This window comes from Chitinophaga sp. 10T418 (assembly GCF_056394125.1).
This window is the reverse complement of the sequence record NZ_JBFTHG010000016.1, coordinates 1-57671: the sequence shown is the minus strand read 5'-3', so window position 1 is coordinate 57671 and position 57671 is coordinate 1. Positions and strand designations below refer to the sequence as shown.

General features: G+C 43.7%; 51 protein-coding genes and 1 tRNA gene (1 of these 52 running past the window's edge). 33 read left to right on the top strand and 19 right to left on the bottom strand.

The window, feature by feature from the left end; all coding sequences use genetic code 11:
• The 3 genes from AC1DCV_RS31930 to AC1DCV_RS31920 all read right to left on the bottom strand — a co-directional run.
• Nucleotides 1–370, bottom strand: partial view of a metallophosphoesterase family protein gene (locus AC1DCV_RS31930; RefSeq protein ID WP_477026980.1) — the beginning only. Its footprint begins 536 nt before the window's first position; only the first 370 of its 906 coding nucleotides appear in the window; the start codon lies at nt 368–370; its stop codon lies off the left edge, out of view.
• A 146-nt stretch (nt 371–516) separates the two neighbouring features.
• Nucleotides 517–1272 carry a hypothetical protein gene (locus AC1DCV_RS31925; RefSeq protein WP_477026979.1) on the bottom strand — a complete coding sequence of 252 codons (756 nt, stop codon included), beginning with the start codon at nt 1270–1272 and terminating at the stop codon, nt 517–519.
• Between the two features lie 12 nt (nt 1273–1284).
• Complete coding sequence (locus AC1DCV_RS31920; protein WP_477026978.1) at nt 1285–1467, bottom strand: hypothetical protein; 183 nt, start codon at nt 1465–1467, stop codon at nt 1285–1287.
• Between the two features lie 330 nt (nt 1468–1797).
• Here AC1DCV_RS31920 and AC1DCV_RS31915 point away from each other — a divergent pair, with 330 nt between their 5' ends.
• Nucleotides 1798–1989: a cold-shock protein gene (locus AC1DCV_RS31915; RefSeq protein WP_133809298.1), complete on the top strand. Its 192-nt coding sequence runs from the start codon at nt 1798–1800 to the stop codon at nt 1987–1989.
• A 116-nt stretch (nt 1990–2105) separates the two neighbouring features.
• Here AC1DCV_RS31915 and AC1DCV_RS31910 read toward each other — a convergent pair whose 3' ends face one another.
• The 4 genes from AC1DCV_RS31910 to AC1DCV_RS31895 all read right to left on the bottom strand — a co-directional run bounded on the left by AC1DCV_RS31910 (nt 2106) and on the right by AC1DCV_RS31895 (nt 8530).
• Nucleotides 2106–2882 (bottom strand): hypothetical protein, encoded by a 777-nt coding sequence (locus AC1DCV_RS31910; RefSeq protein ID WP_477026977.1) that lies wholly within the window; start codon nt 2880–2882, stop codon nt 2106–2108.
• 182 nt (nt 2883–3064) lie between these two features.
• Nucleotides 3065–3715, bottom strand: coding sequence for an immunoglobulin-like domain-containing protein (locus AC1DCV_RS31905; RefSeq protein ID WP_477026976.1), 651 nt, complete (start codon nt 3713–3715; stop codon nt 3065–3067).
• Between the two features lie 71 nt (nt 3716–3786).
• Nucleotides 3787–5241 (bottom strand): SusD/RagB family nutrient-binding outer membrane lipoprotein, encoded by a 1455-nt coding sequence (locus AC1DCV_RS31900; protein ID WP_477026975.1) that lies wholly within the window; start codon nt 5239–5241, stop codon nt 3787–3789.
• A gap of 28 nt (nt 5242–5269) precedes the next feature.
• On the bottom strand, nt 5270–8530 hold the full coding sequence (locus AC1DCV_RS31895; RefSeq protein WP_477026974.1) for a SusC/RagA family TonB-linked outer membrane protein: 3261 nt from the start codon (nt 8528–8530) through the stop codon (nt 5270–5272).
• A gap of 1154 nt (nt 8531–9684) precedes the next feature.
• On the opposite strand from AC1DCV_RS31895, the gene AC1DCV_RS31890 reads away from it, so the two are divergent.
• Nucleotides 9685–10641 carry an ADP-ribosylglycohydrolase family protein gene (locus tag AC1DCV_RS31890; protein ID WP_477026973.1) on the top strand — a complete coding sequence of 319 codons (957 nt, stop codon included), beginning with the start codon at nt 9685–9687 and terminating at the stop codon, nt 10639–10641.
• Here the strand turns inward: AC1DCV_RS31890 and AC1DCV_RS31885 are convergent.
• On the bottom strand, nt 10604–11491 hold the full coding sequence (locus tag AC1DCV_RS31885) for an archaemetzincin (protein ID WP_477026972.1): 888 nt from the start codon (nt 11489–11491) through the stop codon (nt 10604–10606). The two genes, AC1DCV_RS31890 and AC1DCV_RS31885, sit on opposite strands and share 38 nt — an antisense overlap.
• A 182-nt stretch (nt 11492–11673) precedes the next feature.
• On the opposite strand from AC1DCV_RS31885, the gene AC1DCV_RS31880 reads away from it, so the two are divergent.
• The 7 genes from AC1DCV_RS31880 (at nt 11674) to AC1DCV_RS31850 (ending at nt 21845) form a co-directional block, all read left to right on the top strand.
• On the top strand, nt 11674–12231 hold the full coding sequence (locus tag AC1DCV_RS31880; RefSeq protein WP_477026971.1) for an RNA polymerase sigma factor: 558 nt from the start codon (nt 11674–11676) through the stop codon (nt 12229–12231).
• A 137-nt stretch (nt 12232–12368) separates the two neighbouring features.
• The gene (locus tag AC1DCV_RS31875) at nt 12369–13334 is read left to right on the top strand and encodes a FecR family protein (protein WP_477026970.1); all 966 of its coding nucleotides are present in this window, start codon (nt 12369–12371) and stop codon (nt 13332–13334) included.
• Between the two features lie 50 nt (nt 13335–13384).
• Complete coding sequence (locus AC1DCV_RS31870) at nt 13385–16888, top strand: SusC/RagA family TonB-linked outer membrane protein (protein ID WP_477026969.1); 3504 nt, start codon at nt 13385–13387, stop codon at nt 16886–16888.
• A 16-nt stretch (nt 16889–16904) separates the two neighbouring features.
• The gene (locus tag AC1DCV_RS31865; RefSeq protein ID WP_477026968.1) at nt 16905–18305 is read left to right on the top strand and encodes a RagB/SusD family nutrient uptake outer membrane protein; all 1401 of its coding nucleotides are present in this window, start codon (nt 16905–16907) and stop codon (nt 18303–18305) included.
• A gap of 11 nt (nt 18306–18316) precedes the next feature.
• Nucleotides 18317–19063, top strand: coding sequence for a DUF4843 domain-containing protein (locus AC1DCV_RS31860; protein ID WP_477026967.1), 747 nt, complete (start codon nt 18317–18319; stop codon nt 19061–19063).
• Between the two features lie 42 nt (nt 19064–19105).
• Entirely contained in the window at nt 19106–20554 is a 1449-nt protein-coding gene (locus AC1DCV_RS31855; RefSeq protein WP_477026966.1) for a PKD-like family lipoprotein, read from the top strand.
• A gap of 97 nt (nt 20555–20651) precedes the next feature.
• Nucleotides 20652–21845 carry a redoxin family protein gene (locus tag AC1DCV_RS31850; protein WP_477026965.1) on the top strand — a complete coding sequence of 398 codons (1194 nt, stop codon included), beginning with the start codon at nt 20652–20654 and terminating at the stop codon, nt 21843–21845.
• Nucleotides 21846–21953: 108 nt separating this feature from the next.
• On the opposite strand, the gene AC1DCV_RS31845 is transcribed toward AC1DCV_RS31850, so the two are convergent.
• Both AC1DCV_RS31845 and AC1DCV_RS31840 read right to left on the bottom strand, forming a co-directional pair.
• Nucleotides 21954–22907 carry an MvdC/MvdD family ATP grasp protein gene (locus tag AC1DCV_RS31845; RefSeq protein ID WP_477026964.1) on the bottom strand — a complete coding sequence of 318 codons (954 nt, stop codon included), beginning with the start codon at nt 22905–22907 and terminating at the stop codon, nt 21954–21956.
• Nucleotides 22908–22946: 39 nt separating this feature from the next.
• Nucleotides 22947–23147: a hypothetical protein gene (locus AC1DCV_RS31840; protein ID WP_477026963.1), complete on the bottom strand. Its 201-nt coding sequence runs from the start codon at nt 23145–23147 to the stop codon at nt 22947–22949.
• A gap of 268 nt (nt 23148–23415) precedes the next feature.
• Between AC1DCV_RS31840 and AC1DCV_RS31835 the strand changes: the two genes are divergently transcribed.
• The 5 genes from AC1DCV_RS31835 (at nt 23416) to AC1DCV_RS31815 (ending at nt 27810) form a co-directional block, all read left to right on the top strand.
• Nucleotides 23416–24489, top strand: a complete 1074-nt coding sequence (locus tag AC1DCV_RS31835) for a heparin lyase I family protein (protein WP_477026962.1) — start codon at nt 23416–23418, stop codon at nt 24487–24489.
• A 138-nt stretch (nt 24490–24627) separates the two neighbouring features.
• The gene (locus AC1DCV_RS31830; RefSeq protein ID WP_477026961.1) at nt 24628–25233 is read left to right on the top strand and encodes a Crp/Fnr family transcriptional regulator; all 606 of its coding nucleotides are present in this window, start codon (nt 24628–24630) and stop codon (nt 25231–25233) included.
• A gap of 396 nt (nt 25234–25629) precedes the next feature.
• On the top strand, nt 25630–26040 hold the full coding sequence (locus AC1DCV_RS31825) for a YybH family protein (RefSeq protein WP_477026960.1): 411 nt from the start codon (nt 25630–25632) through the stop codon (nt 26038–26040).
• Nucleotides 26041–26620: 580 nt separating this feature from the next.
• Complete coding sequence (locus AC1DCV_RS31820; RefSeq protein ID WP_477026959.1) at nt 26621–27184, top strand: Crp/Fnr family transcriptional regulator; 564 nt, start codon at nt 26621–26623, stop codon at nt 27182–27184.
• Nucleotides 27185–27252: 68 nt separating this feature from the next.
• On the top strand, nt 27253–27810 hold the full coding sequence (locus AC1DCV_RS31815; RefSeq protein ID WP_477026958.1) for a YceI family protein: 558 nt from the start codon (nt 27253–27255) through the stop codon (nt 27808–27810).
• 226 nt (nt 27811–28036) lie between these two features.
• On the opposite strand, the gene AC1DCV_RS31810 is transcribed toward AC1DCV_RS31815, so the two are convergent.
• Nucleotides 28037–28110: transfer RNA gene (locus AC1DCV_RS31810), tRNA-Asp, on the bottom strand.
• 519 nt (nt 28111–28629) lie between these two features.
• Here AC1DCV_RS31810 and AC1DCV_RS31805 point away from each other — a divergent pair.
• Nucleotides 28630–29472, top strand: coding sequence for a rhomboid family intramembrane serine protease (locus tag AC1DCV_RS31805; protein WP_477026957.1), 843 nt, complete (start codon nt 28630–28632; stop codon nt 29470–29472).
• A gap of 70 nt (nt 29473–29542) precedes the next feature.
• Here the strand turns inward: AC1DCV_RS31805 and AC1DCV_RS31800 are convergent, their stop codons facing one another.
• A complete protein-coding gene (locus AC1DCV_RS31800; RefSeq protein WP_477026956.1) occupies nt 29543–30370 on the bottom strand; it encodes a hypothetical protein in 828 nt (275 codons plus the stop codon).
• Nucleotides 30371–30405: 35 nt separating this feature from the next.
• The gene (locus tag AC1DCV_RS31795; protein ID WP_477026955.1) at nt 30406–30570 is read right to left on the bottom strand and encodes a hypothetical protein; all 165 of its coding nucleotides are present in this window, start codon (nt 30568–30570) and stop codon (nt 30406–30408) included.
• 354 nt (nt 30571–30924) lie between these two features.
• Between AC1DCV_RS31795 and AC1DCV_RS31790 the strand changes: the two genes are divergently transcribed.
• From AC1DCV_RS31790 to AC1DCV_RS31765, 6 genes are all read left to right on the top strand, one after another.
• A complete protein-coding gene (locus AC1DCV_RS31790) occupies nt 30925–31947 on the top strand; it encodes an alpha/beta hydrolase family protein (protein WP_477026954.1) in 1023 nt (340 codons plus the stop codon).
• 80 nt (nt 31948–32027) lie between these two features.
• Nucleotides 32028–32615, top strand: a complete 588-nt coding sequence (locus AC1DCV_RS31785; protein WP_477026953.1) for an RNA polymerase sigma factor — start codon at nt 32028–32030, stop codon at nt 32613–32615.
• A gap of 83 nt (nt 32616–32698) precedes the next feature.
• Nucleotides 32699–33877 carry a FecR family protein gene (locus tag AC1DCV_RS31780; protein ID WP_477026952.1) on the top strand — a complete coding sequence of 393 codons (1179 nt, stop codon included), beginning with the start codon at nt 32699–32701 and terminating at the stop codon, nt 33875–33877.
• Between the two features lie 327 nt (nt 33878–34204).
• Nucleotides 34205–37666: a SusC/RagA family TonB-linked outer membrane protein gene (locus AC1DCV_RS31775; protein ID WP_477026951.1), complete on the top strand. Its 3462-nt coding sequence runs from the start codon at nt 34205–34207 to the stop codon at nt 37664–37666.
• An 18-nt stretch (nt 37667–37684) separates the two neighbouring features.
• Nucleotides 37685–39199: a RagB/SusD family nutrient uptake outer membrane protein gene (locus tag AC1DCV_RS31770; RefSeq protein ID WP_477026950.1), complete on the top strand. Its 1515-nt coding sequence runs from the start codon at nt 37685–37687 to the stop codon at nt 39197–39199.
• A gap of 17 nt (nt 39200–39216) precedes the next feature.
• Complete coding sequence (locus AC1DCV_RS31765; protein WP_477026949.1) at nt 39217–40350, top strand: redoxin domain-containing protein; 1134 nt, start codon at nt 39217–39219, stop codon at nt 40348–40350.
• 88 nt (nt 40351–40438) lie between these two features.
• Here the strand turns inward: AC1DCV_RS31765 and AC1DCV_RS31760 are convergent, their stop codons facing one another.
• A complete protein-coding gene (locus tag AC1DCV_RS31760) occupies nt 40439–41413 on the bottom strand; it encodes an NADP-dependent oxidoreductase (RefSeq protein ID WP_477026948.1) in 975 nt (324 codons plus the stop codon).
• A gap of 128 nt (nt 41414–41541) precedes the next feature.
• Here AC1DCV_RS31760 and AC1DCV_RS31755 point away from each other — a divergent pair, with 128 nt between their 5' ends.
• Nucleotides 41542–42393, top strand: a complete 852-nt coding sequence (locus AC1DCV_RS31755; RefSeq protein ID WP_477026947.1) for an AraC family transcriptional regulator — start codon at nt 41542–41544, stop codon at nt 42391–42393.
• A gap of 39 nt (nt 42394–42432) precedes the next feature.
• A complete protein-coding gene (locus tag AC1DCV_RS31750; RefSeq protein ID WP_477026946.1) occupies nt 42433–43023 on the top strand; it encodes a hypothetical protein in 591 nt (196 codons plus the stop codon).
• A gap of 7 nt (nt 43024–43030) precedes the next feature.
• On the opposite strand, the gene AC1DCV_RS31745 is transcribed toward AC1DCV_RS31750, so the two are convergent.
• Nucleotides 43031–43228, bottom strand: coding sequence for a KTSC domain-containing protein (locus tag AC1DCV_RS31745; protein WP_477026945.1), 198 nt, complete (start codon nt 43226–43228; stop codon nt 43031–43033).
• A 246-nt stretch (nt 43229–43474) separates the two neighbouring features.
• Between AC1DCV_RS31745 and AC1DCV_RS31740 the strand changes: the two genes are divergently transcribed.
• Complete coding sequence (locus AC1DCV_RS31740) at nt 43475–44086, top strand: DedA family protein (RefSeq protein WP_477026944.1); 612 nt, start codon at nt 43475–43477, stop codon at nt 44084–44086.
• Nucleotides 44087–44088: 2 nt separating this feature from the next.
• Here AC1DCV_RS31740 and AC1DCV_RS31735 read toward each other — a convergent pair whose 3' ends face one another.
• The gene (locus tag AC1DCV_RS31735; RefSeq protein WP_477026943.1) at nt 44089–46470 is read right to left on the bottom strand and encodes an ABC transporter permease; all 2382 of its coding nucleotides are present in this window, start codon (nt 46468–46470) and stop codon (nt 44089–44091) included.
• Between the two features lie 195 nt (nt 46471–46665).
• Here AC1DCV_RS31735 and AC1DCV_RS31730 point away from each other — a divergent pair, with 195 nt between their 5' ends.
• The 7 genes from AC1DCV_RS31730 to AC1DCV_RS31700 all read left to right on the top strand — a co-directional run bounded on the left by AC1DCV_RS31730 (nt 46666) and on the right by AC1DCV_RS31700 (nt 52411).
• Entirely contained in the window at nt 46666–48159 is a 1494-nt protein-coding gene (locus AC1DCV_RS31730; RefSeq protein ID WP_477026942.1) for a glycoside hydrolase family 32 protein, read from the top strand.
• 25 nt (nt 48160–48184) lie between these two features.
• Nucleotides 48185–48568, top strand: a complete 384-nt coding sequence (locus AC1DCV_RS31725) for a DoxX-like family protein (RefSeq protein ID WP_477026941.1) — start codon at nt 48185–48187, stop codon at nt 48566–48568.
• A complete protein-coding gene (locus AC1DCV_RS31720) occupies nt 48568–49308 on the top strand; it encodes a DUF2071 domain-containing protein (RefSeq protein WP_477026940.1) in 741 nt (246 codons plus the stop codon). Before AC1DCV_RS31725 ends, AC1DCV_RS31720 begins: the two co-directional genes overlap by 1 nt.
• On the top strand, nt 49296–50045 hold the full coding sequence (locus AC1DCV_RS31715; RefSeq protein WP_477026939.1) for a methyltransferase: 750 nt from the start codon (nt 49296–49298) through the stop codon (nt 50043–50045). Before AC1DCV_RS31720 ends, AC1DCV_RS31715 begins: the two co-directional genes overlap by 13 nt.
• Nucleotides 50029–50424 carry a hypothetical protein gene (locus AC1DCV_RS31710; protein ID WP_477026938.1) on the top strand — a complete coding sequence of 132 codons (396 nt, stop codon included), beginning with the start codon at nt 50029–50031 and terminating at the stop codon, nt 50422–50424. Before AC1DCV_RS31715 ends, AC1DCV_RS31710 begins: the two co-directional genes overlap by 17 nt.
• A 302-nt stretch (nt 50425–50726) precedes the next feature.
• Nucleotides 50727–51521: a DUF7003 family protein gene (locus AC1DCV_RS31705; RefSeq protein WP_477026937.1), complete on the top strand. Its 795-nt coding sequence runs from the start codon at nt 50727–50729 to the stop codon at nt 51519–51521.
• Between the two features lie 98 nt (nt 51522–51619).
• Nucleotides 51620–52411, top strand: coding sequence for a carbon-nitrogen hydrolase family protein (locus tag AC1DCV_RS31700; RefSeq protein ID WP_477026936.1), 792 nt, complete (start codon nt 51620–51622; stop codon nt 52409–52411).
• A gap of 105 nt (nt 52412–52516) precedes the next feature.
• Here AC1DCV_RS31700 and AC1DCV_RS31695 read toward each other — a convergent pair whose 3' ends face one another.
• Together AC1DCV_RS31695 and AC1DCV_RS31690 are read right to left on the bottom strand one after the other, a co-directional pair.
• The gene (locus AC1DCV_RS31695) at nt 52517–52981 is read right to left on the bottom strand and encodes a pyrophosphohydrolase domain-containing protein (protein WP_477026935.1); all 465 of its coding nucleotides are present in this window, start codon (nt 52979–52981) and stop codon (nt 52517–52519) included.
• Nucleotides 52982–53033: 52 nt separating this feature from the next.
• Nucleotides 53034–53348, bottom strand: a complete 315-nt coding sequence (locus tag AC1DCV_RS31690) for a winged helix-turn-helix transcriptional regulator (protein WP_477026934.1) — start codon at nt 53346–53348, stop codon at nt 53034–53036.
• Nucleotides 53349–53499: 151 nt separating this feature from the next.
• Between AC1DCV_RS31690 and AC1DCV_RS31685 the strand changes: the two genes are divergently transcribed.
• Together AC1DCV_RS31685 and AC1DCV_RS31680 are read left to right on the top strand one after the other, a co-directional pair.
• Nucleotides 53500–54336: an MBL fold metallo-hydrolase gene (locus tag AC1DCV_RS31685; protein WP_477026933.1), complete on the top strand. Its 837-nt coding sequence runs from the start codon at nt 53500–53502 to the stop codon at nt 54334–54336.
• Nucleotides 54326–55006, top strand: a complete 681-nt coding sequence (locus AC1DCV_RS31680; protein WP_477027038.1) for an NADPH-dependent F420 reductase — start codon at nt 54326–54328, stop codon at nt 55004–55006. The genes AC1DCV_RS31685 and AC1DCV_RS31680 overlap by 11 nt, the downstream gene beginning before the upstream one ends.
• Nucleotides 55007–55226: 220 nt before the next feature.
• Here the strand turns inward: AC1DCV_RS31680 and AC1DCV_RS31675 are convergent, their stop codons facing one another.
• Entirely contained in the window at nt 55227–56834 is a 1608-nt protein-coding gene (locus AC1DCV_RS31675; RefSeq protein WP_477026932.1) for an Ig-like domain-containing protein, read from the bottom strand.
• Nucleotides 56835–57671 lie beyond the last annotated feature (837 nt).

The window sequence follows — 57671 nt, the reverse complement described above, 5'->3', positions numbered from 1 at the left end:
TTTTGTTCTGCTCCTGCCACCAGATATCATGGTTGCCGAGTACATAATGTACCGGCAAACTGCATTCTGCAGTCATTACCGAATGCAGCAGTTGCCATTGGTTGCGGATGGTGGTTAGTTCTTCCTTGTTCATATCAAACACAATGTCGCCGCCATTCAGCATGAAATCTACTTTGGGTGTTTGTTGCTGTACATGGTGCAGGCAATCACGCAGATGCCTGGGTGCATCGAAATCATTTTTTAAGTGAATATCCGTCAGGTGCGCTATTCTTAACGCGGGTGTTTCTTTAGAAAGCAGCCGTGAATAGGGAAGGGCTGGCGCCAGTAACAGGCCTCCCATTTTCTTTAGCAGAGATCTTCTTTGCATCATGTATGGATCCGATTAGCATTAAAAAAGCAGGCAGCTCGTTACAACTGCCTGCAAGAAAATAATTTATCAGTTAACCGTGCTGGTTATGTCAGCAAAGTTAGAAATATGTGGAAACCGAGTATATTATGATCCTGTTAAAAAACTGTTTACTCCTTTATGGAAGCCTGCGTGATGGCTTCCTGTTTTGATTTATAGATGTAGGCGGCTATTGTAGCTGCCACCAATGTTTCCACGAGCATATAGGCCAGTTGTATGGCTATTTGCTGTGGCCGGAAGAAGATAAAACCGGATACATCTGACAGGCGCTTGTAATATTGTATAAAAAAGAAGAGGTTGCCTAAAACGTTTCCGAAGAAATAGGAAGCGGCGACAAATATAATGGCGCTCCTGAAAATTTCATTTTTCTGGATAGATGCTTTGATACGCTCTAAATACAGGAAGGTAATGTAGGCCATCACCGATATAGAAATCACGACGCCTACTGCCGGTATAATTATTCTTACTGCAGGCTGATCATAACTCACGATGTCGTTTTGTAGCAGCATGGTGAATATCTGCGAATTCAGGTCGCCCAGAAATACTACCACCAGGACTGTTTTAGCGATATAGAGGATCTTTAGATTATTTCCCTCTGCCGAATTAGACCGGTATTGTAGTAGCAAAAAAAATAGTAGCAGGATAGGATAAAAGAAGTAATTGGGAATCCCTTCTGTCTCAAACTTACCACTATATGCAATGCATTGGTCCAGTAAAAGCCACAAGCCGCCGCATATCCAGGCGATTACTTCGTGCACTTTACTTTTGGTATAGAAAACAATAATGGAAAATATAAGCCCTGCTAATAGCACCAATAGGATAGCAAAGCCAATAATTAAGAAAAGGGAAAGGTAACCGGAATACATATTTTATATGGTTTAACGATGAATGAAGTCCGCCGCATATTCCACCCATGGTGTTGAACACATGACATTTATCGACATAGATACAATAAAAATAGATGTTGAGTCCATTTTTTCGCCAAAAAGGCGGGCAATTTCCGGTTTTTGTTCTTCGTCCAACAAGGGCAAAACGCCTGATTTCGACTGTTTTTGTGACAACGGCGTTATATTTATAATACTAATATTAATATTTTGTAATGTATGAAGTGGAATGTCTTTTTTAGTATGTAACTATTTGATTATGAGTGTATTTTTAATATAAATGCTAACAGATCCTCCTGACGTCGGGTTGCAGCGGATATACAGAAGGGAAATGACCTGAAAGACAGCGCTAGCCTGTATATAATGGGGAGTATTGCGTTGTGGTAACCATAAAAGATTAAAAGGAAGCGAGAAGAGCAGTATAAAATAAATTTCGGGATATTTAAAACTATTTAGGTTGTTAAACTATATAAGTGTACCTTGGGCGTAATTAATAAATAAAATATAATGCAACAAGGTACAGTTAAATTTTTCAATGAATCCAAAGGATTCGGTTTCATTACTCCATCTAATGGTGGTCCAGACATCTTCGTTCACATATCCGGTATCACTGGTGAGCTGCGTGAAAATGACAGTGTAACGTATGATGTAGAAAATGGTAAAAAAGGATTAAATGCAGTTAACGTAAAAGTTATCTAATTTTATATATCTTACTCATTGAAAAAAAGTATGCTGAAAAGCATACTTTTTTTTTGTGCTTTTTTTGAGAAGCACGTGGCCGGTTTTTTCCTGCTCTTTATAACTAAAGCTGGCTACTACAGTTTATGCGGCATTGCATTTAATAAGATACACTCCCGTTGATGTCCTTTAAAATGAAGGCTGTCTGCCAACAAGGTGACTGTTCTGGTAACCAGCAATTCATCACTGATAACCACTCCATTCTTAAAAGTGGTGTAGCCGGTCCAGTGCGCAGGGCCAGGTACAACATCCACTTTCAGTTTTTTAGCCTCTTTTTTCATGGTAATAGAGAGCTGTTTCAGGTCGTTGTCGAAGAAACCTTCACTATTTCCTTCCCGCTGTAACGTAACGGTTTGATGGCGTTCATCCAGTGCGATCACTTTTATCACCTGGGTACCAGATCCACCCAGTTCCCATGGCCGGGAAATGGTATGCTGCCAGGAATCGCCTTCGTGCAGTGATGCATGGATAGGTCCCCATATCAATTCGCTGTAGAGTAAGCCACTGGCGCTGGTGTTCACGAATGACCTGCCATCGTAACTGTTGGTGCCATTAAGCCCGATAATAGCCACGGCTTTACTTTCCGGCTGGCCATCATAGAGGTCTGTTTCGTTAAATACAGGGTTTGATCCGTCATTGTTGACTACTTCGTACCTGCTGCTGCCACTCACCCTGTATACAACAGGCAAAAAATCATCTCCCGTATAAGCTATTGTTCTTGAATATACATTTGCCAGGGTATCTCCTTTCATTAATTTTAATGTAAAATAGCCAGGGGATGGAGTCTGCTGGGCCTGACCGTTATAGGCAAGCCCCATTAATAGTAGTAGAGGGAAAAGATGTATGTGCTTCATAAAAATGATTTAACTCATGGAAGGTGGGGGTAAAAATGGGTTAGAGAAAATCATTTAAATGGATAGTGGGATATTTTCAATTATAGCACTGCCCCATTCAACCACCATTTGGAAGGGGCCATAAAAAGAAGAAGCTGTCTCATTTTGAGACAGCTTCTTCTTTTTATCAGATGTAGTGATGACTATTGTTTTACGAAGGTACGTACCGATGTACCGAAGTTTCCATTAATGACCACATATTTAAGTGTTACACTGGAACCTGAACGAATGATGACAGGATTTGACAGCGATAACCCTCCAAGTGGAGTGCTTTGCTGTGGTCCCTCAAAGGTATTCACATCTGTAAATCCGATATAATACGGAAAAACAAAAGCTGCCGGAGCACCTGCCACGCCGCCCACATTATCAATGGTATATAGCCCTGTACCAGCCTTTACAACATGCACAGCTTCACCATTGCTACTACGTACGTAGGTGCCACTGATATCATCACTGGCAGGAACCGTGGTAACCAGTACCAGTCTCGCAGCGCTTGTCCGATAGCCCCACAGATTTTTTGTGAGAAAATTAACCACATAGAAACCTGCATTAGCCGCGTCCACATTGTTGGATATCGGTGTGAGCTGAGTGGTGGTATTAGTGAGACTATCGAATCCGGTAGCGCCAGCATCCGTATAAGTACCACCAACACTTAAAGTAACCACAGGTGCGCCTTTCAGTGTTAGTTTAGGATAAACCGGTGTCACCATTTTCGTGTACACATTTTCCGATTTTTTCGTGCAGGCGGTGAACAGCAAGGTGCCTGCAAGGAAGATATATAATAACGCTTTCATGCCAAACAATTAATAGTTAAAAGAATGTTGAGGATGAAAAGCCAGTGGTATTATCACCAACGGCTTACTCCTTAATTTGCCCACCAAACTTTGTCGTATACCAGGTGATTGGTTTTAGGGGCATTAGGGTTCCTGGTCAACTCCGAAGAGGGGTACAGGAATATGCCCGGCCACCTGCCAGCACCGATAATAGACGCTTTTGAAATAGTAAAGAAGGAAGGATATCCCGTTCTTCTCCATTCTGTCCAGGCTTCTATTGTTTGGTTACCATTCATGGCTGCCCATTTTTGTGTAATAATGGCCTTTATCTGCGTTTCCAGGGGCGTTCCGGTGGGATATGCAATCGCTGTTTGAGCAATGTAGTCGGCGGCTCCATCTACCTTATAGGCAGTAAAGTTATCGGTGATACCCTGTTCGTACATGCTTTTGGCATCACCTGTCAGCCAGCCTCTTGCAATGGCTTCTGCCTGCAGGAAATCAGCTTCATAATCCGTAATCAGTTTTACGGGAGCCAGTGCCGAAGCGGCGTCCGTTGCATTAGCACCGGTAGCTGCGGATGGTGAAGAAACCGTAGTAGTGGGAGGATTATTGAAGCTACCCTGTGGAATGCCTACTACAGTAGTTCCTACCGGGGCATAAAACGCATTCAGCCTGGGATCACTGTTACCACTGTAAAAGCCAACGGCAGTGGAGCTGGCAACCAGGTTAGGCGTTTTTGCCAGTACGGTACCTGCTAATGCACCATAAAGCGGATTTTGCTGACCACCGGTAGAGTTAAAGGTTTGCAAAGCTGATTCTCCAGGTTGAATAAAGTCTGCCCCTTCCAACGATTTCACAATAGTAGCCGCTCTTGCAGCATCTTTTTTCGCCAGGCGCAAACCTACTCTTAATTTGAGGGTATTGGCAAAACGGTGCCACTTATCCATGTCGCCCCCATAAATGAGGTCGTCATTACCAGGAGTGGCTTCATCCGGGTTGATTAACTTCGTGGCGTCATCAATCATTTTTACTAATCCGGTATAAATAGCGCTTTGCGATTCATATTTCGGATTCAGTATGGATGTAGCAGCATCGCCCTGTAAGGCTTCACTGAAAGGTACATCACCCCATAAATCCGTAGTAAGCTGAAAGGAGTATGCTTTCAACAACATAGCGATCGCCACATATTGTTTCTGATTGGTAGTATTTCCTTTATCAATTACCTTCTGCAGATTTTCGAGGGCATCTATTTCAAGATTGCCCCACACGTTGCCAAAATCGCCTTCAGCAGGAGAATATTGGTCCAGGTTTTTGTATTGAGAAGAGTTGGGACTCTGCGTCCAGTATTGTGACCAGATACCGCCATTGATTGATAAGGTATTGCCAACAGCATATGTAAGTCCCGTTTCGGCAGACGGAAGCAACACGTTCACCGGTACATCTACTGCATTGTTGGGATCTTTATTTACATCCAGGAACTTTTTGCAACCCACTGACGAGAGCAGTAAGGTTGACAGAAAGAATAGTGCTATTATATTCGTTTTCATCAATTTTAATTTTTAGGCCCGGTTGAAATTAGAATGATACATCTACTTTAATACCCATGTTCCTGAGCGAAGGACTGGATAAGAATTCATATCCCTGTACGTTACTGGCTCCTTGCGCGTTGATTTCCGGATCAGCAAACTGGTTGGATTTAGGTACCCACAGGAACAGGTTATTGCCATAAAGCACTATACCCAGTTTGGTGAATGGCGTATGTCTTAACATAGACTGGCTGAAAGTATAGCCTATAGAAGCCTCGCGCAGTTTAACATAGCTGGCATCTATGATGTTTTCTCCGGCTGGCAGCACACTTGTAAAGTAATCGTACGGACGGAATTTGACAGTGGTATTATTTACAAATTTGCCAGTACCATCGTCATATACGGAGTTCGGGAATACATAAGGCAGTCTGCCATTAACAGCCGTTTCCTTTGCATATCCACCAAAGTCAATTACACTCTTGGTGTTTGAATAGAATACACCGCCTTGTTTGGTATCAAACAGGAACTTCAACATAAATCCTTTGTAGGAAATACTACCGCCGAAGGAAGCCATATAATCAGGCAGGTAAGAACCATAATAGTTGGTGGCGTTGTTAAGTGGTTGTCCTGTTGCTTTGTCAACAATCACTTTGCCGCTTGCCGGATCAATAGCAAGACCGGTGCCATAGAAAGTGCCATACTTTCTTCCTTTGGCAGCTACCTGCGCCATCGCAGTAGTACCACTGATACCGCCACTAATAGCTACCTGGTCCAGTTTATCGTTGATGTCAACTACTTTGTTGTCTAATTTACTGAAGGTACCAAACAGGTCTACGCGTAATCCGTAAGAAGTATTCACGGGCGTTGCCTTTAAACCTATTTCCAGCCCTTTGTTGGTCATTTCTCCCACGTTCAGGGTAATGTTATTAAACCCGGAGCTGTTAGGAATAGGAACGTCTACAATCTGGTTGGTGGACTTGGTACTGTAGTAAGTCACATCCAGGTTGATGATGTTTTTCAGGAAAGACAGCTCAGTTCCTACTTCGAAGGAAGAAGTAAACTCAGGCTTCAGGTCTGGGTTTCCGATGAGCGTACGGCGTGCAAAGCCAGGAATAGTGTTGTTGTTGCTCGAAATTGGAAACAGGATTTCACCAAAGTCACMATTCACATCAGTTTTGGTATAAGTGGTTTGTAAGCGATAGGGAGGAGCATCTGCGCCTACTTTCGCATAACTAACCCGTATCTTTCCGAAACTCAGCACATCTGCAAAAGACTGGTCTTTATACAACTCTGAAAATACAAAAGCACCGTTTACACTTGGGTAAACATAAGAGTTGTTGTTGGTAGGCAGGGTAGACGAAATATCATTACGGATAGTTCCACCCAGGAAGAGCATGTTCTTATAGTCGAAATCAGCTTCTCCATAAAAGCCATACAATCTTCTTTGCGTAAGCGTATTGGTAGAGTTAATAGGGCCGTTGGAGTTATCCAGGTTATAGAAATCAGGCACTATCAAACCGCCGGTGGTATTGGTCGCCGAAAAAAGATTGTTGCTGGTGGTCATCCTCACGTTATTACCGCCTAACAATTTCATGTTCAGGTCTTTGGTCAGCGCTTTGGTATACGTGATGATCAGGTCATGGTTGATCTGGCTATAGTTGGTAACATCCTGAGAATATTTACCATTATCATTCCAGTTATTGTTTGCATAAAACGGATCGGCCGGCTGATAGGAATATTTGGCGCCTTTTTCATACCTGCGATCGCTGTATATATCCGCACCTATACGTTCTGTGATATCCAGTCCTGCAATAGGTTTGTAACTCAATGAAATCGTTCCGTTCACACGTTCTACAGAGTTGTTGTTTTTATAGTTCTGTAGCAGGAAGTATGGGTTTTTCGTATAGGCACCATAGTATCCGTAGCGGGGTACACCTGCGTCATCTATAAATGTACCGTTGAAAGGATTGCTGAGATCTTTGAAATCAACGATAGGGGCATCCCGTGGCTGCTGGAATATGGAGTTGTAAACAGAGTTGGTTTGTCCGCCTAAAGGCAACTGGCTGGAGATATTGGTATATCYGATAGATGCCTGGCTGGAAAACTTCTCAGAAAACTCAGAAGAACCACTGAATCTAACACTATACTTATTGTAGTTGGTGGTAGGAATGATTCCTTTATTGTTTAATGCACCTACTGACAAGAAATAAGTGGATTTTTCATTACCACCGGAAACAGTGAGGTTATTATTAAAGGTTTGACCCTTGTCAAAGAAATCCTTCACGTTGTTTGGAATGGCCTTGTATTCTCTTAACTGTTGTTTGCCATTAATAATTTGGCCCCATGGTCTTTCTTTACCATCAAAGGGCTCACCCCAACTGAAGTTTTCCCTTCTGTCGTCCGCAATACCTGCGTAAATGTTACCCTGTCCAAATTCATTCTGGAAATCAGGATATTTCAGTATGCTGGACAATTGATAGCTGGTGCTGAAGTTGATCTGTGCCGGTGAATTCTTTTTACCTTTTTTGGTGGTGATCAGGATGGCACCGTTAGACGCGATACTACCATACAACGCAGCAGCAGCTGGTCCTTTCAGTACAGTGATGCTTTCAATATCATTCGGGTTGATATCATTTCCCCTGTTACCATAATCCACCTGGTCATTCAGGAAGTCGGCATTCCGGATGTTATCATTGCTGACAGGAATACCGTCGATAACAAAAACCGGCTGGTTACTACCGCTGAAAGAAGTAGGACCACGCAGGGTAATCCTGGAAGAAGCACCCGGTGCGTATCCTGAAGTGATACTTAAGCCGGCTACCTTTCCGGTAAGCGCATTGATCGGGCTGGTATTGTCGCCAATGTCTTCTTTATTGATAGTGGCTACAGCATAACCAAGACTTCTTTTTTCTCTTTTTACACCCTGACCTGTTACCACTATTTCGGTTAACGAAGTGCGGATAGACTGTAAAGAAATATTGTATTTAAGACTGGAAGTAACGGGTACTTCCCTGTCGGTGTAGCCGATGAAAGTAAATACAAGGACATCGCCTTGTGATGCTGTTAGTGAAAAATCACCCTTGGGATCTGTTGCAGTGCCCGTATTGGTGTTCTTAATTCTCACGCTTACACCCGGTAAGACAGATCCATCTTCCTGCGCCGTCACTTTACCGGAAATCTTTTGCTGGGCAAAAGTGAGTAAGGGCACTATTAACATAACCAGTGCCAGGAAAGCTTTGCGTAAAGCCCTCTTTGGTTCCTTATTTGCACCAGAGATGAAAATAATAAGATGAGTTGTTTTTTTCCTCATAAACTTGATTTTGGTTGTGGTTTATTTAATGAAATTTTTAAATCGTGCTGGCAAATTCAACCCGTGATACGGAGGGCCATTAGAGGGTAAAAATGTATTATAGTATGGGATCATTGATTGATCATTTAATGATGAGAGCGGTGGTATTTTAATTAGAATTTCAGTTGTTGCACGAATCTCATGTATAAAGGCATAGCACAGCCTTTACAGCTTTTTCTTTGCTGAATTTTATACGAATGAATCTTCCGTTAGTACAGTAATACCATTAAACAAGACTATAGCCGAAAAAGTTTTTTAAACTTAAAGACCTTCCTCTTAGTATAACTCATTCTTCGTTCATTACACGTATTGTTTACATGGTGGAGGACAAAGGCGTAAACAGAGGGAATGCTTTTTACGCGAAGACAATTTTCTCATAAGCAATATTGATTTCTCATAAGCCAATTCTCATAAGCGATTTTTAAGCAATGCAGTGGCTAAATACACCGCTACCATCCTGATTACGTTCGTCGTCTCTTAGGTTAAAATGGTAATAACACTGCCAGAAACTAATAGCTGATGCTTTAATGATTAGCTATTAAGGGTGTGATCGTACTAGTATTCAAATTTTGGTAGTTGTTATGCGCAGGATATTTTCACTAATAGAAACATCTTGCAGACATTAGATTTTGTTTGTTGATAATAAATTTAATCTCGTTTTTCCTTTTCTGTTGTTACTATTTTCTCAAAGCTATTTTTAAAACCTGGGCTCTATGACAGTTTTTTCTGTTGAAAGTTTAATTCGAAATTACTTGCTATTCTTAGTCAAGTGAACGCTATTTCGATACACTAAGATAAGCCTTTATTAGTAAAAAACTAATATCACAATAATTTTATCTGGGATAGCATCGAAAGATATGTAAAGTATTGATTTTTAAACTATAATGAAGCTTTTGCTGTTTTATTTGGCAGCGGTTATAATGGGGACAAATAGCGTCCAGGCTAAAAAAATGACAGGTTAGTTGCCTGTATCTTCTTATCAGCCATTTTCAGTGTAATGCCACAGTAGCACAGCTTCAGCGGTAAAAATTTTACCGGATAGCCATGATAGGAGAAGCGTATTGCAGTTGGGAAGCCGGAAAATTTTATCTTGGAGAAAATTCAGTAGCAGAAAAATGGATCAGATTAAAGCGGCTTTATTCGGACTGGCAGTTGGAGATGCATTAGGTGTACCGGTGGAATTCAGAGAACGGGAAGGGCTGGAGCTCAGGCCCGTTACCGACATGGTGGGATACGGATCGCATCATCAGCCGGCAGGTACCTGGTCAGATGATAGCTCCCTGGCCTTTTGTCTGGCAGAAGCACTCACGACAGATTTTAGTCTGACCCTGCTCGCAAAATACTTTGTTGACTGGCGATATAAGAATTTCTGGACACCTCATGGAGAAGTATTTGATATTGGGATTACTACCGCCGAATCGATTGAGCGGCTGGCGAAAGGCATTGCACCAACCATGGCAGGCGGATTTTATGAATCCGAGAATGGTAATGGCTCGCTGATGAGAATCCTGCCGTTGCTTTTTTATATAAAAGATAGGCCCATTGCAGAGCGGTTTGAGTTAACCAGGGATGTATCTTCCCTTACACACGGACATATGCGTGCCGTTGTTGCCTGTTTTTATTACCTGGAATTTGCCCGGCTGATCCTGCTGAAAAAAGATAAGTTCGAGGTATTTCTTTCTCTGCAGAAAACATTGCCCGCTTTCATCGTGCAGCAAGGGATTCATGCAGATGAAATAGCAAAGTTTAATCGCCTTTTTAAGGAAGATATTCATTTTGCACCTGCGTCCACTATCAGTAGTGGTGGATATGTCCTGCATACGTTAGAGGCAAGTATCTGGTGTATTTTGAATACCGATAATTATGCGGACGCCGTTTTAAAAGCCGTGAACCTGGGAAGAGATACGGACACTACAGGAGCCGTGACCGGTGGCCTGGCGGGATTAATGTACGGGCTGGAAGGTATACCGGAGAAGTGGATCAGTGAACTGGCTAGAAAGGAGGACATTGAGTTGTTAGGGGAAAGAATGGCTATTATTCCACCGCCTCCCAATCCAGCTTCAACACACTAAAATCCCTTTGCAAGCCATTTTGCTGGCAAAAGTCATAGAGCTCTTTCAACCTTTTTTTATTATCGTACTTAAAATTCCAGAACAACTTCTTTTGACATTCAGAGCAAAGACGGTTGGGAGCTGCATCTGTTTCATTCAAACTGTTAGTGCCATTCATGATACACCTGGCAAAAGTGCAATGAGGTATGGACATCATATGCCCTATTTCGTGAGAGGATATATTTATTAGTCTGCCTAAACATTGCAAAAAATTAGCGCTGTCCAACTGTTGATTTTGTAGTCTGTAAATAGAAGTCACACCTACTCTTTTAGCATATGAGGCCAATCCAAATACATAGTTCCAATCGTTTTTTGGATACAGGTCCTTTGCGCTGATCGCCATTAATGCGATGCCATCTGCTGGTGTTTTAGCGATGAGTAAACTGTCCAGCACATAAGGGGCCAGCAGTTGTACATGATTTCCTTGTTGTCGGGTCGCAGATGCGGGAATGACACTATCTGAAACCGCTTTCAATAACACGGTCTTCTGCTGAAAGAAAATGGCAATGTAGTTCCGTGTCAGCTGTAATGCTTTCTCCTGCAGTATAGTAAAATCGCCGACAGGCATTAAGTAAATGACGGACTTGTCGGCGTGAGATCTTACAGGATTTACTTTTTTGTATTCATCAAAACTTTGCCCCTTTTCCTTATGTTCAAAAAGCCATTCACCTTCTTTAGGAGGGGCAAGTTTTACATCATTTTTTTCGATAGCCCTGAAGTATTCAAGTTGTGTTAAAACAGTAGGATCTTTCGCTTCGTTGTTATGACAGGAGAAGAGAAAAATGGGTAGGATAAAAAGGAGTATTCTCATATCAAGGCAGCTATTGGTAAAGGGATGGGCATTGCTGGAGAAATTATACATCAGGGAATATCAGTTTCCCTGTCACTAAAACTAAGTTAATAAAAACTAAGATTATTGGTAACATTTCCTTAAACTTGTGTTCTCCATATTATTAAGGTGTACTATCTGAATGTGCCTGCTATTGACAACAAATGATGAGCAATGATCAAATATTAATAGATAGTGCCAAATCCGGCAATGAGCTGGCTTTTCAGCAATTGTTTGACAAATACTGGCAGGACTTGTACCGCATCGCTTATCAACGTGTAAGATCAGAAGCCGATGCACAGGACCTGGTGCAGGAGGTGTTTATTGCTTTCTGGAATAACATTGATAAGGTAAAGGCCGGCGAGTCAATAGCGGGATATTTGTTTACAGCACTGCGTAATAAAGTATTTGATTTTTATGAGAAGCAGCAGGTACGGCTGCATTATATTATGGAGCTGCCTTTCCATCCTGCTGACACGCCGGAGCAGCCTTTGGAGAATATTACCAACAAAGAACTCCGCAATGTGGTAGCCGCGGCAGTAGCATCGCTGCCGGCCAAAATGAAAGAAATTTATCAGCTGAGCCGGGAACAGCACCTGACTGTGGCAGAAATAGCCACGCTGTTGGTACTGTCGCCCCAAACCGTAAAGAACCAACTAACCACGGCCCTGCAGCGTGTACGGAACGAGGTTCAGCGGTATTTTCTTTCGTTCCTGCTTTGAGATCCTGCCTTTTTGTTCCTGCTGCCGGCGATCGAGCTTTACTTTTCCGGATTTAATCATTTCCTGAATTTTTTTTCTGTACCCTGGTACTTCGTGGCCAGTTATCCGTTATTACCTGTAATAGACGTTATCACTATATGGACGAACAGCTGCTGTCACTTATTAAAAAATACAATCAAGGCACTTGCACTCCGGAAGAAAAAGAGTTGCTGGAATCATGGTATCATGCGGCCAGTCTGGATAATATAGAAATAAAGCCACCGGCTGCAGGTTGGGAAGAAACGCGTAAAATCATGTGGGCGAATGTCCATGCACAAAAACCCAAACAGCAACGACGTATCCGGTTGCTTAGCTGGCAGGCCGCAGCAGCGGCGGTTCTGCTGCTCTTTACCATTACAGGCCTGTATAGAATATGGCAGATGCAACAGCCTCGATGGACCGAAATACGCACGACTGCAGGGGAAATCAGACAGGTGATATTACCGGATAGTTCCTCCGTGATCATGAACGGCAATGCGGTATTGCGCTACGCCAGCAGCTGGAATAAGATAAAAGAAAGAGAGGTATGGATAACAGGAGAAGCTTTTTTTGATGTTAAACATCTGCATCGGAAAGGTACACCGGTAACTGATCCGGAACGCTTCCTGGTACATGCCGGTGTGATACAGGTAGCCGTATTAGGTACATCTTTTAACGTAAATACCCGCACAGGAATGAACAGCGTAGTACTCGAGACGGGACGCGTACAACTCAGTAGTGAAACTGGCCGTTTCCAGCCGGTAATGATGCAGCCCGGCGAAATGCTTACTGTCAATGGCGCCAATGAAACAGTAAAAAAAGAGAAAATCAATACGAGGATATATACTGCCTGGAAAACAGGCAAATTGGAATTGGATAAAACAAATTTTGGAGATGTCGTGAAGTTTATTGGATATAATTATGGCCGTAAAATAGGTATCCGCGATACGCTGCTGTTAAGCAGACAGCTTTCCGGAGGTACGGTAGATACAAATGATGAACAACAGCTTTACACTATTTTGTCAACTATTTTAAAGATTAATATTCACCAACAAGGTGATTCGCTCATCATTTCCCACCAATAATGATGACAGCGAGAAGGATTATATCAACCAATTAAAAAGAAATATTTATTATGAACCGCTTTATTCTGCTCCTGGCGGGAGTATTGTCATTGCTATGTCCTGACAGTATGGTCACCGCTGCAGTTTTTTCTCCCTTACCGGCGCCGGAGAATCCTATGCAAACGCATACAACGCCATTGCCGTTGTTACTAAAGAAGATACAACAGCGATACAAAGTGAGCTTTATTTATGAAGAAACCCTGCTGAAAGGGAAGGCCTGTACCTGTGATGTGTCACAAACCAAACGGGAAGAATTGGAGAGATACATGAGCAATATTTTAGCACCAATGCAATTGCAGCTCAGAAAATTCAACGACCATACCTATGCCATCATAAGTACAGATACGCCGGGCGGCGCGCCGGCTTCTCCCGGACAACTGGTGGAAGAAACAGGACCACATAAACAGCTGGATGCACTACATACACCCACACCGGCAAATACCTACAACATCTCCACAGATGATGGGCTGCAGCAACGCATCGTTATCAGTGGGCGTATTGTGGCTGAAGAAAATGAAGAACCCCTGCCCGGTGCCACCATATTGATAAAAGGCACTACCATTGGCACTACCGCCGATGACGAAGGTAATTTCATTCTGAGAGCACCAGTGGCCAGGGTGCTGGTGTTGAAGCATATCGGGTACGAACCAAAAGAGCTGTCACTCGGTGAAAAAAAGACAAATCTTGTTATCCGTTTAACCGGTAAATCGAAAACTTTAACAGATGTAGTGGTAACTGGTATATACAAACGGCCGGTGGAAAATTTTACCGGCTCTGCCAAAACTATTACCGCAGAAGAATTACAGCGGGTATCTCCCCAGAATATATTGGCTGCAATCAGTGTGCTGGATCCTTCTTTTCAAATGCCGGAAAATATTAATCTGGGATCAGATCCCAACCGCCTGCCGGATGTACAGTTAAGAGGACAAAACAATTTTCCCGTACAGTCAGGCAGAAGCAGTAGTGCCAGTCTGCGTAGCATGTATGGGGATAAACCCAATGCACCGATGTTTGTACTCGATGGTTTCGAAGTAAGTATGCAACGCATCTTTGACCTGGATATGAATCGTGTATCGAGGATCACTATCCTGAAGGATGCAGCAGCTACCGCTATTTATGGTTCCCGTGCATCCAATGGCGTTATTGTCATCGATACCCGGCAGCCGAAAGAAGGCGCTGTAAGAGTATCCTACAGAGGTGGCATCCAGGTAGAAGCGCCGGACCTCACAGGTTATCATCTACTGAATGCAAAAGAAAAACTGCAGCTTGAAAAAGATGCGGGAAGGTATGTCTCCACCCGTTTCCAGGGTGATCAGCTTACGCTGGATGAAGAATATAACCGGCGTTTAAAAGCGGTTACCAGTGGCGTCAATACTTACTGGCTGTCGCAACCACTGCAAACCGGTGTAGGTAGCACGCACTCACTTTACCTCGAAGGTGGGGATAATGCGGTACGTTACGGCGTAAATATGGGTTACCAGGATAATGTAGGTGTGATGAAAGGTTCCGGACGGAAAAATCTGAGTGGAGGCGTTACACTGAATTACCGTAGCAACAAATTACTCTTCGGTAACGATCTTTCTGTAAACTCTAACAAAGCCACCAATTCGCCTTACGGCCCCTTTAGCCAGTATGCAAAAATGAATCCCTATAACAAGGCATTTGATGAAAATGGCAACCCGCTCCGTTATCTTGATACCAGCTGGATAGGGTACGCTTACAATTACTCAGACAATCCCATCTATAACGCCAATGTGGGTACGCAGAATTTCAGTCAGTATTTTTCACTCACCAATAATTTCAGGTTTGAATGGTCGGCCTTATCCTGGCTCCGTTTTAACGGCAGCTTCAGCTTTACTAAAGGAACGGAGGAATCCAATGACTTCAAACCGGCAGCACATACCAGCTTTGATAATGTAGACTTTAGCCAGAAAGGAAGCTATCTGAAAACGAATGGCAAAAGCGACAACTATAACGCTACCCTCGGTTTTGATATCCGTAAAATGTTAGGCAAAAGCCTGCTGTATGTAACTGGTGGTGGTAACCTGAGCGAGGTACAGAATGAATCGTCCAGCGTGCTGGCCGTGGGTTTCCCGAACGCCAGGATGGATAATATTATTTTTGCCAGCGGATATGCCACCAATACCAAACCCACTGGTCTCCAGGGAATCAGCCGGCTGGTGAGCGCGCGCATGAACGTCAACTACTCTTATGATAACCGTTACCTTGCCGATTTTTCCAGTAGCCTGGATGCGTCTTCCCAGTTTGGAAAAGATAAAAGCCTGGCGCCTTTCTGGTCATTCGGTGTAGGCTGGAACCTGCATCGGGAAAGGTTTTTGAAAAACAATCCACAAGTCAATTTTCTTAAACTGAGAGCATCTGTTGGTACTACCGGCGACCAGCGCTTTCCACCATACATGGCCATTACCACCTATACCTATGCCACGGAGCGTTATTACCTGTCGCAACTAAGTGCTTACCTGCTGGGATATGGAAATTCCGCATTGGGCTGGCAAAAAGGATTTAAACGGAATATAGGAATGGATGCCACTTTCTGGCATAACCGCTGGAGTCTGAGCGCCGACTATTATAATAACAGCACCAACGACCTGATACTGGATATCAACACGCCTCCGTCGTTGGGATTTTCCAGCTTTAAAGAAAACGTAGGCTCCCTGCGCAACAAAGGATGGCAAGCCAGCACCAATGTGGTAGTTGTACAGCGCACCAAACAGGAGTTTTTCTGGAGAGTAGGTGTGTCAGCATTTCACAACACCAATAAGATCGATAAAATCTCAAATACCCTGAAAAAACTGAATGCTGATAACGACAAATTCACAAATGCTGACGACAAAAAACAACAACTATACCCACGCACCCGCTTCGAGGAAGGGCAGTCGCTGAGCGCCATATGGGGTGTAAGAAGTATGGGCATTGACCCTGCCAGCGGACAGGAGCTGTTTATGCGTAAAGATGGCACCTATACCTACACCTGGGACCCTAATGATAAAGTAGTGTTGGGAGATAGTGAGCCGAAAGTATCAGGCACCCTCTCCACAGGTGTGGACTATAAGGGGATCAGTCTTAATATCTATCTCATGTACCGTTTGGGTGGACAGATCTATAACCAAACCCTCGTGGATCGCGTGGAAAATGCAGATATTACTTATAACGTAGACAGGCGGGTATCAGAGCAACGCTGGAGAAAACCAGGAGATCATACCATGTATAAAGGGATTACCTACACWACTGCTTATGCGGTGGCGCAACCGGTATCGTCACCTACCTATGCTACTTCCCGGTTTGTGCAAACAGAAAATATGCTGGATTGCAGCAGCATTTCCGCGAGCTACCGGTTCCCTGATCAATGGTTCAAAGCAATGAAAATGTCGAACACCCGTATCGACTTTTACCTGAATAATCCATTCCGTATTTCAAGTATCAAACGCGAACGCGGACTGGACTATCCTTTTGCTAACACCTTCAGCATTAACATTAACACCACTTTCTTTTAACTGAAAAGCAGATTGTATGAAAAATATCAAGATCATATGCATATGCCTGTTGTTGCCAGGATTCTTTTCCTGTAAAAAATGGTTGGATGTGCGCCCGGCTACAGAAATCCGGCAGGAAAATATGTTTGAAACAGAAAGCGGATTCAAAGAAGCCCTCTTTGGCGTATATATGAAAATGGGTGGAACATCGCTCTATGGCGGTACGCAAACACTAACGGTAATGGATGTACTGGCACAATACTACAATGTGCAGGATTTTGGTAACAAGTACGCCAATTTTGGTAAATACAATTACACCGATATACAGGTCAGAGCAACACTTGATTCCATCTGGAACGGGAACTACGAATGTATCGCCAATCTTAACAACCTGCTGACAGCCATCGATGAACACAGGCAGGTGTTTACCGGTCAGCATTATAACCTGGTGAAGGGCGAAGCCCTGGGACTGAGAGCCTTCCTGCATTTCAACCTGTTGCGACTATATGGCGCCTCCATGGCTACAGGGGCAGGAAAAAAAGCGATCCCATATGTTACGACTTTCAGTAAACTGGTCACACCAGTCAGCACTACCGCCGCAGCAATAGATAAGTGTTTGCAAGACCTGGACGCAGCCGATAGCCTGTTAAAAGTACAGCAGAAATTATTTTACGATGACCTGGATCCTTTCCAGTCTTATACCCGTAACCACTTCAATTACTGGGCCGTACAAGCGTTACGGGCCAGGATCTATCTTTATAAAGGAGATAAGGTAAAGGCGCTGCAATATGCGCGTGCTGTTATCGACCAAAACATTTTTCCTTTTGGAGATCCCAATACTTTTAATGCTGCCTACAACAGCGATCGTACCTTTTCTACAGAGCACGTATTTGCCATACAGGTGTCCAATTTAAAAGGATTGTATGACTATGAGTTTAAACCGGGCCGTACGAATTCGGTTACTATTTACCAGCTACCTGCCGTGGTGGACGATATGTTTGAAATCGCGAAAGGTGGGGCTACAGATTATCGCTATCGTTATCTGACAGCCAGACAGGGCGCGCAGGTACTGTTTACCAAATATCTGCAGGACGTTAGAGGAGGCATACAGATACTGGGACAGGTACCACTTATAAAACTATCGGAACTATATTATATCGCTGCGGAAGCTGCACCTGACAAAACCGCTGCTACGAACTATCTCAATACGATACGCAGCAAAAGGGGACTGGTAGCTTTACCGGGAACCCTCGATGACGATGCTTTCCGGGGAGAACTAACAAAGGAATATACAAAGGAGTTTTGCGGAGAAGGACAGTTGTTCTTCTATTTCAAACGGCTTAATCGTCCGCAGATCCCACGTACTACTGTTCAGATGAGCGATGCTACTTACATATTGCCGTTACCGGAGAATGAAGTGGAATTTGGTAACCGTTAAATTATTTACACATGAAATTACTTTTCAGATACTTCGCCGGGTTAGTAATGGCAACGATGCTTACCTGCTGCGCGAAGGATACCCCCAGGTTTGCAGATCAGGAAGGATTGTATATCAATAAGGGAATAATGGACAGCTATAAAGACAGTGTCACCTATTCATTTGCAGTGAAACCGGATGCACTCCTGCAGGACACCGTTTTTTTACCGGTGCGTATTACTGGTGTGGCGGTGGCACGTGACCGGCCGGCACCGGTAGCCGCGATTAAAGACAGCTCTACTGCCATTGCTGGTCAACACTATGAACTTCCGGTATGTCTTATCAGGGCTGATAGTTTCAGCGCACGTTTTGCAGTAGTGGTGAAGCGCAGCCCGGATCTGAAAGGAAAGGAAGTTCGTTTGTGGTTGAAGGTAACGCCTAACGCCGACTTTCCGCTTGATATTACACGCCTCGCCAGCGGGTATAGTCCTTTCTACCTGGTACGGATAAACGACAAACTCACAAAGCCCGATAAATGGGAAGCAGCGGGCAGCTGGTTGCAAACTTTCTTTGGTAACTACAGTGAGACAAAATTCAAATTCATCATAAAAGTAACCGGCAGGAGCAACTGGCCACCGAGAGGACGTGATGGTGCCGGCGCCCCCGTACTGAATGACATGTACAATTACTCCAGTATGGTGCACGAGGCCCTGCGCCTGTATGAAGCAGCCAATGGCCCAATGCTCGATGAAAAGGGCGACCGCGTAGTGTTTCCCTGATGTAATGCTATTCGTTTATACATTAACGTTAAAATAACAGGCATGAATCTCCTGAAAAAAATAAAAGTGCTGTTGTCGGTGATAATAATCTTACTGGCGGGGTGCTACAAAGATAAAGGTAACTATAACTATACACCCATAGCTGAAATGACGATTAGCGGATTACCGGATACCGTTAACGCTATTTTGCTGGATACCCTCAGATTGCAACCCGTTATCACACAGCCAGGGGGGAGCAATGACAGGTATACTTACGAGTGGTTTGTAGTGGATTACAAAGCCAATACCCGTACTTCCGTGGCGGCTACCATGGCATTGAAAATGCCGGTGGTGGTGGTGGGTATTGGAAGCTATCCGCTTTTATTTCGGGTCACAGACAAAAACACAGGTATCAGCAGTTCCAAGGAAGTCACGATGATCGTAAAATCATTATTAAGCAATGGCGCGCTGTTACTGGAAGAAGGGCCACAGGGTGGTGATCTGAGCCAGGTAACGCCCGCGTACAAAGTGTATCGCCACCTGTATAGCCAGGTAAATCAGGGAGCAACGCTATCCTTACCCCTGAAAGGAATCATGGGCAGCTACAACGATAACAACCCGTACCAGCAGCAGGTGATTTTCGTAAATGCCGGTGCAGACCCCGTGATGCTGGACGTACAAACTTATGTGAAGAAAGGAGGAGTATCACAGCAATTCCAACAGGCACCGCAGCCATTGGCTCCCGGATATTATAACTGTAGTAATGATGCCTACGTTGTTAATAACGGGAAGATATATGGTATGCAGGGCGCTACCGATAACCCGATCAAATTTGTAGCACCCATGGCAGGTGATTATAAAGTGGCGCCTTATCTCTATCCACTTTATAGCTGGTTTGCCGCTTTTGCTACTTATGACGAGAAGAACGGACAGTTCGCTTATGGCGCAGATGCAGGTGGAACCTTGCTTTACTACCCGCCAGCAAATGGATCCGGTGCGTTTGATCTGAATAATGTGAAAAAGCAATTTGTATACGCAGCGCGCACCACTAACAAATATGTATTGTGGCTGATGAAAGATAGTAATGGCAAACTGTATGTATACATTGTTAATCCCGACAGTAATACAACGGCTGCTGCTATCCAGTACGTGGAGGTGAACAACGCGCCTGGAATGCAATCCTCTGGCACTTTTACAGTATCCACAAGAGTGCCGCAATTGTATTACGGTGCTGCCAATCAACTATATTTATATGACTATAAAGCCAACAGCGCCAGAAGCTTGTACACGCTGCCGGCAAATGAAAGTATTACCGCTTTGCAACTCCTGCCGGATAAAACAGATAATGATTGGACCTACACCACACAAAATAAGTTGTTGGCAATTACCTGGAACGGTGCGGAAAGTAAGCTGTATTATTTCGATATAGAAGATACAGGTGAGTTGAAAGGGAGTAAGCCTGTAAAGATGGTAGACGGATTCGGGAAAATTATCTCCCTCTTTTATAAGTAAACGTAAAAATCATTTACCAACCATTCCAATTTTCCTGCTTCCGGAGCCAGTTCGCAAAAGGCAGGTAACCATCATTCACCCATCATAAAGAACAAGTATGAAATTATGGATCCTGATTGGCCTGGGCCTCCCTTTGCTGGCACAGGTCCAGCAGCCAGCGTCACAAAGCTTTGTTATTAAAGGCAGCGTAAAAGAAACCGGACCTTTGAATCAGCGGATCTATCTGCGTTATGAACAAAATGGTGTACAACGGCTCGATAGCGCTGCTATCACAAACAATAATTATCGTTTCAGCGGTGTGCTGAACTACCCGGTGAAAGCCACACTGTTTTTTGCTGTTCCCGATAGTACCGCCAGATATTTTCAGCAAACACATCTAATCAAGCCTTATGAATGCCCGTTTTATTTAGATGCCGGGCAGCTGGATATCGAGGCCGACACATTACTGGTAGCTTCCAGGGTAACCGGTTCGGCGGCGCAGACTGACTATGAATTACTGGAACAACAACTTAAAGTTGTTTACGATAAAGAGAATACACTTTATAGCGAGGTAGGCAAACCTGCTTACGAGAAAAATGATTCCGTAGCGATGGCCCGATATCTGGAAAAAGCATATCGTCTGGATGATGAAACAGTAGCCCTGCGATGGGGATTTATGGATAAGCATCCCACCTCTGGTATCGTTCTGGACCTTTTACAGGAATGCACGCGCTCTTTCCTGGATCCTGTAGTAGCCGCACCGGTGCTATCGCACATGTCTGCAGCTCTGCAGTCATCACCTGCCGGAAAAGCATATGCCAGACGCCTGGAAAAAGCAAAGCTCACCGCTGCTGGCGCTCTGGCACCGGATTTTGTGTTGAATAACAACATTAGCCGTCTTACACGTCTTTCAGATTTTAAAGGAAAACTGGTATTGCTGGATTTCTGGGGCAGTTGGTGTGGACCATGTCGTATGAGCAACCCCCACCTCAAACAAATGTACACCGCCTATAAACCGCAGGGATTTGAAATTGTGGCAGTCTCTTGTGAAAGAAGTGGCACCTTACAGCAACAGCAGGATAAATGGAAAAAAGCGTTGAAAGAAGATGGGATGAACTGGGTGAATTTACTGAACAATGATGGGCCGCATGCAGAAGATGTGGCCAAACTATATGGAGTTACTGCTTTTCCTACCAAGCTGCTGATAGATAGGAAAGGAAAGGTGATCAGGCGTTTTGTGGGCAATACGCCGCTGAAGCAGGAGGAGTTGGAACAGCTGGTGAAAGAGCACCTTGCAGCTTCTCAGAATTAAGCATTGTGTGCTAAAAAAACTGCCGTTACAGACTAAATTTGTAACGGCAGTTTTTTGTGAACAACTACGAAATAACACCACGACGGTATTATCCACATTGCTGAAGCATCAGGACTTCATGAGTAATTTAGCAACAGCCCCACTAATATCTAAATTCAGGATAGTCTCCAGCCAAAGCCATTGACCCAATGGATTTACCTCGAGGAATGTATACGTGCCATCCTCTTCCACTATAAAATCATACGCGCCATAAACAAGTCCCATGGTCTGATGGAAGGCAAGTAGTTTTTTTTCAAACGCTGTTTCAAGTATAATGGTTTCGTACTTTAAATCAAGCTGTTCTCTACGCCAATCCAGCCTGGCATTGGAATTTTCCTGGGAGTATATCTTTACAGGAAAAACCTGATCGCCTGCAATGGTTATTCTCAGTTCATATTTCTTATCAACATATGTTTGGAAGATACACGGTGCTATCGATATATTTTCCCTGTGTGAGGAGAGCTCTTCTACCGATACCGAATTCGCGTATAATATTTTTTTAGGAGGCGAAACAAAATAGCTTAGCGGTTTATACAATACCTCCCTGGAGGTAGAGAAATGTGCTTCTATAGCATTGTAACTATTACTGATGATGGTTCTCGGTATTTTAAACCCGAAAGATTGCGCCTGATGTAATTGAAATGGTTTACTTCTAAGCAGGTGATCAATTTTCCGCTGATTTACCCAGAAACAATGATCCAGGTAGCAACTCAATGTTTCTAACAAAAGCATCCATTCCCGCTGAATAAAATTCTTCGAGGCTACTTCTTCTAAATCTTTAGGAAGCTTAGAGAAGTCAGGTTTTACTCTCCACCAAACAGCAATAATTTCATGTAAGGTGATGGAACTATACTCATTTTCAATCTCAATCCTGAATGGATCATAATAGAACGACACCTTTCCTATTGCGCCATCCAGAGGATTCAAATAAAAAATGCGATATTTTTCCTTGTCGATTTTACACACTACTTCCATCACATGGGGATCATGTTTGTCCCCAATGATTAATATCACATTTTTCATAGTTATGGAGTATAGGGTATTGTTGATTTATTTGTCCGTTTACCAGTCAATTCCGGCGTCTACGCCGCCATCTGTAAAAGGAACATCAGTAGAGTATGTAGTGGGTATAGTAGTAGAAAGATCACGTTTTTCGGCACTGGTAGCAGATTTGGGTGTTTCAGATAGTTTTTCTCCCAGTGGTTTTATGACAACTGTTTGATCCGGGTCTACTTCGAGGGTGATTTTAATTTTCTTGCTCATGGGGTGTATGTTTATAATAAAAGTTACTAAAGATATTTAACATAGCAATAAAATGGAGAATTTCTGTTTAAATTAATCCCCATGTGGTGAGGATACATAACTATTTATACTGCACGATAATAGCAGGTGTTTTTCATATCGGTGGGTTTTTCGTGGCTTTAATGTCTTTACTGAATCCAGTATCTGTCTCTGTGAATATCCTATGTGTTTGGATAAAACGGGGGTATTATATTTAGTAAGAACAATTAACCCTTTATAAACAACCCTTATGAAAACAACACTGGCGATTGCCGCCTTCCTGTCAGCCAATATACTTGCGCTGACCAGCTGTACCAAAAGTTTACAGGACCCCAACGTAGCAAAAAACAACGTGGTAAGTGTAGCTGGAACCACCGGTAACCTGGGTATCCTTTCGCTGCTCTGGGATGGAGATGCTTCTCTGCCCAGTGCCAATGTGTGGAAGCTCCTTAATTTTGAAGGCAGTGGCACTATTACTGCTGAAACCGATCCTGTATATGGTAAGGTCTGGAAGTTTTACAAACCTGCAGGCAGCCATCGTACAGAAGGTCATGGTGCGAAAAATTTCCAGGCCGCAGAAGGGGATGATATCTACATCGGCTGGCGTTCTAAACTGGATATCCCGCAAAACCAGAATACCAATGCGGTGTTTCAGTGGAAGGCATATGGCTCCGGTCAGCCGATGACGCAAAACTACCCTATTGTGCTCAGCACCACTACCAACGGTAACTTCCACCTCATGCACTTTGCACCGGGTAAAATAGGCACAGAGGTATGGGTAGCTCCGTTGAGCCGAAATACCTGGAATGCCATGGTGCTGCGTATTAAAGTGTCCCGGGATGGGGCCGTTGGATTTATTGAGTTCTGGTACAACGGTGTGAAACAAACGTTGGTAAATGGCACGCAGCGTTATCCTGCACGTACTCTCGATGCTGACTTTTGTGATCCCAAATTCGGGGTGTATGGCGGCGATGCCGCAGAGATTACCAACTATGTCCAGGGCGCCAAAATTGCATCTACTTATGCGGAAGCAGCACCTGGTGGTAGCGGTCCCGCTTTACAGGCGCAACTCTTTCAAAACTGTAGCTATAGTGGTTGGTCTGCCTCCTTTGGTATTGGCAATTACAACACCGCTGCCATCGTGGCCAACGGTGGCGTGAACAACGATGCTTCTTCCCTGAAAGTCCCTGCCGGGCTTAAAGTAACGCTGTATGACGGCGATAATTTTACCGGTGATTCTCTTGTGCTGACTGCTGACGGCAGCTGCCTGAAGAATAATAGTTTTAATGATAAGGCATCTTCTTTTAAAGTAGGTACGAACTGAGGTTAATGGGTCGTGAGGCATTTTCTTATCGGAAAATGTCTCACGATTTTACTTGCGTAATGTGAGCGGATGCAGGATTGAACTAATTTATGAGTAAATTGCGGCTTATGGGTTTGTGAAAACCGACTTCCTGTAAATATGAAAGCATCCAGCCAAATGAAGCCAACGGCTTCACCAACAAATGATGAATTACTGGTAAAATGTTTTGAAGATCATTTTAATTTCATCATAGAAGATTTATCCTCTATCCGGACACACTTTAATTTTTACCATAAGAAAAAAAAGGATTTCCTGGTCAAAGAAGGTTATACTTCTACCAATTATTTTCTCATTCTGGAGGGGTATGTTCGTACCTACTACGGCATCGAGAATGGAGAAGAAGTGACGATTGATATTTTAAGCCGCGGCGAATTTGCATCATCGATGTACAGCATATTAAAGAAAGCCCCTTCCTTTGAATCTATCCAATGTTTAACTGATTGCCTTGTTTGTAGAATATCAGCATCCTCTTTCGAAGCATTAGCTATTGAAAACCCCGCATGGATTCAATTAGGCATGCAATGCCTTAAATCAGCATTGCTGAAAAAGGAAGAAAGGATATTTACTTTTGGGAAACTAAAGGGAAAAGAACGCTATGCGAAATTAATGGCAGAAAGACCTGATATAATTCAATATGTACCGCTACAGTATGTAGCTTCTTATATTGGTATTAAACCCGAATCGCTAAGCCGGATAAGAGGATAGAATATATAAAAATAACAATTGTTATTTTTATTGCCTTTTATTGCCGGGACTTTTGTGTTGCAATAAATGTAATACAACAATGACGGAAGCATCATTAATTACCGGCGTTAACGGCCATCCCGGAAATAACTTACTCAGACATCTTTTACACGATGATAGATGCTGTTTGCGGTACCTGACGCCCTCCCGGCAACAGATAAAAGTCGATACTCAATTTTATATTAACTGGTTAGATATAAAAGATGTGGCAACTGGTTGCTACGCTGGTTAACCAGGTAAGGATGTATCTTAACGCTCATCTGGATATAAGTAAGTCTGAAAAGGACCAGGGATATGACCCTGTAACACCGGAAATAACTATAGAAACCGCTTGTATCGTCATAAATAATTTTAATAATGGATAGATTCGATAGAAAAATGCCTGCTGGTACAGTGGCTTATTTTCGTAATTGTATAAAACAGGGAGATGTTAAAGGCGCCATGAGTTGCTTTGATGTGCAAGGTGTATACATAGACAGGAATGGTGTCGCCATCAGGGGACTACCACTAATCGGAGAGGCCATTGGGCAGCTTTGTACATGGCGCCCGGACATAAAAGGCGGCAGGCAGCATTTAACCATCATTGATGATGTAGCGATCTGGCTGGATAAATGGGAAATGACAGGTACAACACCTGATGGCACTGTACTTAGCATGAGTGGCCATACCTCCTGCCTGATGAAAAGAAATGAAGCAGGTATTTGGTTATGGTTAGTAGATAATCCTTTTGGTGTAGCAGTGCTTGAAAATGAAGAGGTAACGGAGTGAAAAAGTGCTCGGAGATCATGTCTTTTCAGTATTTATGGGAGGTATTATTTCTCCTCTTTTAATTTTTAAAGTTAGGATACCTGCTAAATACAAAGAACACTACCGCAGATATATTGCAGTGGTAAGCGCTATTTTGCAATAACTGAATTGTTGACACTGTAGTTTTTTTAAAATAATCTCTCACGTAATATTTCTTATTAAAAACCTAAAAACCCACACATGAAAAAAGTAGCGCCAAAGAAAATGCGACTCTCCACCATCAGGATCGCCACACTGAGCAACACAAAGCAAGGGCAAATTAAAGTTACCGGAACATCCACCCCTTGTACACTTTTTGATCACACCTATTGTGGATGTCCTCCGTCAGCAATTTGTTAATGAACTTTGTAAATTTAAGCAACAGCCCCGGTGAAATAGTGATCTTCTCCTTCTGTCTGTGATTGGAGTCTGTAGGAGATAGCTATTCGCCGGGCTTTTTATTTTTTACCCATTCAAGTTGCATGGACCTTGTTAACCGCGGAAGCTTCTATACAAAAGTATTTTCAATACTTTATATTTGCAGGAACAGATAAGCCCCACTATGGCAGACTTCCTCCAATTCATCAACGATTTTTCACCGCTTGACGAAGCGACTACTACCCAACTATTCCAGGGGTTAAAAACGAAAACTATAAAGAAAGGGGATCATTTACTCAGAAACGGTACAATTTGCAGCCACCTGTTTTTTGTGAATGAAGGGCTCGCAAAAATGTATTCAGTTAAAGAAGACAAGGAATTCATCATGCGTTTCTTTTCAGAGAATGTGCTGTTTACTGCTTTCGATAGCTATCTCACGCAAACACCATCGGACTATACGATAACCGCATTGGAAACAACTACGCTGACCCTGATAGATCATAAAGCAATGGAAGCGCTTTGCGAAAAGCATCATTGTATGGAAACATTTTTTAGAAAGCTGGTTTCCAGGGCATCCATCAAGATGGTGAAGCGGATAAATGAAATGCTGGAAGAAAATGCAACGGAGCGGTACAATCATTTTGTCAGAGAAAATAACCTGATCCTTCAACGAATTACACTTGGCGATCTGGCAAAGTATCTTGGCATCACACAACAGTCATTGAGCAGGATCAGGGCGCAAAAGTGATTTTTTACCCTTTGGTAAAAATAGATAATGCCGGCAGGAGTAATTTTGCTGGATAAAATCTCTTTATTATGACTGAGCATAAGAAATTAATATGGCTGGTGGATCCTAAACATTCTGAAGTGCAATTTAAAGTAAAGCACCTGGCGATATCAAATGTTTCGGGGACTTTCAAATTATTTAATGGTGTTGTTCAAACAGACAATGAGCATTTTGATAATGCTGAAATACACTTTGAAATAGATACCAATAGCATTGATACAAATAACAGTGAAAGAGATGGCCACCTGAAATCATCTGCTTTCCTGGACACGGAGAAATTCCCGAAAATCGTGTTCAACGGAACTTTGCAGCAGGACAATGACGATCTTACACTTGCGGGCAAGTTAACGATACTTGAAACTACAAAGCACATTGAAATGGCGGCTGATTATACAGGCATTGGCGCCGGCAGGTTTGGCGATATAAGAGCTGGATTTGAAGTGAACGGAAAATTTAACCGGAAGGATTTTGGATTGAGCTTTAGCCTGTTAACAGAAGCGGGAAGCCTCGTTGTTGGTGAAGATGTGAAGCTTCATTTTGACATACAATTAATAAAACAAGCCACAGAGGTATTATCCGGCGTGTAATGTGAATGCCCCTTTTCTGATAAGCGCTAATAGCCACCTCCAATATATTTTTTAATGCGGAAGCCCTGATACTTTTTTACGGAGGGGAAAAGGATTTAATTTTAGTTGCATTATTGTTAGTGATAGCTGCCCTAATAAGGTAACATAAAAACATAATCGGAACTAGACTATACACCTGAGTTAAAACGGAAAACCCGCGACTAGCGCGGGTTTTTGAAATTTCTTGCGGACAAGACGGGACTCGAACCCGCGACCTCCGCCGTGACAGGGCGGCATTCTAACCAACTGAACTACTTATCCTTAATACTGGCGGGCCTTTCAGCCGATCTGTATCCCCCGTTTGGGATTGCAAATGTAGCAACATTATTCTCAATCATCCAAATAAATTTTATTTTTTTTTAAAATTTATTTACCCTCGTCTTAATATCCCGACAGCTACTAACCGCCGCTGTAAAGGTGTTGGTGTTTCCTTAACGATGCCTGGATACTTCTCTGTAAGGAGGATAATACACTTCAATATGGCTATAATAGTGATGCATTGCTTTCACCATAAGCGGCCAGCATCACAGTGGCATCTTCCATGCTATTTTCTTTCCCGGATCTGTAATTGTAGAACATCATTTATGCATAGCAGGTCTTGGAATATTAAGGAGAAACATTTCCTGCAAGTAAGGGTAGTCAGCCCTTTTTAGCTATTGCTATCTGCTATTTTGATCTTGTGGGATGCCACATTTTTTAGGCGGTAAATTTTGATATATTTGAACTATTCTACATATTGCAGGGGCGTTTGAAAACTGACCCATAAAAATCCTCCGTTCAATGAATAATACCGGATTTATCAGCCTGGGAATCATTATTGCAAATTTCTATTTTTCGTACAAAGGATTTAAGAACCGCGTATTTTTTGACAAGTATGCTTTTGTGGTAGAAAGGATAGTGTTGTTCAAAGAATACTGGCGCCTGATTACTTCCGGGTTTCTGCATGTGAGCTGGAAGCATCTCCTTTTCAATATGATTTCGTTGGCGGGCTTTAGCTGGTTGCTGGAAGCAGACCTTGGCAGCCTGGAGTTCCTGATCATTTACTTTGGAAGTTTGATTGGCGGGGATTTGTTATCCTTATTCATTCATCGTAATAATGGCGACTATAGTTCTGTAGGGGCTTCCGGGGCTATTTGCGGGGTGATCTTTGCCTCTATCGCCTTGTATCCGGGGATGAGTGTAAGCTTTTTTGGGCTGTTTCCTATAGCTGGCTGGCTCTATGGCATATTGTATGTGCTGTATGCCATTTACGGTATTAAATCGCGCAACGATAACATAGGCCATGATGCTCACTTAGGGGGCGCATTGATGGGTATGACGATTGCGCTTGCGCTGGAACCGCAGGCAATGTGGGCTAACTTTGCTACCATTATTGCCATTACCGTACCGGCAGTGTTTTTCATGTACGTGATCATCACCAAACCACATGTGTTGCTGGTAGATAATTTCTTTTATAAACAGCATCATATATTCGCAGACATAGACGATAAGTACCGTTTTGACCGGGCCAGCCGGCAGCGGGAACTGGATGCCATCCTGGATAAGATCCATAAAAAAGGCATGCATAGTCTGACGAAAGCAGAGAAGGAAAAATTAGAACGCTACTCTCAACAGATCAACTAGCGCGTAAAAAAAGCCACCGGAGCAGTCCATGACCGATTTTCTAAACGAGATATAAAACCTATACTTGGTACTATGAAATTTCATCATTCAGTTGGCGAATCATTTTTTCCTGTTCTTCGGGCGTCTTCGCGTGATTTAAGAAGGAACGAAATTTATTAAGTAAGGCTATTTCTTCTTCATTAAAGCCATCCAGGAGGTCAGATAAAGCGTGCCAGGACACCTGCTCCATTACCTCATCGCCGGCAGGGATATAATGGGTAGTTTGATGTGTGATGGTACTCAGTCCTGTTAAGGCGGGATCATCTGTGGGATCTGATTTTTCCATGGACGGCTCCGCCTCCCCGTATAAAGAAGAACGGAACCGAAAATCGATGGCGATGCCTAGCGGTAATGTAGTGTCATTCAACGTAGCATTCAATAATTGAATCAGTTGTAAACATTCTTCCCATGCAGCCGGATCAATAGGTACAGATTCATCTGCCCATTCATAGGGGAGCGCCCCATAGTCACTGAAAATAAAAGTAACCGGTTTGTAGTAGCTATCTTCCCTGATCTTTTGCTCACCTATCCTGTAGATGTTGAGTGTTGGATGATAGGTATAGATGACCGGCTGCCGTCCTTGCCAGTGGGTATGAGGCGCAATGATCGCCAAACCATTCAATGTCAGTTTATCCTGCGCCAGATGATATAACATCTCCCGGAGTTGCCTGATCCCCGGAATATTTCCGCCATCCCCGGAAGGAACCATCCCGTAAAAGTGGGTTATCCTGTCTAAAGCGTTCGATGCTTCCACTGTGATTTTACCGGAAAACAGCAGCGTTGCATAAGAGCCATCTTCAAATAGGGACTGCAATTCACTTCCACGCAGCATTTTTGCTGTGGATGCTAAGGATGCCATAATAATCTGTTTGAAATGATCTGGAAATCGGTGAATTACTTGTTGATGGAATGACGGGTATGTCCATCACAATGCCATGCTTTGCACATCGCATTTGCAAAAAATTCTGCCTGGAGTCGGGCAATGATCTTTTTAGCAATGTCGGGTGGTAGTAGTTTGAAATCTGCCAGCGCTAGCCGGGAAATCTGGTAGTTAATCATAGTGATGGTTTGTGAGGTTAGATATTGAAATTAAAAATCTGCTTAGATCGTGGTCTGAATAAAAATAAGGATAAAATGGAGGATGCGGAATATAGATTTTTGATACATGTAATAGATGTTTAATGTTATGTTTCGATACCGCGCGACATCCCGTAGGCCAAAGAAATAAGCAGTGTATAACGTTGTTGCATATACGTAAAAGTGATGCCTGTTTTACCGTCTGCCTGAAAAAGGATTCGTTTAATATAGTCAGGGGAAGGAATTATTTTGGCAGTAGTACTAAAAGACCACTTATACGACTCCCTGCCCGGAAAGGATAAAGCTATTTCTCAGGTTAACTAACACATACACGAGATGATTTATATGCGCAAACCGGGCGTGGTGATGGGGCTGTTCCTGTTGCTGGCCGTTACTGCCGTTAAAGCACAGCAGGTAGGTATGACCAAACGGGACTTTACAGACCCTGTCCGGCAGAACTGGGCAGGTACGGGGCCGCGTATTATGCGGACGGTGATCTGGTATCCGTCGGCAGGGGAAGGGCAAATAGCCGTTATTGATAAACCCGGACAGTTTGCCGCGCCGGTAACAGTGGTAAAAGATGGCGCCTTTACCATCTCCCTCAAAAAATATCCGCTGATCATGGTATCACATGGCGCCAATGGCAACACCATGCAAATGGCCTGGCTGGGATATTACCTGGCGGCACATGGTTATGTGGTGGCAGCAGTAGAACATAGCGGTACACCGGCAGAAGAAAGAAATTTCCAGTCGCCCACCATTTCCGAGTCCTGTATATGGGAGCTGCCCCGGGATATCAGCGCAGTCCTCAGCCAGATAGAAACGGATCCCTTCCTGGGCAAAACCATCGATAGCAGCCGCATTGGCGTAGCCGGGTTTTCATTGGGTGGCGCAGTCGCCATCTGGACAGCCGGCGCGGTATTAAGTATGCAGGGGCTTAGCAAGGATACCTTTATCCCGGAGGAGTTAAGGGCCAATATCAATAAAATGAAAGTCCTGCAAACCACAGATCCCATGATGAAAGCCTCCAGGGAGCACGCGGAGGATAATTTTAAAGATGACAGAATTAAAGCCGTTTTTGCACTGGCTCCGGCCATTGCCAGAGGGTTTCCGGCAGAAACATTAGGCAAAATAACCGTACCGGTACGCATTGTGGTGGGAGACGCCGATCTCGTTACGCCCGCTGATGTTAACGCTGCCGTATATGCCAAAGACATTAAAGGTGCAAAGCTGACGGTGCTGCCCGGGGAAGCAGGGCATTTCATCCGCAATAATGATGTGGCGGAACAGGTGAAAATATTACAACAGGTCAGCCATCTGGCTGAAACGTTTTTTGGGCAGGTGCTGGTAAGCCATTGACGTATCCGCCCAAATTTTATTACTTTAGCAGGAATACCACCAACCGTATACATAATTATTCCAGTAGCCTGCTAACTATAATGCACGATAGTATCTATATTGACAAAGCATTGTTTCAACGCATCTCGGAGGGCGATGAAGAAGCGTTTGGTGTATTATTCAATACCTCCCTGCAAACGTTGGAGCCATTTATTCAGAGAATGGTGAAGTCGCCCGAAAACGCGAAAGAAGTGATACAGGCCACTTTTCTGCGGGTATGGCTTAGCCGCGATAAACTCCCGGATATTGAACAGCCCAAAGCCTGGTTGTATAAGGTAGCTGCCAACGAATGCTATACTTACCTCCGGAAAGAAGCCACGGAATACCGTTTACGCGAAACGGTAATGGTAGCCGATAATGAAACGGATACCCCCACGCGGCAACTGAGCCTCAAAGAACTGCATATACTGATTGAAGAAGCAGTACTGCTATTATCCCCGCAGCGGCGGCGTATCTTCCGCATGAGTCGTAACCAGGGCATGAAGATCCCTGAAATAGCCACTGAGCTGGATCTTTCTCCTCATTCTGTAAAAAATGCACTGGTCTTTTCTTTAAAAGCTATCCGGGAACACCTGCGCCGTTACGGACATACCATCCCCCTCGTTTATTTAATATTTATCAGCAAGTAAAAATTTTTTTTCGGCAGATAGGTCCTTTATTTCCTCAGCTCATTCTTATGAATGGGTATACTGTTAAATGTACCCCTATCAGCATGCAGGAGCAAAGGGTAATGTATTTATTGCAACAGCGTCTTTCAGGTAATGAAACGGTCGCAGAACAGGAAGAACTGTACCAACTGTTGAAGGATGACGACAATATGGAACTGTTTATGGCAGCGCTGACAGACCTGATGTGGCAGGCGCCTGCCGACGGGGAAGCAGATCCTGCTGCCCGCACTACTTTGTTGAAAAGCATTACGGCAACAGACCTTACACTGCCTTTTGTAGAAACGCTTCACCGGGTACAACCCATCCGGTGGTGGTGGGTAGCTGCTGCTGTTACCGGCATTATGCTGGCTGCCGCCGGCTATTGGCTATTGAAGCCGGTAGCGAGTGTTGCTCCTATACCGGCCATAGCGCAGCGATATAAAAATGATATTCCCCCCGGAGGCAATAAAGCCATTCTTACGTTAGGAGATGGCTCTAAGATTACGCTGGATGAAGCCAAAAACGACACCCTGGGTAAACAGGGAAATACCAATATCATCAAAACACAGAACGGACAGGTACTCTACAAAGCTGCCGGCGCCACCACCGCCATTACCTATAATACTTTAACGACCCCCCGCGGTGGTCAATACCAGCTTACCTTACCCGATGGTACGCAGGTATGGCTGAACGCAGCCAGCTCCCTGCATTTCCCGACTTCTTTTGCCGGCAACAGCAGGGAAGTAGAATTGACGGGAGAAGGATATTTTGACGTAGCACCATTGCCAGGAAAGCCATTCCGGGTGAAAGTAAATGGAACGGAAGTGGCCGTACTGGGCACACAGTTTAACATCATGGCGTATAGCAATGAACACGTGATGGCTGTCACCCTGTTGCAGGGCGCAGTAAACGTAAGCAGAAACGGTATCATGAAAAAATTGCAGCCGGGCCAGCAGGCGCGTATGCCGGCTAATAATAATATTACAGTCACAGAAGCAGATACACAAGCAGCAGTAGCCTGGAAAAACGGTTTCTTCATCTTCGACCGGGCAGATATCGCTACCGTTATGCGGCAGCTGGAACGATGGTATGATATAGAAGTGGTGTATGAAGGTACCCCACGTGAAATGCACTTTGGCGGCGGTATACAGCGCAGCCTGCCTTTGTCGCGCGTATTAAATATCTTAGAAAAAAACCAGGTATTATTTAGAATCGAGGGCCGGAAAATAACCGTTATACGATAGCAAGCGCACCATATTTTTTAACACACTAAACCAACTGACTTTTGAATTAAGGAATCATTGCTAAAAACCAAGGCCATTAAAAAAACCAGTGATGGGCAAACATCACTGGTTACAGGCAATAAATTATTCGTGTAAACTCATTTTATCACCGAAATCAAATGTATGATTTTAACTGCTTTGTTCCAAAACAGAGAGGGGGACGCTTATGCGCGAAATCATCCCTGCATCAACACTTCAGAAACGCATCACCACCAATGCAGATCTTACATGCCGGCATATACCGGTACAATGAAAAAAAACAATCAGCCAACCAAAATTTGGAGGATCATGAGGTTATCTGCTTTATTACTAATGGCTGGCGTATTGCAAATCAGCGCCAGGGGCATGGCACAAAGGGTKACCATGTCCGTCAGAAATACACCGCTATCAACGGTGTTCACTAACATCAACCGGCAAACCGGGTACATCGTGTTTTATAACTATGATGCCCTGGAAAGCACCAGACCCGTCACCGTAGAAGTGAAAAATGCGACTATCCAGGAATTATTACATGTTTCCCTGATGGGGCAGGGCCTGGAATATGCGATTGATGACAAAACCATCACCGTTACTAAAATCATCCCCCGTGTACCGGAACTACCTGCGTCGCCGCAACAGATCGTCATTACCGGCCGTATCACAGACGAAAATGGTATCCCGCTGGCTGGCGTTTCTGTGGTGGTAAAAGGCACCAGCAAAGGCACGCAAACCAATAACAACGGAGAGTATACGGTAGCGGTAAAAGATGAAAATGCGGTGTTGTCTTTTACCTATATCGGTTTCGAAAAACAGGAACTGGTAGTAGGTAAAAATGGCGTCATCAGTTTACAACTGAAAGCCTCCAACAACAAATTAAGTGGCATCGATGTAGTCAATACGGGTTACCAGATGATTTCCAGGGAAAGAGCCACCGGCTCTTTTGCAGTCATCGATCCCTATCGGCTCCGCAGCAAATTAAAACCAGACATTAAATCAGCCCTGGAAGGACAAGCTACCGGGGTTGTACTCACCAAGGAAGGTAACCTGGAAATCCGGGGCGTATCTACCATGTTGGGCACTGCTGCCAGCGCACCACTCCTGGTGGTAGATGGCTATCCTACGTCTGCCGGACTGGAATCACTCAACATCGATAACATCGAATCGATTACTGTACTGAAAGATGCGGTAGCTGCTTCTATTTACGGCGCCCGCTCTTCCAATGGCGTAATCGTGGTGACCACCCGTCAGGGCAGAAAAGGTGCCTTGCTGGTGGAATACAAAGGCTCTACCGGCATCACATTGAAACCAGACCTGAAGTACCTGAACAGGGCGACTTCGGCCGACTTTGTGGATGCGGAAATAGAGCTCTATAACCAGGATCCTAATGGCAACCTGACTGACTATAACAACTACGGCTTTACCTCCAGAGTAAACTATCTCCTGATTGCAAAATCACAGGGATGGCTAAACGAAAAAGATGCGGATGCACAACTGGAAGCCCTGAAGAAAAACGATGGACAGGGGCAAATACAGAAATATTATTTCAGGAATCAGTTCACCCAGCAACACAATATCTCTTTGTCTGGTGGCAGCGAAAAAAGTATGCTGAATGCAGCCGTGAAATATATTGCCAATCAAAACAACACGGCGCGCAATTCAGATAACCGCCTGATCTTTGATATGAAGAACGACTGGCGCCCCGGCAAACGTGTGATGATACGCCTGTTCTCTAACGTGAACTACGCCACGTCTACCGCACCGGCAAGAGGCTGGCAGGATATGCTGGCGTATACCAACACCTCCCTGCTGCAACCTTATGACCTGATCGTAGATCCGGCCACCGGTGCGCCACAAACCATGGATTATAAAAATGGTAAAAAACGCGATCGCTACGCCGCTATTGCCGGTACCAAACCGCTTTACTATAATCCGATGGAAGACCTGGGCCTCGAAACCGTTACCGGCAAAACGTTACAGCTAAGACTCGGGGGTAGTGTTAACATAAAAATCCTGGACGGACTGAGCGCGGAAGCCGGCGGATCCTGGAGCCGCGGCGATTACCTGGGCAGAAGTCTGTACGATAAAAATGCTTACCGGGTAAGATTGTGGTACGACGATAATACCTCCATCGCCAACCCATCCAAACATTATATTCCGGATGGCGCCGTAGTAAATGAAAGCCGCAATTTTAACCAGAGCTATATGTTCCGCACGCAGTTGAACTATTACAAAGTCATCGCTTCCCGTCACCGCATTTCTGCTATCGCCGGAAATGAAATCAGCCGGAACACTGCCGACAATAATAACCTGCCTACCCGCTTTGGCTATAACGACCAGGCAGGTACGTTTTCTACCTTTAACTACGCCGATTATAATGCAGGTAACTATAATGCAGATAAATTGGGTACCAGCAGCCCCTCTGCCAGCATAGGCAGCTATGCCTATCAGGATAACCGCTTTGTTTCCTGGTATGCAAACGGCTCTTATGAATACGACAACCGCTTTATCCTCAGTGGTAGTATCCGCCTGGATCAAACCAACTTTTTTGGTACGGATCCCCGCTACCGTTACAAGCCTTTATGGTCTGCCGGTGGTACCTATAAACTCGCGGAAGAAAAGTTCTTTCATATACGTGGGATAGACCGGCTCGATCTGCGTGCATCCTACGGTATCAACGGAAATATTTCCCTGAACTCAGGACCTTTCCTGATTATCACACCTGGTAGTTATTCTAATTATACGGGAGATATATCTTATGGTATTACTTCTCCCCCTAATAATTCCCTGCGTTGGGAAAAAACAAAAAGCACCAACTTTGGCGTAGACATTTCTTTGCTGAACAGACGCGTTAATGTAACGGCAGACTACTACCTGCGTAACAGCAGTGACCTGCTGGCAGCAGATGCGATTGATCCTACCCGCGGCTTTAGCTCTCTCACCAAAAACATTGGAGCAGTAAGAAACCAGGGCTATGAAATATCGGTAGATGCAGATGTGATCCGTAAAAAGAACCTGGTATGGAATACCTTCTTCAACTTCAGTTATAACAACAATAAGGTACTCACCTATAATGTTACTTACCAGTACGCTTCTTCCATCACCAACGGTGCTATCAAAAAAGCAGGCGACCCGCTGGATGCCTTGTATAGCTATCGTTATGCAGGATTAGACAACAACGGGGTATCGCAGTTTTATACAGCTAAAGACGAAAAAAGTGGCGGCGGAAATGTGTCAGTAGGTGACCTGATATACAGTGGTACACTGCGTCCCAAGTATGCTATCAGCATGACTAACTCCTTCCGGGTGAAAAACTTTGACTTGTCTTTTATGTTCATTGCCAAATTAGGAAATGTGTTAAGGAGAGATGCTTTCAGCGGATCTAATATCCTGAATAAACATGTATCTGAAAGATGGAAACAACCTGGCGACGAAGCCAAAACCATCTATCCTAAACTCAGTGACTGGAACATGGATATGTTTTATTTCCCTTACTCAGATATCCTGATAKAAAGCGCCAGTTACATGAAACTGCGGGATATCACCTTAACTTATGATATCAACCCGCAGCTGTTGAAACACATCGGTTTCAGTAACGCAAGAATATACCTGCAAACCCGGAACCTGTTTATGATTACAGCCAATAGCGATCATCGTGATCCGGAAACATCTGAGCTGAACCTCAGCGGCGGCACCGGTGCATTCACCGAACAGGGATTCAGCTCCCTGCCATTGCGCCCCGAGTTTTATGTAGGGTTATCATTCAGTCTTTAACATTTAATTGTGGCGATCATGAAACAGTATATACTTATTTTATTAACCATCATTTCAGGGAGTATGGCTTCCTGCAGCAAATTCCTGGATGTAAAGCCTAAAGGAAAACTCATCCCCACGGAAGTGGCGGACTTTGATCACCTGCTGGACAACGCAAACATTGCCCAATGGGCATTTTTGGATAACAACACTGGTTGTAATCTCGGCTACTTGACAGATAACCTGTCTTTGTCCGACGGCATCGGCAATATCAACTACAAAGCCAATAACCATCCTAACATAGACCGTTACTGGGCGTATGTATTCAGACAGCCGTATAAAAATCCATCTACCTCGGATTATTTCTGGGACTGGGGTACTTACCGCTCTATGGCCTACTTCAATAATGTGATAGATGGCATACGCGCTATTCCTAGTCTTAGTTCAGAAAACCAGTTGTATGCAAAAAGAGTGGTGGCACAGGCGCTGGTAGACAGGGCATGGTCTTATTTTATCACTACGCTGGTGTATGGCCCGGTATATAAGCCTGGTACGGCCAACGATACTAAAACCATTCCTTACGTAACCAGTTCCGATGTAGGTGCTGCGTTGCCGGACCTCTCCACGCAGGAGCAGGCTTTTGCCAAAGTATCGAACGATATACAGACAGCTTTACCCGATATGCCGGATGTCACCAACTGGCCATCACGTCCCAATAAAGTGGCTGCACAGGCATTGCTGGCCTACTTTCACCTGTTTACCCAGAAGTACGACAGCGTGGTGTATTACGCCAACCTCGCCTGGACTGCAGCCAACGCAGGAGGAACCGATAAATTGATTTATGATTATAACAGCTTTTCGTGGACGGACCCAACGAATCTTGTAAACAGTACGATCAAAGCACCCGATAATTTCCTGACGGCTGCTAACAGCCGGGAGAATTTATTGTACAGAAATATTGATGGCGGCGCAGGCAGATCTACTTCTTCCTATCCTTCAGATGAAGTGATTGCATTGTATGATCAGGCCAATGACCTGAGATTTAAATATTTCTTTTTAACCGCACCCGGTTATAAAACAACTTACAATAACGTAGTCTATGATGATGGTAACCGGATACAGTACTATCGTGGATCCAAATCAAATATGACAGCAGGATTTACCTATCCGGAACTGCTGCTTATGCGTGCAGAAGGATATGCCCGTACCAACCAGTTGTCTGCGGCCATAGCGGACCTCAATACGTTGCGTCGTTACCGTTATAAAACCGGTACGCCTGCATTGGGTATTGGTTCACAAACTGAAGTAATACAGCAGGTGCTGGACGAAAGAAGACGGGAACTGCCATTGGGCTCATTCAAACGTTTCCTGGATCTGAAAAGACTCTGCATCGAAACAGGCAAACCGTGGAGCAAGACAAGAATAACACATAAGATAGGTACTGAATCTCACGAGGGAATCATCGATTCTAAAGATTTTATTCTTACTATTTCCAACGTGATCCTTAAATTTAATCCACAGTGGAATATACCATTGGATGGAAGACCCTTTTAAATCAAAAACAAGTCCATATGAAACACATTTTAATCACTATGCTGGCTTTATTGCCTGCCACCCTATTCGCTCAGGAAGGTGCTTTTGTACTGAAAGGCAAAATAGGTACGCTGGATGCACCTGCCAAACTGTTTCTTACTTACCGTGCCGACGGGGAAATAGTCAGGGATTCTGCCGCCTTACAACAGGGCGTGTTTGAATTCAAAGGCAAAGTAAGTGATCCGGTAAAGGCTACACTGTTGTTACGCCACACTGCACCTACCAATATGATGTCTTATAAATTAGATCTGTTGGTAGTATACCTGGAGAAAGGCACCATTACATTAAGTGCCCCGGATTCCGTGTATAATGCGGTGGTAAAAGGTTCCCGCGTGAACGATGACCAGCAGCGCCTACAATCAAAATTAAAAAGCGCCAGCTCACAGAGAGAGCAACTGACAAACGACTACATTGCCGCCAGTGAAGAAACGCGCAAGTCGGAGGCGTTTAGAAAATCTTTCGATGAAAAAAATAAAGCACTGCGTGCTGTAGAAAAGGAGATTTACAAGGCATTCATAAAAGAAAACCCTAAATCTCCTGTAAGCCTGGATGCGATCCAAAGTTTTGCGGGATCTGTTCCGGAGAATGTGGATGAAATAGAAACCGCATACAACGCTTTATCTCCTGTGGTGAAAGACAGTAAAAAAGGTAAAGAAGTAGCAGGCATCATCCATGGTTGGAAACAAACAGCCATAGGCGCTATCGCACCAGCGTTTACACAAAATGATACACTGGGTAAGCCCGTGAGCCTGTCCGATTTCCGCGGTAAATATGTGCTGGTGGATTTCTGGGCCAGTTGGTGCGGTCCTTGTCGTGCAGAAAATCCGCATGTGGTAGCCGCCTTTAATAAGTATAAAGACAAACAGTTTACTATCCTCGGCGTTTCCCTGGATCAGCCAAACGGACAGGATGCCTGGTTAAAAGCGATTCATACCGATCAACTCACCTGGACGCACGTATCTGACCTGAAATACTGGGAAAACGAAGTGGCAAAATTATACGGTGTAAGGGCAGTACCACAAAATTTCCTGCTGGATCCTAATGGGAAAATAGTAGCGAAGAACCTTCGTGGGGAAGCACTGGATAAGAAGCTGCAAGAATTGTTGCCGTAAAGCTGTTAGCCATTAGCTTTTAGCTGTTAGCAAATGCAGCGGAGATCACTATATGTTAATCTCCGCTGCATTTGCTAACAGCTAACAGCTAATTGCTAACTTCTACTACTATCTTGCCTTTGGTTGTTCCTTGTTTCATGGCTGTTAGTGCTGCTTTCATCTCATGGAAAGGAAATACGCTGTCAATATACGATTTCACTTTACCTGATTCCAGCAATAAGGCAATAGCATCAATGGCTTTTTCTTCAGAAAATACGCCGGTGTAGCGTACATCAAATCCTTTGGATTGATAGTAGGCCATATCTGCTGGTTTTAGGGGATGAGGAAGATGGAAAAGTGCGGCTCCGGGAGCGAAGTGTTTTTCGTAAAGGGAAGCCGGGTATCTTCCGCCGGAATCTAATACCAGGTTTAGTTGCAGGCTATCTGCCTGTTCGAAATTAAAGTCATTGTAATCAATGATTTCATCTGCCCCAATACTCCGTACCCAGTCTGCATTGGCGGCATTGGTAAGTCCTATCACATAAGCACCTTTTTCTTTGGCCATTTGTATGGCATAATGTCCTACGCCACCAGCCGGTGCGGTTACCAGTACCCGGTCTCCTTTTTTTACAGCGTAATGGGTGTTTACATTTTGCCACGCAGTAATCGCTGCCAGTGTAGCAGCAGCCGCTTCATTAAAGGTGATGTTGTCAGGTTTTTTAGCGAGATGGATAGCTGGTGCGGCTACATATTCTGCGTATACGCGTCCATGCCCCGGCATCTTTATCATGCCGAACACGGCATCCCCTACCTTGAATTTGGTGACTTCGCTGCCTACGGCGGTAACTATGCCGGCAATATCGGATCCGAGTATCAGCGGAGAAATGCCATCCAGCGCAGGGGCCCAGCTTGCACGCAACCCTTCCGGGGTGGTGAAGTCTTCCAGCGTTTTATAGTCTACAGGGTTAATGCCAATGGCTTTTGTTTGAATTAATACTTCCCCGGGTCCTATCACAGGAAGTGCTGTTTCTGATAATTCCAGGGAGGCGTTTTTATCCAGTCTTTCTAAGACAATTGCTTTCATAATTGCTGCTTTTTGTGTGTACAAAGCTAGGCCACAGCAAACGGTTAAACGGGTACGTAAAAAGGAATCAGCAGTAACAGAATGGGATGAGGCTTTCTCAGCCCACGTTTATTATGTAGATTTACAGTATGGAAAAGGTACATGACCCATTCAGTATTACCATAACCACACTGGATTACTGGGAGAAACGCAATCGCAGAAATAACTTTTTTGAGCTGGTATATATCCTGGAAGGCGCCGGCGGACAACAGGTAGAACATACGCATGCGTCTTATAAGAAGGGCAGTATTTTCCTGCTGCCTGCTTCAGACTGTCATACCTACCAGATTGCCGAAACCACCACTTTCCTGTTTATACAATTCAATGCCAGCTTCTTTTCCGGGGAACAGGATTGTGTAATTGACTTCGGAAAATGGTTTTGTCGCCTCAACTTTATCATCGGTAATTACAACCGGAAGGCGGGCGAACTCATTAGTAACGAAAACGACAAACAACACCTGGTACGCTTACTGGAAATGCTGATGTATGAACAACAACGGCAGGACGGGCATTCCCGCCGTATCATGCAGGGACTCATGGTGGCCGTACTGGAACAGATTGCCCGCAATGTAGCCACCGTATTGCCTGGTGAGCAGGGCTTCGAAAGTAACCGCTTTGCCGACGTGTTACTGCATATTCAGTATCACCTGCTGGATGAAGATAAGATTGCACCACAATACCTCTGTCAGCGTTTCGGCATTTCCGCCAACTATTTCAGCGAATACTTTAAACGCAATGCCAACGAAACTTACCAGGAATTTGTACTCCGCTCCAAGCTGAAGCTGGCAGAAGCAAAGGCACTGTACACAGATACTCCCTTTAAGGAAATAGCCTACGATCTGGGATTTACAGATAGCAGTCACCTGAATAAAATGATGAAACGCTTTTATCAGAAGGGGATGAGTGAAATCAGGAAGCAAGCCATGTTAGGCGCAGCATGATGAAAATAGTATCTTAGAAGAAGTAACCTTTCTGTATATATGAAAACGCTGTTCCTGAAGTGCTTATTGCCGTTGGCCTTGCTGCATGGTTGTATCTCACAGAATAATAAAAAAAATAATACACCTGAAAAGGTAGCAGACACCGTGAAAGCGGCTACCCCGGAATCCAAAGTGGGAGATGACTGCGTATTTGATACCAGTGCTTACAAGTTCACCTCTGAAAAATTATTCGCCTACCAGAAAAATATCCATTTTACCTGGAATGACCAGGACAAGGCAGCGCTGGTAAAACTGAATGAGCACGATAGCCTGCAACTGCATATCGGCGGCTGTTATGAATTTTCCTGGTCAGCCATTTTTACCACAGATTCCGCTGCTTTTGATAATAACGGGTACCTGCTGAATAAAGCGGCGTGGCTGGCGAAAACGTTTATGGGTAACGGATTTGATACAAAATACAGCGAATGTATTTCCAATCAGTTGTTTACAATAGACAGTTCCAGGAAAGATGTAAAAGCGCTCACCATTATTAATAAGGATACTGCCATCACCAATAAGATCTATGATGCAGTACTTTTTGAACGTAGTGGCCACCGTACTATTATCAACATTATCGGCTACGAAAATTAAGTAGTTCCTACTTTATTTTTTCAAAGGAATAATGCCCTTTTACATATTTATTAAGATAGATACCTTTTGATCCTGACGATTTCATCGCCAGGTAAACGGCCTCCGGCACTTCTTTGTAATCGTATATCATGCCCGATACGAAGATAATTCGCAGGGTATGTGTTTCGGCGTTATAAATCATATGTGCAACCACAGAGGACGGCATATATGCCGGACCTCAATTATCATACCGGCAGGAGGATCACTTTTTTATCTGGCCTGATGCAAAGTCTTTTTATTTTATGCCAGATACTGGAAAAGGATATGGAAATTGAAAGGCTTCTCTTAAATTTACCTGGTAAATGTTTAACAAACTAACAGAATACCCTCTGAATACTTTTCAGGCGCTAAGCGATATGATGAATGCCTGATCAACAAACTTTTTTGTACTGATCCTTAATATTTACTACGAATGTCGGATGCTGCATCGTTCCTTAGCTACGGAGGCCTATTGTTTTTATTCCTCGCTGTATACGGACAAACCGGATTGTTTTTTTGTTTCTTCCTCCCCAGCGGCGGATTTATGTTTACGGCTGGTGTATTAATTGCTACCGGAAGTCTGCATTACAACGTACTGCTGGTTTGCGCATTGTCGGCTGTAGCGGCTATTGCAGGCAACATCACCGGTTATTGGTTTGGCAGGAAAACAGGTCCTTTATTAGCAAACCGGAAAGACTCCCGGTTCTTTCGGCGGCAGTACCTGGTGTCGGCAGAACATTTTTATAATAAGCATGGCGCAGTCGCGCTATCAGCAGGCGTATTTCTTCCGCTGATCCGCACCTTTGCTCCTATTGTAGCCGGCATGATCCGGTTGGATTTCCGCCGCTTTCTTTTATATGTAACGATAGGTTCAGTGGGTTATGCATGTAGTTTTGTACTGGCCGGTTATCTCATCGGGAGTATGCCCTTCTTACAACCATATCTCAAGTACTTCATCACAGTTATTGTTGTAGCAGTAACGGTTCCGGTGGTGATACGTATTGTCCGGGAATTCCGGAAAGGCGGTAACGAAAAGGCGGAATAGTTTTATTCCGTCCGCAAGCTTTTGATGGGATTCGTCAACGCTGCTTTTATCGCCTGAAAACTAACTGTGCCTAAAGTGATCAGTAACGTTGCCAATGCCGTTATCACAAATGTCCATAGAGAGATGTCTATGCGGTAATCATAACGTTGCAGCCATTGGTGCATGAACCACCAGGCAACCGGCATCGCAATGCCAAATGACATCAGGGTGAGCAGCAAAAATTCTTTCGATAAAAGGCTCCAAAGATTAACAACAGAAGCGCCCATTACTTTTCGTACCCCTATCTCTTTGATCCGTTGTTCTGCGGTAAAGGCGGCTAGTCCGAAAATCCCCAGACAACTAATAAAGATGGCGAATAAAGCAAAGCAAGCGGACAACTGACTGATACGGTTTTCACTCGCAAATTTGCCGGCGTAATCTTCATCTGCAAAACGAAAGTCGAAAGGCGCAGCAGGAGCATACCGCTGGAATATCCTTTCTATCTTTGCCAGGGCAGCAGGTACACCAATGTTCGGATTAATCCGGATGGTGATCTCGCTGGCATTTCCATAATCCATCATAAATACGGTAGGAGCAGCCTTCGAAAACGGAGATTCCATGATCACATTTTTTATCACACCTATGATATGGAAATTTTTATCATCGAATTTAATTGTTTCTCCCACCGGGTGCTTTAATCCCATATAGGCTACTGCACTTTCATTTAATATGAGGCCAAAAGTGTCTGTAGCGAAATTCCTCGAAAAATCACGACCTGCTGTAAACTGCCAGTCTACCGTTTTACCGAAATCATGTGTTATCCAGGACACCGCAAAAGTGGGATTTACAGCAGGATCTTTTCCCGGCCAATCAAACCCCGTAAGATGTGCATAAATATCTGTAGCGGGATTGGAGGCCTCTGCCATATTTGCTGCGGCGCCGGAGTTGATGAGTTCATCGCGCAGCACATCATACTTCCCATGCAGCTCCGGCGTAGTCATGGAGATATTAATCAACCCATTCCGGTCATAGCCTAAAGGTCGGTTACGTGCATGCTCAATTTGTTTAAAAATGATGATGGTACCTATGATGAGCGCTACAGAAACTGTAAACTGCAATACCACTAACACTTTCCTGGATAGCACGGCCAAAGGCCCGGTTTTGAAAGTGCCTTTCAACACTTTCAACGTTTGAAGGGAAGAGAGGTAAAAAGCCGGATAGCTGCCGGCTAACAGACCCGTTAACAACGTAAGGCCCGTGATGCCCATCCAGAATGATACCATACTCCAGGGAAATACAATGGATTTATCGGCCAGGGAATTAAACCATGGCAATGCCAGCAACACCAGCAAGATAGCCAGTAACATAGCCATCCCGGCTATGATCAGGGCTTCTCCCAGGAACTGAAAAATCAATTGATACCGCACTGAACCCACCACCTTGCGTACGCCTACTTCTCTGGCCCGCTTCTGAGAGCGCGCCGTGTTCAGATTCATGAAATTAATACAGGCCAGGATAAGTACAAACAAACCGATAGTACCAAAGATCCACACATACCGGATACTACCACCCACATTTTTTCCATTACTGAATTCACTATATAAATGCCATTTGCTCATTGGCTGTAAAAACACTTCTGCATGATCATTTCTGCCAGGTTTCCCTTTGAGTACATCCCGGATGGCAGCAGTAGTATGGGTGATGGCTGCATGATCCGCCAGTTGGGCATAAATGAAGAATGAATTATTGTTCCATTGATCATACGATCTTTTCACCCACGCCTGATTGGCAACATAATAAGCCCAGGGAATCATGAAGCGGGTACCATAAAAACTGGTATTCCGGGGGAAATCTTCAAATACTCCCGTCACCTTCAGCACACTTTTGTTATCTATGCTGATCATTTTATTGATCGGGTCTGTGTCCCCAAACATGGCTTTGGCAAATACAGCACTGATCATGATAGCCGAAGGATCATTTAACCCATGCAACGTACCTGCTATCATTTTAGGAGATAACATATCCGTTAATTCAGGCTCTGCAAACAAACCCTTTTCATTCATTTTCTTGCCTCCATAAGAAAGGATGTGATCCCCACTGGGGCGCTGTAAGGCGATATACTTAAAATAAGAACCGTACTTCGAGCGCAATTCCGTTGATGCAGGAATAGGCATCACCGTTTCCGTAGAAATTTTATGATAGGCTACATTATCCCAATGATGCATGACCTGCGTAATGCGGTCATAGTTTTTAAAAGATCTGTTATAAGATACTTCATCCTTTATCCACAAACCAATTAAGATAACCACCGCCATTCCGATGGACAACCCCAGAATATTGATAATGGCAAACCCTTTGTTTCGGTTTAAGTTACGCCATGCGATCCGGAAATAGTTCTTGAGCATACAGTAAAAGATAATGATGATAAATAGGTCACAAAATAATGTACCACTTTTACAATGGCTTTATTTCCAGTAATTATATATTATATAATTAATTATTTTGTTCGCTTTTAGTACAAAAGGTGTTCAGTAGTGAAAAGGGGAGAAGCAGTATGGAATGTAAGTAGTAAGCATTATATTTATCGATATCATCTTGCTATGAAGCGACAACTATTTTCCATACTGGCCACCATCATACTTCCATTCACTTTACACGCGCAGGATCAGCCCACGCCGCAATGGCGGCCCGTATATCATTTCACAGCGCCGCAAAACTGGTTGAACGATCCTAATGGCCTGATCTATMTCAATGGGATTTATCACCTGTATTATCAGCATAACCCATTCGAAAATAAATGGGGACACATGAGCTGGGGCCACGCCATCAGCAAAGATTTGCTGCACTGGCAACACCTGCCGGTAGCCATTCCTGAAACAGCAACAACAGATACCACCACCTGGATATTCTCTGGTTCTGCAGTATGGGATGAACATAACAGCAGCGGTTTGGGCAGGAATGGCAAAGGCCCTGTTGTAGCTATCTACACGGCTGATCAGCCCAAACAACAAAAAGAGTCACAATTTATCGCATATAGTAACGATGGTGGACTTACCTATACGAACTATGCCCATAACCCGGTAGTGGATATCCATCAGAAAGATTTTCGCGACCCCTCGGTGATCTGGCTGGAAGAACAACACAAATGGCTCATGACAGTGGCAGTACCTGCGGAACATAAGGTACAGTTCTATAGTTCCGGGAACCTGAAAGACTGGGTGCTGATCAGTGAATTTGGCAACCAGGGAGATACCCGTAAAATCTGGGAATGCCCGTCTTTAACCCCGCTATATGTAGATGGAAATCCGGCAAAGAAAAAATGGCTGCTCATGGTATCTTCCGGAAATCAGGATGCAGCCACCGGCATGCAATATTTTATTGGTGACTTTGATGGAACAAAATTTACGAACGATAACGCGGCAACAACACAACTGTTCGTAGATGATGGCAAGACCTTTTATGCTGCCATCCCTTATAACCATCTGCCGGATAACCGCCAAACCATGATAGGCTGGCTCATGCCGTTTGAAACAGCTACCAGCCCCTGGCGCGGACAAATGTCTATTCCACGTGACTTATCTCTGAAAACAACGGCGGTGGGTATACGCTTATTTCAGCAACCGGCGGCCATATTGAATACCTGCCTGGAGCAATTGCCTGCTGCTAAAAAGTGGGCGCAGAAAGCATTAACATTGGATAGTAAAGACCTGCCGCTGAACAACGGACAACGTTTTAATAGCAACACCAACTGGATAGATGCTACCTTCACGCCAGGCACCGCCACGGATTTTGGATTGAAAATAGCACAACACAAAAACGGCCGGCAAGTGGTGATTGGTTATAACGTACAACGCAATGAACTCTGCATTACTGATGATAAGGAAGTACAACGGGTTTCCGTATCACCGGTAAATCACCAGATCCGGTTACAGGTATTATTGGATAAATCTTCGGTAGAAGTGTTTGTGAATAACGGTGAAAAGGTAATCACCACCCTGATATTCCCTGACAAGGAAGCCACAGGGTTTGCCGCGTTTGCCGAAAACGGACACGTAACATTGAATACATTGAAAGTATGGGATCTTGGTAAATAATAACTATTACGGACAAACGAAATAAATGCAGCCCCGACTTTATAAGTATATCAACATCGCCATAGCCACAGTTTGGATAGTGAATGGATTATTTTGCAAAGTATGTAACCTGGTGCCCAGGCATCAATTGATTGTGGCCAGGATTCTGGGAACAACACATGCACAGCTGTTTACCCGCACCATTGGTTTCCTGGAAATATTAATGGCGATATGGATCCTCTCCTCTATAAAATCGAGGTGGTGCGCCCTCACACAGATAATAGTGGTGGCCGCCATGAATATCATTGAATTCATCGTCGTGCCTGACCTCTTACTCTTCGGAAGAATAAATATTATAATAGCCGCTCTTTTTATCTTCCTCATCTATTGGAATCAGTATCGCCTTCATCGCTCAAAACTCAGTTACTGATGCTGTCCTTTCTTAAAAATCATCCTTTTGCGGTAGAAGCATTTTTCGACAGCTCGCTGGTATTGACCTACGCGGTTCCTATGGCTGCTTTACGACCGATGGTGCCGGAAAAACTGGAACTGGATCTCTTTCAGGATAAATGGGCTTTTATAGCAGTGGCAGTAGTAAAAACAAAACAGCTAAGACCTAAAGGATTCCCTGTTTTTATGGGACATGATTTTGTACTCACCGGCTACCGGGCCTTTGTACGTTATACTACCAGCCAGGGTAAAAAGTTGCGCGGTTTATATATCCTGAAATCAGAAACAGATAAAAGGAAGATGGAGTTTTTAGGTAACCTGTTTACACACTATAATTACACCACCACAGATATTGATATAAAAAAAGAAGAAGAGATTGTTCGGGTGCAGTCACGGAAATCAGGCGTAGATATCGCCGTTCATTTGGGTAACCTGGATGCGGGACTTCCTGCCGGTTCTCCTTTTAACAACTGGAAAGAAGCAAGACGATTTGCCGGCCCATTGCCCTTTACATTCAGTTGTAATAATACGTCCAATGAAGTACTCATCATTGAAGGTGTCAGAGAAAACTGGACACCCCGATCTGTGGAGGTCCTCACATCAGAAGTGGACTTTCTGAAAATCCCGGCATGGGAAGAGGCGGTGCTGGCTAATGCATTTMTGATTCAACAAATTCCTTATTACTGGAAAAAAGGCAAGGTGGATATATGGAGAGAGTAGAACGAACAGCCTGTCAGGGCCTGATAAATACTATGCGCTTTAACTGGCATTTCTATTTGCTGTCAATATTGTTCATCGTGGCCGGATTATTTTTCCGGCAATTAATGCCGGTGCGGATATTACTGGTACTCATCACCTTTAGTACCTTGCTATCTTTAGGGGTATCCTGGTATATTTACGATGGTAGCGGATTATATCACCTGCGCTGGTTAGATGAACTTGCAATTTCTACAGGCCATCAGATCATTAACATCCATGCGGGTTTTGACGAAACAAGTCATCTCCTGCAACAAAAGTATCCGGGAGCAGCGCTACAGGTATTTGATTTTTACGATCCGTTGAAGCATACAGAAATTTCAATTGAGCGTGCAAGAAAAGTGTATGCGCCCTACCCTGGAACGCAGGTTATCAGTACAACCGCTGCTCCACTGCCATTTGCATCAGCGCATGTCATCTTTCTTTTCCTGGCTGCCCATGAAATCAGGAAGGAGGAAGAGAGGTGCCGGTTCTTTGAGCAACTGCATCATAGTTTGCAGGAGAATGGGAAGATTATAGTGCTGGAACACCTGAGAGACACCCGTAACTTTATCGCGTATAATATAGGTTTCCTGCATTTTTTTTCCGGCAGCACATGGAAGCGCACCTTTGCAGCAGCACAACTTACCATCGGAAAAGAAATGAAGATTACTCCTTTTCTGTCGGCTTTTATTCTTGAAAAAAATGGAATTACATCTTAAGATCACGGGGTATATCCTCGTGCTATTATCCATCATACATATTTTCTTTCCGGGTTATTTTAACTGGAAGAAGGAATTTGCAGCGGTGAGTCTTTTAAGCAGACAAATCATGTATGTGCATACTTTTTTTATTGCGCTGATTGTTTTGTTGATGGGGGTATGCTGTATCTATGCGGCGGAAGATATATTGCAAACAAGGCTGGGACATCTGCTTGCCCTGGGATGTTTTATCTTCTGGGCCATCCGTCTGTTATTCCAGTTTTTCGTGTATTCTCCCGTGTTATGGAGAGGAAAACGTTTTGAAACTATCGTCCACGTGTTGTTTTCTTTTCTCTGGGGATATTTCAGCGTGGTATTCTTCCTGGTATCCGGTATTTAATGATCAGCAGTTTTCGGGCAAATATCAATCGCCGGAAAACTGCTGATATGCTCGTTATTCATCGTTAGTCATTATTATGTTGACAATGAACTATAAAAGCTAAAATTAAATCCGGGGCCTTAACAGGAGACCTGATTTTGCGCAAACAGGCTTAATTAAGATGAAAAAAGAAAGATAATGGGGAGGTATTTGATAATAATAAAATATTAATTTGAGGGACGTTACGTTTTTATTTAGGAAATCTTATCGGCTTATTGTTCCTGGTAGCTTGTTCCGGGGGAAGTCATTCAAACACTGGAAAAATGAATTTTACAGAGAAAGAAATATTGGAAAAGTTGGATTTGGCTTTTCAGGGTATACCGGCAAGTGATTTTCCATCGGGAGGGTCGGAAGATATTCAATACAATTTTTTCCTGGATCTGGAGCATGGTTACTGTGAAACCGCTGGTAGCCGGATTCATCTCTATGGTGACAAGACCCACTGGGCAATAGTTTTTGAAAAAAACGGTTACCAGAATCGAGCCTCAGCCGCCGAAACGGAATTGGATTATATTGGTAATTGTATCCATTACCCGGTGGATGTTTATCCGGAAAGGAACTATATCACAAATGCCAGCCGTATTATGTTAATATCTTCAGATGAGTATGAAAGAATAAGAAATGTGAAAGGAAAGGAAATGGAAGATTTTGAATTGATTAGTCCGGACGCCAAAGAGGTGAATATCCATGGGAAGGTGGTACCCATTGAACACGACACCACAAAGTATACCCGCCTGGGTATTCAGCTCCGTGATTATAGTAATCCCCAACACCTGATCGGTTATGAGGATCTGGTGAGATTTTTCAGTGACACACAGCCCGAACTCCTGAATGCAACAGAAACGGAAATAAAACAGCATATTCCTGCGGACTTACCTAAAATAATGACGATTGATAACTTCCACTTTGAGAGCGTGTATGGAGGCGGAAATTTACCATCCAAACATGAAACCTATCAGCTTATAGCAAAAGTGTTGGTGAATGGAGACAGCGCATATTGGCGTCCCACACTTAAAGCCAACAATCATTGGTCCAATTGGGAATCTGGAAATTTATGATCCCGGATATCTTTAAAATAGGCGCTTTATTTTGTCTGATGTTTGTATAATTTCGTGTCTGCAACACTCACTTCTTTGTGGAACACAATTTTTATTTTATGATAAAAATAGCTTTAGCCTCCCCTCCATTTCCGGCATCCATTAATGATGGCTTATTCTGGATGGAAAAATTGATAAAAGCAGCAGTCAAAGAACATGCGGAAATCATCTGTTTCCCGGAATCATATATTCCTGGCTATCCGGGAATGGGAGCGGGTCCGGAAGAACGTACAGAAGAGCAACTGCAAATGGCATTAGATGCCGCCTGCAAAATGGCAGCTGAAAATGGAATCGCCATTATCCTGCCCATGGACTGGAATCATCCTACTGGACTTTTAAATGTAGCCTATGTGATATCAGATAAAGGGGAGATTTTGGGCTACCAGACAAAAAATCAACTGGACCCAACGGAAGATAATATGTGGGTGGCTGGTACTCAACGCAGTATTTTTGAAATAAAGGGGGTGAAGTTCGGTATTACCATCTGCCATGAAGGATTCCGGTACCCGGAATCAGTAAGATGGGCAGCCCGGCAGGATGCTAAAATTGTATTTCATCCGCATTTTGTTGGAAGCAACAGCAGTGGGGCAGTGCTCACAGAATGGGGCCATAAGGACAATCCTTATTATGAAAAAGCGATGATGATGAGAGCAATGGAGAATACCATTTATTTCGCTGGTTCCAATTACGCCTCCCGGTATCCGGAAGCAGCCAGCTCGTTAATAGCTCCCGATGGTACCTGTTTGATTCACGGCACTTATGGAACCCCGGGTGTTGTAATAGCAGATATTGACCCTGCATTGGCTACGGGTTTATTGGCCAAAAGATTTAAGGAGGAATTGTATAGGTAAGATGACGACGACTGATGTGTTGTCGCAAAGGGCATCTATTGGACGCTTCTATAGGCACATTTGTGGTGGTTGTTTTGAAAAATATGCCTATAGAAGCGCCGTCTACTAAAGGATGGCGGCTAATTGCGCAGCTGAATAGTTGATGGACTTCAATGTTTTATTATCGTTTTTCCTGTATACCAGGTACAAATTATCGATCTCCTTAAAATAGCAGTCTACGTTTTCAGTTGCTTTATAATGTTCGACTGTTTTCTCCGCTTCTTCTACTGTTTTACAAGCCTTGCTCATATTAGATCTGTGTACTTCGTCAAAAAGTTCGCGGAATTTTTCACCAAGGCCAAACTCCAGTATGGCACCAGATAAGACGTATTGGAGATCGCATAAAGCATCGGCAATTTCCACTATGTTTTTGTCGGCAATCGCCTGTTTCAATTCATTTAATTCTTCCTGGAGAAGCGACACTCTTAATTCACAGCGTTGTGTTGCCGGAATAATTGGGGTCTGCTGGATCGGGTGTTTAAATGTGGTATGAAATTCGGCCACCTGGCTTAATGCCTTGATATCTTCCATAAAAAAGAGTTTTAACGTTTAAATATAGTTTTTTTCTGCTGGTACCTCAGGCTTACTCTATTTCCTCGATAGTGCCCTCATTTTCTCCGAGCTGCCGTCCCCACCTGGCAATAGCTTCAAGCGGACCTGTCAGGGTTTCTCCAAATGGGGTCAGCGCATATTCTACCCGGAGAGGTGGTTTGGTTCCGAATGAGGTTCTTTGGATCAGTCCATCCGCTTCGAGTGCTTTTAACTGGAGGCTTAACATTTTCTCTGTGATATCCGGGATACGTTGCCGAAGTTCCGAAAAACGCATAGTTTCTTTTCGCAGATACCATAGGATAACACTTTTCCATTTTCCACCAATATAATCCATCGTAATATCCATTGCACAGTGATAGGTTTTTCCATGAAGTTTAAAACCAACGTTTTTTCCTTTAATAATCATAATGTTTTTTTGTACTGTCAGAATTGACAGTTATTGCGCATGATGCGGAAGCAGTTTACTTTTGGTGTTCAAAATTATTCAAAAGTAGAAAATGAAAACCAAAATTCATACTTATACATCGCAGGAACCCATGATGAAAGTAAATGCTTTCATTGTAGAAGGGGCTAATGAACTGGTGATAGTAGATACTACGCTCACACGAAGCGATAGTCTTGGATTAAAGCAACAGGCCGATGCACTGCAGAAGCCTATTTCAGGAATTATTCTTACACATGGACATCCTGATCATGTGGCCGGCACCTATAACCTTAAACAACATGCCGATATACCGGTATTTGCCGTGCCTTCGGTGAAACAATTAATGCTTGACACCGAACAAATTAAACATGCCCAATGGTCTGGCATGTTTGGCCAGGAATGGATACGGGAATGGTCGTATCCAACTGAATTGGTCAACAATGGTGACCAGGTACGTATTGGGGGTATCACTTTTTCCGTGTTGGACATTGGTGCGGGAGGAGACTGTGATGCCAATTCCATCTGGCTGCTGGAAGATGAAAACCGCGCAGCTTTTGTCGGGGATCTGTTGTACAAAAACAACCATACATATATGAATGATGGTGGTATACTCCGTTGGCTGTCTAATCTGGAAACATTAACCCCGGCGTTGAAAGATTTCGGCTCTTTCTACGTAGGACATGGCCCTGTATGTGATATCAAAGATTTTGGTAAACAGCAGGCATATTTCCTTCGGTATTGTTCAGAAGTTTTGAAAGCAACCAATGGAACCGGCATTTTTAATGACGACAGCAGAAAACTTTTTGAACAAACAATGTTGTCTGCATACCCTGATTATGGTTGCCAGTTTATGGTGGGTCTTTCAGCAGATCGGGTAGGGAAAGAACTGGCAGGTATTCATCAACATTAAGTCAAACAAATTTTACATGAAAAATATAGGAATACTGGGAACCGGTATGGTAGGCAATACGATTGCTACAAAACTTATTCAGCAGGGCTACAAAGTAATGATGGGGTCAAGAACTCCTGATAATGAAAAGGCGCTCGCATGGGTAAAACAAAATGGCGGCAATGCTTCCTCAGGAACATTTGCATCCGCTGCTGCATTCGGGGACATTATTTTCAATTGCACCCAGGGAGAAATTTCGCTGGAGGTAATGAAACAGGCAGGCATCGATAACCTTAGGAACAAAATTCTGATAGATGTTAGTAACCCGCTTCAGTTTATACCTGGTAAAAGACCTGTGCTTATTCCGGAACTATGCAACACTAATTCATTAGGAGAGGCCATTCAGAATTTTTTACCGGATACACAGGTAGTGAAAACGCTGAATATTGTTAACTGTGAAGTGATGGTAGATGCTGGCAAATGTGGAGAAGACGCTACCATGCTGCTGGCAGGAAATAGTTCAGCCGCCAAAGCAGAAGTAGTTGAAATACTGCAACAGTTTGGATGGAAGGATATTATTGATCTGGGTGATATTGAACATGCCCGTTCAACAGAGATGATGTTGCCTGTTTGGTTGAGTGTGTTTATGGCTACAAAAAATGGAAATGTAGGGTTTAAAATCGTGAGGTAAGTAGGCGGCTCTGGAACCTGGCCTCACTAGCATATTTAAAAGGAAAAGGAATAGACTTAGTCTATTCCTTTTCCTTTTCTTCAGTATCTGATAATCTTCCCGCAGTTCAACCATTTTGTGGCAGTAAGCCTCTGACATCATATTATTTGCTCCGAAAGAGCAGATGATATGATGTCGGAGATTAGAACAGCTATGCAGATACACCTCGCTTTTGGGCTGACTATTTTTGTATTATAATTTTTCCTGTCAGTTTTTCTCCTTTAGGGGTGTTGATTTTTATGAGATAAATGCCTGACGGGATATGATTTGGTACTTTCATGTTGTTTGTCTTCATTATACTCTTATAAACAGGTACGCCATTCATATTATTTATGATAATCGTGCTGCCCGCCAAATCCTTGTTGTATTGAAAGGAGATCTCTCCGTTAGTTGGATTCGGATGTAGTTTTAACTCCATCGGGAGTCCTGTTTTGCTGGCAAACAGAAATTGATTGCTGACAATCACTACGGCCCTGGTACGGCTACTGCTTACACAACTATCGAGCAGTGATTCAACGTAATAATGCAAAGTATCTGAAGTAAGTGGATGAACAGGAAAAGCATTGCCGGTAAATAGTGGGGAACCGCCTGTTGCTGTGGAATACCATTTGAAAGTAGCTCCCTGTGGCGCAATTGCTTTCAGGGTATCATAGGCATTTACGATCATGAATAATGTATCATGGGCGAGCGAAGGAGGTGTCCGTGGAGTAACTCCCACTTTTACAGGAATGCGTTGTGGATATTCACAGGATCCTTTAGCCGTAACATAATAGGTGGTGGTGGTATTGGGGCTTACGCTATAATCCGGGCCGGTATGAAGTTGGGTTCCTCCTGTGGGAGCACTATACCAGATGATGGAGTATAGCGCATTAGGAACCACCTGGACGGCATGCAGGGTGGCGCTGTCCCCTTTGCAGATATGTACACTGTCAATATCCACCCGGGGTAAGGAGGAGGTACTGCCTGCGAAATATGAATGACGAACAGAATCTGATCTGCATCCGGTTACACGATTTACAGCCTGTATATAAATATCTCCCTGTGAACCGGCAAAGTTCGTATAATAGGGTAGTTGAACAGAATCCCTGTTTAATACTACATAAGAAGTATCTAAAATCAGATGCGAAAATGCAGTGTAGATCACTCTTACATTATAATCCATATCTGGCTGATGATTCAGTATTGATACGAAAGGTGCGCCACATACCATTCCTTCAGGAGGATAATAAACCGGATTGTCTACGCTGTTTTTCCGGTAAGCATAGTAAAGCCGGAAATTGCTTAGCAAACCAACAAGGCTACTGCTTAGTTTGATCTTTACCCGGTCAAATTGCTGTTGTGGCCGCAATAATATTTCTCCTCGGCTATTGCATTGGAGGAGCTGCAGTATGCTGGAATCCACAACATGCGTATCATTATTGAACGTGCTGCCATTATAGGTTTCCACGGTTACTCCACCAAATAAGTTGGCAGACAATACCGGATTTCCGCTACCGATCCCAATAACAAGAGAGTCGCAACCAGCAGCACTTGCGGTTGGGAAAATAAGTGTTTGCTCCACGCTTACACCTAAAAGACCTACATTGATGATAAAGGTGGAATAGTCTTCAAAGCTGCTGTTATTTATGGGGTTGTTTGGATTATTTACACCACACAACAAACACAGGCCATTTACCTTGTTGGTTTGACTATTGGCATATGTTTTCTGCCCGAGCGCTTTTGATGATATTACCAGAACAGCAAGTAATATAATGAGGAGTTTTTTTGGGACAAAGTAAAAATTACACATTAAGATGGATTTGTTGTGATCAAATAGGGTTCGTTAATTAAGATAGAAAAGGTCATTGTCTGGAATGATGTAGCTCCTCCATTTTTAAAGTTATTTGTTCAGGGTTAACATCAGGCCGCAGCTTTCAGTGGCGATCAATGAAAGGGTAATGCCGGTTAAATATCTTTATTCATGCTGCAATTGCATGTCATCCATCATCATGTACAAGGCAGCCTAAAAAAGATATTTTCAAAAGTTGCAGGATAAAGTTGAAAAGTTGGGGGATAATTTTTCATAGGCATGTCCATCTGTCGTTCAACCGGAATAAGCTATTTTGCCTCTCTGTAGATATTTTGATGAATAAACCCTTTATACCTGCTTTCTTTCAATAGTCTATCTCCTTCTTCAGCTACAGCCTGCTACTGAAGCCGCAGATATGACCAGTTTTGACCTCCATCCGTCTTCTTATTCGGTATTACATCCGGAACTCATCCCCGCATCAAGTCCACCTCATCCCCGTATCAAGTCCACCTCTCCTGCACTGCTTCTACAGGTACTAAGCGGGTGCTAAGCATAGCCTGGACGGAGTCTACATATTGAAAAGGTACTGCTGACTATATTGAGGGATCTAATACACTATATCTTAAAGTAGTATTTAGAGGCAACGAAGATAAAATTCCTTCTAAAATATCCGTGATGCAGGCATTCGGGATCAAGTTGAAAACCTGGGGGATCGCATAAATTTTAAGCATAGAGTTTAGTTAATCTATAAAGGAAGAATTCAACATCCCGCACCCCTCGCAGTGCATTTCTAAAGGATTTTACTTTGGCATTAAAAGACTCTGCAGCGGCGTTGGT

Excerpts from the sequence above, each read along its gene's own strand:
- AC1DCV_RS31705 (WP_477026937.1), top strand. The coding sequence starts at position 50,727 with ATGAATTTTACAGAGAAAGAAATATTGGAAAAGTTGGATTTGGCTTTT.
- AC1DCV_RS31785 (WP_477026953.1), top strand. The coding sequence starts at position 32,028 with ATGCACGATAGTATCTATATTGACAAAGCATTGTTTCAACGCATCTCG.
- AC1DCV_RS31865 (WP_477026968.1), top strand. The coding sequence starts at position 16,905 with ATGAAAAATATCAAGATCATATGCATATGCCTGTTGTTGCCAGGATTC.
- AC1DCV_RS31725 (WP_477026941.1), top strand. The coding sequence starts at position 48,185 with ATGCAGCCCCGACTTTATAAGTATATCAACATCGCCATAGCCACAGTT.
- AC1DCV_RS31860 (WP_477026967.1), top strand. The coding sequence starts at position 18,317 with ATGAAATTACTTTTCAGATACTTCGCCGGGTTAGTAATGGCAACGATG.
- AC1DCV_RS31675 (WP_477026932.1), bottom strand. The coding sequence starts at position 56,834 with ATGTGTAATTTTTACTTTGTCCCAAAAAAACTCCTCATTATATTACTT.
- AC1DCV_RS31685 (WP_477026933.1), top strand. The coding sequence starts at position 53,500 with ATGAAAACCAAAATTCATACTTATACATCGCAGGAACCCATGATGAAA.
- AC1DCV_RS31850 (WP_477026965.1), top strand. The coding sequence starts at position 20,652 with ATGAAATTATGGATCCTGATTGGCCTGGGCCTCCCTTTGCTGGCACAG.
- AC1DCV_RS31765 (WP_477026949.1), top strand. The coding sequence starts at position 39,217 with ATGAAACACATTTTAATCACTATGCTGGCTTTATTGCCTGCCACCCTA.
- AC1DCV_RS31905 (WP_477026976.1), bottom strand. The coding sequence starts at position 3,715 with ATGAAAGCGTTATTATATATCTTCCTTGCAGGCACCTTGCTGTTCACC.
- AC1DCV_RS31915 (WP_133809298.1), top strand. The coding sequence starts at position 1,798 with ATGCAACAAGGTACAGTTAAATTTTTCAATGAATCCAAAGGATTCGGT.
- AC1DCV_RS31925 (WP_477026979.1), bottom strand. The coding sequence starts at position 1,272 with ATGTATTCCGGTTACCTTTCCCTTTTCTTAATTATTGGCTTTGCTATC.
- AC1DCV_RS31845 (WP_477026964.1), bottom strand. The coding sequence starts at position 22,907 with ATGAAAAATGTGATATTAATCATTGGGGACAAACATGATCCCCATGTG.
- AC1DCV_RS31755 (WP_477026947.1), top strand. The coding sequence starts at position 41,542 with ATGGAAAAGGTACATGACCCATTCAGTATTACCATAACCACACTGGAT.
- AC1DCV_RS31745 (WP_477026945.1), bottom strand. The coding sequence starts at position 43,228 with ATGCCGTCCTCTGTGGTTGCACATATGATTTATAACGCCGAAACACAT.
- AC1DCV_RS31770 (WP_477026950.1), top strand. The coding sequence starts at position 37,685 with ATGAAACAGTATATACTTATTTTATTAACCATCATTTCAGGGAGTATG.
- AC1DCV_RS31690 (WP_477026934.1), bottom strand. The coding sequence starts at position 53,348 with ATGGATATTACGATGGATTATATTGGTGGAAAATGGAAAAGTGTTATC.
- AC1DCV_RS31790 (WP_477026954.1), top strand. The coding sequence starts at position 30,925 with ATGATTTATATGCGCAAACCGGGCGTGGTGATGGGGCTGTTCCTGTTG.
- AC1DCV_RS31890 (WP_477026973.1), top strand. The coding sequence starts at position 9,685 with ATGGATCAGATTAAAGCGGCTTTATTCGGACTGGCAGTTGGAGATGCA.
- AC1DCV_RS31695 (WP_477026935.1), bottom strand. The coding sequence starts at position 52,981 with ATGGAAGATATCAAGGCATTAAGCCAGGTGGCCGAATTTCATACCACA.
- AC1DCV_RS31760 (WP_477026948.1), bottom strand. The coding sequence starts at position 41,413 with ATGAAAGCAATTGTCTTAGAAAGACTGGATAAAAACGCCTCCCTGGAA.
- AC1DCV_RS31840 (WP_477026963.1), bottom strand. The coding sequence starts at position 23,147 with ATGAGCAAGAAAATTAAAATCACCCTCGAAGTAGACCCGGATCAAACA.
- AC1DCV_RS31710 (WP_477026938.1), top strand. The coding sequence starts at position 50,029 with ATGGAATTACATCTTAAGATCACGGGGTATATCCTCGTGCTATTATCC.
- AC1DCV_RS31800 (WP_477026956.1), bottom strand. The coding sequence starts at position 30,370 with ATGGCATCCTTAGCATCCACAGCAAAAATGCTGCGTGGAAGTGAATTG.
- AC1DCV_RS31780 (WP_477026952.1), top strand. The coding sequence starts at position 32,699 with ATGCAGGAGCAAAGGGTAATGTATTTATTGCAACAGCGTCTTTCAGGT.
- AC1DCV_RS31815 (WP_477026958.1), top strand. The coding sequence starts at position 27,253 with ATGACTGAGCATAAGAAATTAATATGGCTGGTGGATCCTAAACATTCT.
- AC1DCV_RS31825 (WP_477026960.1), top strand. The coding sequence starts at position 25,630 with ATGGATAGATTCGATAGAAAAATGCCTGCTGGTACAGTGGCTTATTTT.
- AC1DCV_RS31880 (WP_477026971.1), top strand. The coding sequence starts at position 11,674 with ATGATGAGCAATGATCAAATATTAATAGATAGTGCCAAATCCGGCAAT.
- AC1DCV_RS31875 (WP_477026970.1), top strand. The coding sequence starts at position 12,369 with ATGGACGAACAGCTGCTGTCACTTATTAAAAAATACAATCAAGGCACT.
- AC1DCV_RS31885 (WP_477026972.1), bottom strand. The coding sequence starts at position 11,491 with ATGAGAATACTCCTTTTTATCCTACCCATTTTTCTCTTCTCCTGTCAT.
- AC1DCV_RS31820 (WP_477026959.1), top strand. The coding sequence starts at position 26,621 with ATGGCAGACTTCCTCCAATTCATCAACGATTTTTCACCGCTTGACGAA.
- AC1DCV_RS31700 (WP_477026936.1), top strand. The coding sequence starts at position 51,620 with ATGATAAAAATAGCTTTAGCCTCCCCTCCATTTCCGGCATCCATTAAT.
- AC1DCV_RS31900 (WP_477026975.1), bottom strand. The coding sequence starts at position 5,241 with ATGAAAACGAATATAATAGCACTATTCTTTCTGTCAACCTTACTGCTC.
- AC1DCV_RS31805 (WP_477026957.1), top strand. The coding sequence starts at position 28,630 with ATGAATAATACCGGATTTATCAGCCTGGGAATCATTATTGCAAATTTC.
- AC1DCV_RS31795 (WP_477026955.1), bottom strand. The coding sequence starts at position 30,570 with ATGATTAACTACCAGATTTCCCGGCTAGCGCTGGCAGATTTCAAACTA.
- AC1DCV_RS31830 (WP_477026961.1), top strand. The coding sequence starts at position 24,628 with ATGAAAGCATCCAGCCAAATGAAGCCAACGGCTTCACCAACAAATGAT.
- AC1DCV_RS31735 (WP_477026943.1), bottom strand. The coding sequence starts at position 46,470 with ATGCTCAAGAACTATTTCCGGATCGCATGGCGTAACTTAAACCGAAAC.
- AC1DCV_RS31855 (WP_477026966.1), top strand. The coding sequence starts at position 19,106 with ATGAATCTCCTGAAAAAAATAAAAGTGCTGTTGTCGGTGATAATAATC.
- AC1DCV_RS31910 (WP_477026977.1), bottom strand. The coding sequence starts at position 2,882 with ATGAAGCACATACATCTTTTCCCTCTACTACTATTAATGGGGCTTGCC.
- AC1DCV_RS31750 (WP_477026946.1), top strand. The coding sequence starts at position 42,433 with ATGAAAACGCTGTTCCTGAAGTGCTTATTGCCGTTGGCCTTGCTGCAT.
- AC1DCV_RS31835 (WP_477026962.1), top strand. The coding sequence starts at position 23,416 with ATGAAAACAACACTGGCGATTGCCGCCTTCCTGTCAGCCAATATACTT.
- AC1DCV_RS31740 (WP_477026944.1), top strand. The coding sequence starts at position 43,475 with ATGTCGGATGCTGCATCGTTCCTTAGCTACGGAGGCCTATTGTTTTTA.
- AC1DCV_RS31715 (WP_477026939.1), top strand. The coding sequence starts at position 49,296 with ATGGAGAGAGTAGAACGAACAGCCTGTCAGGGCCTGATAAATACTATG.